The sequence below is a fragment of the Granulicella mallensis MP5ACTX8 genome (assembly GCF_000178955.2).
Classification (GTDB): domain Bacteria; phylum Acidobacteriota; class Terriglobia; order Terriglobales; family Acidobacteriaceae; genus Granulicella; species Granulicella mallensis.
Genome location: NC_016631.1, coordinates 5,810,307 through 5,867,977 on the forward strand (window position 1 = coordinate 5,810,307; position 57,671 = coordinate 5,867,977).

Consider the following 57,671-nt stretch of genomic DNA (forward strand, 5'->3'; position numbering starts at 1 on the left):
CCGCTGTCCAGGCTCGCGTTTCACCTCGAACTCGCGCCAGCTCACGCCGCGGCTGATTCCCGTACCCAGGGCCTTGGCCCCCGCCTCTTTGGCCGCGAATCGGGCCGCGAGGCTCTCAGCCGCATGTTTCTTCCTCGTGCAGTAAACGACCTCGCCCGGGGTAAAGACGCGCTGCAGGAAGGCTTCCCCAAAGCGCTCAACGCTGCGCTGGATGCGCTCGATTTCGATCATGTCCGTCCCAATGCCAATGACCATATAGTGCCAGCCTCCGCGTTTTCGAGTGTACGGCCAGACGACAACAACGACAAAAACGCCTCTGCGCTAAACTTAAGCCTGTGAAACCGATCATCGAAGCCAGCCACCTCGGCAAGACGTACCGCTCCGGCAAACTTGCCGTCCCTGCTCTTCGCGATGTCAGCTTTACTGTCGATCCAGGCGAGTTCGTCGCTATCGTTGGACCTTCAGGTTCGGGCAAGTCGACGCTCTTCTATGTCCTCGGCGGCCTTACCTCCCCGACCTCCGGTTCCCTGTTGATCCAGGGCCATGACTTTTCGCGGCTCTCCGACTCCGAACGCACCAAGCTGCGCCGCGCCCACATCGGCTTTGTCTTTCAGCGCTTCAACCTGCTGCCGACGATCTCAGCCGCAGCCAACATCGAGCTGGCGCACGATATCTCCGACTCCGGCAAACCCTTCGATCATGAACTGCTCGACCATCTCTCCAAGCTGCTGAACATCCAGGGACGCCTGCAACACCGTCCGAATGAACTTTCAGGCGGTGAGCAGCAGCGTGTAGCCATCGCTCGCGCGCTCATCACGCGTCCCGCGATTCTGCTGGCCGATGAACCCACCGGCAACCTCGATACCGTGAACTCCGATGCCGTCCTGGAGATGCTGCGGGCTTCCAGCCGCGAGATGAACCAGACCGTGCTGATGATCACCCACAACCCCGAAGCCGCACAGATCGCCGACCGCATCCTATATATGCGCGACGGACAGATTGTGAAGATCGAAGCAGGCAGAGGAAAAGCTGTCCTGGCGACGGTGTAGCTTACGGATTCATCTCGGATGGAGATACCGGTTTAGGCTTGTTCAGGTTGAAGTTGACCATGATCGTGGTATCCACCGAGATCGGTTGACCGTTCAGGAGATAGGGTTTGTACGTCCATTGGCGAACAGCGTCGAGCGCTGCCTGTTGGAGCAGATCGGGCCCAGAGACCACCTTTAGCAACTGAATCTTTCCGTCCTGACCAATAACCGCGTGCAGGATAACCGTGCCACCCACTCCCGCAGCCTTCGCCTCCGGAGGATAGGCCGGCGGGATAAGCGTCTGAATATGGCCTGCAATCACTCCGCCGGCAATCCGAACAGTTTTGTTTGGCGGTGTCTGATTTGAAGTCGAGGCACCACCCGCAGCCGCGCCAGTATCTTGTCCTCGCATGGCTACCGTGGCGGCCAGGCAGGCTGCCTGGACCATAGTCCCGCTCAAAAAGCGCATCGCGCTATCCCTCGATTGGTTCGCAGCCAGAATCTCATATTTTTAACGGACTGTCTTTCGCCGGATACAGTTTCCCAGTATGCTGGACGACCAGCACCATCAACTCAGTTCCGGAGAGACCTCACGATGCGCACCTTCCGTCGAATCGCAGCTATTGTCGCCCTCGCCACTGCCGCTACCTTCTCGCTGGCGCAGCCTGCCGCCGCACCGCAGGCCAAGCCTGCATCGTCCGCCACCGCCAGCACGGATCTGCTGGACATCAACACCGCCACCGCCGACCAGCTCAAGGCTCTGACAGGAGTCGGCGACGCCTATGCCAAGCGCATCATCGCAGGACGTCCCTATACCGCAAAGAATCAGCTTGTTACAAAGGGCATCCTGCCGCAGGCGACCTACAACAAGATCGCCAGCCAGATCATCGCTAAAAAGCCCGGCAAATAGTCCGGATGGGCCCAGTTTTGAACGGGTGGGATTTCAGCCCCGCCCGTTCAAAACAACGCCAATTTCGCCCAGAATCGGATAGAGTGGAGGGAGTCCTCCCTCTGCGCTGGAGTCTGTTCGCGACTGGACCTTTGACTGATGGCCACGACATCGCCTCATCCTGGAAGACCGGTACCCCGGCGCAGCGCACTCGTGTTGCTGCTGGCGGGCCTTGGCCTGTCCGGTTGCCAGAGTATCGATATCAATGCCACGCACGCCGCACAGGTTCGCGTGATCGTTGCCACACCCGACTCACCGGCCCAGGACTTCTACCAGAACAGCTCTGGCCTGGCCTACAATCTCGGCTTCGGCACGGTGACCTCCTACGTACCGCTGCCCGCCGGAGCCTATACGCTCTCCTCAGCCAAAGCCAACACCAATCAGACGCTCGTCTCGGCTAAGGCCACCTTCGGCAGCACCAGGCAATACACGGTGATCGTGGGCAACAGCCTCGCCAATATGCAGGAGACCGTCCTGCAGGACCAGTCGCAGCCCGCACCCGCCGGTGAAGTCTCGCTGCGCTTTGTCCAGCAGGCTACGCATGTAGGACCCGTGGACGTCTACCTCATCCCCAGCGGCGGCAAGCTGGCGGCCACCTCGCCAGTGGCAACCAATATCGACTTCAACAGCAACTCAGGCTACATCAACGTCCCTGCCGGCACCTACGCGATTGCCGTCCTACCCGCAGGCACAACGCCCGTGCCAACGACGGTCACGCTCCATACCAGCACCCAGGTCACATACACCTCCGGCTCCGCCCGCACCATCGTATTCATCGACCAGCCGGTCGCAACAGCACCAGGTGTTCAAGCCGTCGTCGCCGACGACTACGATCAATAAAACAGAGTGTAGAGGATAGAGAAAAGCCGAAGCCACTGAACTCTCAGTGGCTTCGGCTTTTTGTCTACACTCTATCCTCTACACTCTGCCTTTAGTACCTGTAGTGATCCGACTTGTAGGGTCCTTCGACCGGCACACTCAGGTAATCCGCCTGCTTCTTGGAGAGCGTCGTCAGCTTCACGCCGATCTTCTCCAGGTGCAGACGTGCGACCTCTTCGTCCAGCTTCTTCGGCAGAACATACACACCCACCTTGTAGGTGTCCTTGTTGGCCCAGAGATCGAGCTGCGCAAGCGTCTGGTTGCTGAAGCTGTTGGACATTACGAAGCTCGGATGCCCCGTCGCACAGCCCAGGTTTACCAGGCGGCCTTCGGCGAGAACGAAGATCGAGTTGCCTGTGTCGAAGGTGTACTGATCGACCTGGGGCTTGATGTTGGTCTTCTTTGCATCCTTCGCACCGTCGAGCTCCGCCATCTGGATCTCGTTGTCGAAGTGGCCGATGTTGCAGACGATAGCCTGATCCTTCATCTGGCGCATGTGCTCCAGCGTGATGATGTCGAGGTTGCCGGTGCAGGTGACATAGATGTCTCCGCGGCCCAGCGTCTCTTCGATCGTCGTGACCTCATAGCCTTCCATCGCAGCCTGGAGAGCATTGATCGGATCGACCTCTGTGACGATAACGCGCGCGCCGAGTCCGCGCAGAGAAGCTGCCGACCCCTTACCCACATCGCCATAACCGCAAACCACAGCCACCTTGCCCGCAACCATTACATCCGTTGCACGCTTGATGCCGTCGACCAGCGACTCGCGGCAGCCGTACAGATTGTCGAACTTGCTCTTGGTCACCGAGTCGTTCACGTTGATGGCCGGCACCAGCAGCTTGCCCTGCTCCATCATCTTGTAGAGGCGATGAACGCCGGTGGTCGTCTCTTCCGAGACGCCACGCCACTCCTTGGCAACGTTGTGCCAGCGCTGCGAATCTTCAGCGAGCACGCTCTTGAGCAGCTTCTGGATGACCTCTTCTTCAACCGAGCCAGCCTTGCCGTCAACGAAGCTGCGGTCACCATCCTCAAGCTCATAGCCCTTGTGGATGAGCAGGGTCACATCGCCGCCGTCGTCGACGACGAGCTGCGGCCCCAGGCCACCTTCATGGCGCAGAGCCTGATCGGTGCACCACCAGTACTCCTCGAGCGTCTCGCCCTTCCAGGCAAAGACCGGGACACCGGCCGCGGCAATGGCCGCCGCCGCGTGGTCCTGCGTGGAGAAGATGTTGCAGCTTGCCCAGCGCACTACGGCGCCAAGAGCAACAAGGGTCTCGATCAGCACGCCCGTCTGAATGGTCATGTGCAGGGAGCCGGTGATCCGTACACCCTTGAGAGGTTGGCTCGGCGCATACTTGCGACGAATCGACATCAGACCAGGCATCTCAGCTTCGGCGATGGTGAGCTCTTTGCGTCCCCACTCTGCCAGACTGATGTCCGCTACCTTGTACGCTGTTGTTGCCTGATCCAATATCGCTGTCGCCATCTGTTCTCCTTAGAAACCGACCTATAGGATATCAAGCGGACACTCTCTGCGGTGCTTTAATCACGCCGGAAAGCATCTTGCGGACCTCGATCACGTCATGCTGCAGGGTGTCATAGGTTGCCGGTTCGAGGAACTGGAGATCGCGGGCCAGCAGAAGCTGATACTCGATCTCGACACCCATCGCCCGCGCCTGCTGCAAGGCATGAATGTACTCGGCATGCTCATCGCGCCGCAACCTTCAGCAATCTTCATCGTTAGATGGGCGGCTCCACGGCGCAGCGTCGCTGCCAATCCAAAGGTTTCCGTCTTGGGAAATGTCTCCGAGATGCGATACACGTTCAGCGTAAAGGCGTGCGCTTTGTGCCACACGTCCAGGTACCGAAAGTCCCTCAAGTACCCTCTCCTGTCCCAACATGGATTTTGTCCAGCATAGAGCCATGAGGTATCCAGCAACGAGGAATTCGTCGCTCAATACCTCATGGCTCTACGCTGACAAAAACCCCGCTTAAGTACCAGGAGCACCACCGCTTCAAATCGCCTTCTCGATCTCCAGCAACTTCTTCTTCCGCGCAGTCCCCCAACGATACCCAGTGAGCTTTCCATCCGCCCCGACCACGCGATGGCACGGCACCACCACGGCCAGCGGATTCGCTCCACACGCGGTGCCGACAGCCCTCACCGCCTTTGGAGACCCCACCGCCTCGGCGATCTGGGCGTAGGTGCGCGTCTCGCCGCGAGGAATCTCGGTCAAGGCACGCCACACACGCTGCTGAAACGCCGTCGCCCGCACATGAAACGGCAGCGTTGCGGCGTTGGCGTTCTCGTCGAGACGAGCCAGCACGAAGCTGACAGCCTCGGTCAGTTCTTTATCATCGCGCCGCAGAACAGCCTGCGGAAACCGCTCGCGCAGTTCGACCGCCGCTTCTACATCGGAGTCCGCAAACAACACCGCGCACAAGCCAAGATCCGTTGCAGCGACCAGAACTCGCCCCAGGGGCGAATCCGCGATGGCATAACGAATCGTCTCGCCCGCGCCGCCTTCCTTCATCGCCGTCGGAGTCATGCCCAGCGTTGCATCGGCATCTTCGTACACTCGGCTCGACGAACCGAATCCTGCTGCATAAACTGCGTCCGTCACCGGCGAGCGCGAGTTGCGCGGCGTACGTACCTCTTCGCGGAAGCGCTCCTTACGCTGTGCCCGGGCGAACTCACCGGGAGTTACACCGAGCACCCGCTTGAATCCACGCAGCACCGCAAACTTACCAACACCAGCTGCAGCCGCAAGGTCTTCAAGCGACGTGCGCTGGCCTGCGTGTTCACTCAGAAAGTCGGCGGCAGCCGCAATCGCTTCTGCCTGCGGATCGGCCTTAGGAGCAACGGTTTGCGGCTCGCAGCGCAGGCACGCGCGAAAGCCTGCTGCTTCAGCCGTAGAGGCATTGGGGAAGAAGCTGACGTTCTTGCGCTCGGGCCTGCGGCTCGGGCAGCTCGGACGGCAATAGACGCCCGTCGATTTAACCGCATACACAAACTGCCCGTCGGCCGACGCATCCCGCGCCAGCACCTGCTGCCAGGCCTTGCCCGCAAACACCGAAGGCACGCTTGCTTTGCCGTTCCCCTTGTTGGTCTTACCCATGTCTTCGATTCCCGTTATCGTCGCTGTTGTCCAACTTGTCGTCGCCATGTAAGTATCCTGCAACGTGGACGCGCGGCGCCACACTCCGAGCATTGCAGGCAAACTTCTTATACTCCTGGCGTTTCGACCTTTGCCGGCCTGCCGCCTGGCAGTGGCACCAGATTGCCCTGCTCGTCGAGTTCGTTCGACTCCACGTAAAAGTGCTTGAGGTCCGCACGTCCGAAACTGGTCGTGATCGCGACATCGGCTGCGTCGCGACCGACCGCCATCAGCACACGTCCGGGACGAGGCTTGTTATGGCGTGCGTCCACATTCCACCATCTGCCATCGAGCCATACCTGATACCACGCATGGAAGTCACCCGGTCCCGTGTAGGGAATGCGAATGTCTCCAAGCTGCCCCATCACGTAACGCGCGGGAATATTCATGCAGCGCGTCAGCGTAATCGCAAGATGCTGAAAGTCGCGGCAGACGCCCACGCGTTCCGTAAAGACATCCATCGCCGTCTTGGTCGAGCGCGCGGTCTGATAGTTGAACGCGACCTTCCAATTCACCCAATCGCGAATCGCCGCAACCCGTTGCCATCCCGGAAGCGTGTAGCCGAAGAGGTCCTGCGCAACGCCGCCAAAAAGGTCGACCTGGCAGTAGCGGCTGGCCAGAAGAAACTGCAACACCTCTGGCGGCAGATCTTCGACCGGGCTCTGCCGCGCAAGGACAGGCTGTGCGTCTGGCTCGGCGTCTACCGAAAGAGTATTGCAACCGCTGAGACGAATCCGCCCGGCTGGCGCAGCAAACCGCGAGCAGCGATTGCCGAAGGCATCGAGAAACTCTTCGACCAAAAGCTCGGTGGGAGCTTCACCTTCGAGGTGTTCCACCCTGAGGGCATCTCCGGTCATCAGCCCCGATTCAAGAGACGGATGCACGTGCAGCAAGGCGAGCATCGGCGTCGCTTCAGGAAGATGGAACTGGATATCGAACTCAGATTTGAGAAACATAGCGAAGGCCCCCCGCGACGGTATTTCAGATTGCGGGACACACACACGTCGCCTTATTTAGCTAGATGCGTTCGTCGCGTTTGAGGCTGTACAGGCAAAATAGCAAACGGGCGAACCTTCCGGCTCGCCCGTCTGCATTTTCTGCTGGAAGATCTACTTCGCTGCCAACTCGGCTACAGCACCAGCCTTCAGTGCGGCTGCCTTGTCGGTGGCTTCCCAGGTGAAGGTGTCGCCGGTACGGCCGAAGTGGCCATAAGCTGCGGTCTTCTTGAAGATCGGACGGCGCAGGTCCAGGCTCTCGATGATGCCCTTCGGCGTCAGCTTGAAGTTCTCGCGCACCAGCTCAACCAGACGCGGCTCGCCGATCTTGCCTGTTCCAAAGGTGTCCACACGAATGCTGACCGGATCGGCCACACCGATCGCGTAGGCCAACTGCACCTCGCAACGGTCCGCGAGGCCGGAGGCCACGATGTTCTTCGCGATGTAGCGCGCCATGTATGCGGCCGAGCGATCGACCTTGGTCGAATCCTTACCCGAGAACGCTCCGCCGCCATGACGGCCCATGCCGCCGTAGGTGTCGACGATGATCTTGCGTCCGGTCAGGCCGGAGTCGCCCATCGGTCCACCGATTACGAAGCGGCCCGTCGGGTTGATGTGGTACTTGGTGTCCGCATCCAGCAACTCGGCGGGGATAACGGCCTGGATCACGTGCTCCAGAACCTCGGCGCGCAACTGCTCGTTGCCGACTTCCTCAGCGTGCTGGGTCGAGATGACGACCGCATCCACACGAACCGGCTTGTGGTTGGAGTCATACTCCACGGTGACCTGGCTCTTGCCGTCAGGCCGCAGATAACCCATCTTGCCCGACTTGCGGACTTCGCTGAGCTTCAGTGCCAGCTTGTGCGCCAGCGAGATCGGTGTCGGCATCAGCTCCGGGGTCTCGTTGGTGGCGTAGCCGAACATCATGCCCTGGTCGCCGGCGCCGCCGGTATCCACGCCCTGAGCGATGTCGGGCGACTGGCGGTTGATGGTCGAAATCACCGCGCAGGTGTTCGAGTCGAAGCCCTTGAGCGCGTCGTCATAGCCGATTTCCTTGACCGTATCGCGCACCACTGTCTGGAAATCAACATAGGCCTTCGTGGTGATCTCACCGGCAACAACGACGAGGCCGGTGCAGGTCAGGGTTTCGCAGGCTACACGGCTGTAGGGGTCCTGTGCGAGGCAGGCGTCGAGAATCGCGTCTGAAATCTGATCGGCGATCTTATCGGGATGGCCTTCGGTAACAGACTCACTGGTGAAGAGAAAACGGTCGGTTGATGTAGACAAAGCGTGAAGCTCCTTGAGTCAGATAGCCGGACCCGCCTTGCGCCCCTTTTCAGGATGCGCCGGACGCCCGACGACCGGCTGTTTCACCGCACACACTCGCGAGGTTTGCGAGCAGATTTGGCACACTCCGGTCGTTCCATCAGAGCCGAAATGAATCGGTTAGGCGGAACCTGTCTATTCTACCTGCACATCCCTCCCCGGCCAAAGGCGAACATCCAGCCGTCGAAATCCGGCCCTGAGAGGCGCCAGGGGCCATCCAACGGAAAAAGGGCGCCCGCCGAAGCGGACGCCCTGGAATGTATACCGACCTCAATCCTGCCTTAGAAGCGGTATTTGGCCGAGAATTGGAACTGTCTTGCAGGGGAAAGCGAGGCCGTGATCTGACCGAAAGTAGTGCTGCTCACGGAGGCTGCCGGTTCTGCATAGCTCACGATATTGAACGCATTGAAGGCATCTACGCGGAACAGGATGACCTGCTCCTTATAGGTCCTGAACTCTTTGAACAGGGACATATCGATGATGCGGTATCCCGGCGCTCGCTCAGTGTTTACACGAGCGGTGCCGAACGTGTTGGTAAGGTCCGGGCCATAGGCGCATGGCTGTCTTACACCATTGACGACCTGTGCGCCCGTGCATGGGACCGCAGAAGGATCGGTACCAAACCAGTGGAGCAGGCTGCGGTTCCGAACAATCAACGGACCGTATTGATTGGCACGGGCCGTGGAGTTGTTGGTGTTGGATACGTTCGTGCTGGTGATCGTCACCGGGAAACCGGAGTACAGGATGGCGTCTCCGGAGAGCTTCCAACCGCCGATCGCTTCATCCAGCACGCGGTTCCAGTGAGCGCCAAACTGCCTGCCATGTCCAAAAGGCAGTTGGTAGACAGCCGTAAAGTTGACCGCATTCCGTGTATCGAAACCCGAGACACCGTAATCTCCATGCGGATCATAGACGTTTTGCGGGAATACGCTTGCACCATCCACACCAGTAACACCGTAGAACCCCGGATTGTTGGTCATGGATTTGGACCAGGTGTAGTTGAAGGTGTACTCCAGCCCATTGTTCTGCTGGTGGCGAATCGTCGTCTGCATCGCGTTGTAGTTCGAGTAGCCCTCGGACTGCGTGAGATAGACGAGGCCTCCTGCGCCAACGAGATTGAAGTACGGGCTCGAAGACGGCACATTCGGTGTCGTGTATTGATTGATGTTCTCGGGAACGATCAGGTGCTGCCCCAACTGTCCGACATAGGCAATCTGGGCGGAGGTATTGCTGTTGAGCAGAAACTGAGTCGTGAGGTTGAACTGCTGGATCAGAGCCGGGCGCAGCCGATGAGACCAGGCTTCGTAGCGCGTGCTGGAGACTTGAACGTTGCCCGGAGCCTGAGCAAATCCGTTCTCAACCGGAGTCGGCGTTCCTCCAGAGGTTGCGGTCGGCGTCAAACCCGTGTTCGAAAACTGGAAAATAAAGGGAGCATTCTGCGAGAGACGGAGATTGGCTCCCGTGCCTTCGAGGTCGTCGGTAATGCCATAGCCGCCGCGGATAACCACGCCCGGATTCATCTGATAGGCGAAGCCGATACGAGGCATCCAACCAGCATAGAAAGGGTTATACAGGGCACGACTATTGCCGTTCTGTCCTGCAAACTCCAGGCAGTTCGGGCAGGAGGCAGGATTGTCGGTATTGACGTTAACTTCCTTGTTGTTGACCTCGTAGATGGGCTGGTCGTAGCCATAACGAAGACCCAGATTCAGGGTAAGGTTTGGCAGGATCTTCCAGTCATCCTGTGCGTAGAACGCCAGGCGGTATTGACGCTGTCCAACACGGCCGGAGACACCACTCACGCCCTGTGACGACGAGTCGTCCAGAACAAAGTCCGCATAACCATAGCCGGTAGTTTTGGGTCCCCCTACAACGGCAGCGGTCGCATTCTTGGTAAAAGCTCCGTTGTAGGAGAACTGTCCGAGAACACCATTGGTGCTGGGATAGTAGTTGTTCTGCTGATAGCGAAGAATCTCAGCACCGACCTTGATGATGTGTTTGCCGCGCAACCAGACCACGTTGTCGCCGTAGTCGAAGGTGTTGTCGTAATAAGTCGTGCCCGCGCCCTTGGTTCCGATGTTGCTCTCAGAGCTGGAGAAGTTCATCAGACTGAAGCCGGAATAAGGCTGGTCGGCAAAGGGAATGCCGACGGTCGCATTGCCGGACGTGCCAAATAGACCCGTGGAGTCGATCGGAGCGCCCTGAAGCCACGCTACGCGCGTGTAGCCGGCACGGAACTCGTTCTGTAGTGCGCTCGTGAAGGTGTGGACTTCGTTGATCACTCCACCGATGAAGGGGTACTCGTTCCCTCCAGGAAAGGTAATGGGCAACACAGTCTTCGGAGTCGCGTCCCAGGCATCTCCCATGGAGAAGCGAGCGTTGATGCTGTCTTTCGTTCCCAGGACGTAGTCGATGCGCGTATCACCCTGGTTGTTGACCGTGACCGTCTTGGAAGAGCCGATATAGTTTCCTGAGTCGGGCGATGATGTTGGAGAAGAAAGAGCGTGGTTCGGCAAAGGATAGATCTCTGGATGCGCGAACAGGAACTTCGCTACAGGGTTGAGAATCGGAATCTGATTATTGACGTACGGCGTTGCAGGAGTAAGTCCATTGTGCGTGTCATAGAACTGCACATAGTTGGCCGGAAGAAGGCCTGTATTTCCTGATCCCAGGAATTCGGAGAAATCGCCAGTGCGCATCCTGGCGGTTGGCACGGTAGCCGTTGCAGAGCCTCCGGCGCTGTTTCTGTAGCCTTCATAGTCCACAAAGAAGAAGAGCTTATCTTTATAAATCGGACCGCCGAACGTTGCGCCGAACTGGTTCTGATGAAAGAAACCTTTGGGGGTGTGGTTGTAGTTATTGCTCCAGAGGTTCGCCGTCAGGTCCTGGTTCTCATAAAACGAGTACAGGCTGCCGTGGAACTTATTCGTTCCCCCTTTGGTCACCATAATGACTTCGCCACCATTGACGTTGCCATACTCGGCACTGGCATTGCCGGTAATGACGCGAATCTCCTGCAGAGCCTCAGGCGCGGGGTTGTAGCCGATGACATTGTTCAGTGTTTCGTTGATTTCGACGCCATCAAGAACGTAATTATTGGTCTGCTGCCGATTGCCGTTGAAAGAAGGGATCGAAGTAGGGGTCAGGTCTCGCTCTGTTCCATTCGTGCCGCCGACGAGGTCATAGGTAGGATTGACCGCACCAGCTACGAACATCGTCGCCGCAGAGAAATTCTGACCGCTCAGCGGAAGACTTTCCAGAGTGTTCGCGGTGATCGTAGTGCCAAGGGCGGAGTCCTGGGTCTGGAGCACAGAACCGGAGTCGGCAGCGACATCGACGGTCGTAGTAACTTCGCCGACCTGGAGCTTTAAGTCGATCTTGGCGATCTGGTCGATCTCCAGGGTGAAGGGACGATCCGCGGTAACACTGAAGCCAGGTTTGGTAGCTGAAACCACATAGGTGCCGATGGGCAAAACCTGAAGGTTATAGGTGCCGCTGCGGTCTGTGCGGGTAGTCGTCACGACGTTGGTATCGACATTGCGAGCCATAATCTTTGCGTCTGCAACAGCCGCTCCGCTCTGATCCACAACGAGGCCGCGAATAGACCCTGTTACCGTCTGCGCCCGAGCTACATGACAAACGCTGGCAAGCACCAGCAGCATTACGACCCATACGGTACAACACTTGAAACGCGTCAACATAAAAAGGCTCCCCTAAAATACCCGACAGCTTCTTGCAAAAGCTCTACCAACGTCTCACCCTGATCCCATGCAAACTACGACCAGAGAATCCTCGGCTCCGCCAGAACCGGCAAATATCCCGCGCAAAAGCGCGCCGTCTCCACGATGCACATAAACCTGGTGGCCGGCTGCTCTATCTGGTCCTCCGGCCTTGCCCTCAACACCCACTTCAGCAATCAGGAAAATAAAAAAGATGCCACAGCCGCTGAGATCCGGGAGATCACTGGCTGCGTTGGTCTTCTGGTTACGGATTCCGATAAGTCCAGGTTCCGTTTTGCTGAAATGAAGATTCCATTATGCGCTGAAATTGTTTTTCCTGCGATTTCCTTTCAGGAAGGAATCAGCAGTTTTACCTGTCGATACTGAGGATCGGCTCAAAGAGCCGTCGAATAAAAGAACGATAAACAATACAGCGCGAAGCGCGTTCCCTGACGATTTAGAGCGAATATCAAGCTCGCTGCATGCATAGTTTTTGTTTTGCATTTCCCCACAGAAGCGTCATCCTGAGCGGAGCGTCCCGGTATTTGGGGACGCGGAGTCGAAGGACCCCGAGGGTTGACCTCTTACCTATACCCTTTGCCCCTTTTCAACCTCAAGCGCTCGAGCCTGGATTTTCGTGCTGGAAAAGGTCCCGACCTCTTGGGAGAGATTAAGTCCTTCGGGGTCCTTCGACTCCGCACCTCGCAAAAAGCGCGAGGGCTCCGCTCAGGATGACGTCTCTGTGGGCGAACAAAATAGGAGATTCGTTGTTGTTCCGATTCCTCAGGACACTGCCCAAAGCCCCATTCTCTCCTGCTCCTGATTCCGTAGCCTCAAGGCGATTGCCGCCCCCACCCTAGAAATCCAGCCGCAGACCAAACTGCATACGCCGGTACGTGGAGACCGTTGAGTTATAGGCGCCGAAGGCCTGGTTGGCGATATGCGCGGTCAATCCATTCCCGCTGACGTCAAAGCGAGCGGAATTGGTGACGTTATAAACCTCAGCCGCAAACCTGAGCTTTAGCCTGCTCCCCATATTCCAGCTCTTGGTGAGCGAGGAGTCGATGTCGAAGATGCCGTCGCCGCGAAAGTTATTGCGCTGTCCTGCCTCTCCTGCATAAGGAAGCCGAACAGGACCGTTGCCGGTGTAAATGCCGCTCGTAACAGCACTGGTGGTAGCGGCATCGAAGACGTGGGGAATGCCAGCGACAAAGTTTTTCTTCGTATTGACGTTGCCCACTTTGAACGCAAAGCCCGGATCGTTATAGTTCGTCGGGAACGCGGGCGAGTTGAGCGTGAAGGGCAATCCGCTGGTCCAGCGAGCAAGGCCGGACCACTGCCAGCCGCCAATAAAAGCGTCCACGATGTGCTTCGAGCTACCAAGCAAAGCCCTGTTACGACCGACGGGCAGGACATAGACCCAGTCCCCGGTGATCAGGCTACGGGTGTCGAAGTCCGAAGGTCCCTTGTTGAGCTTGGGATTCCAGGTGTTCTGAATCGCGAAGTTGGTATACGAGCCGTCCGTGTTCCCTTCCTGGCTGGCGCGCTCCGTCTCTGAGCCCATATCGAGCGACTTGGAGAAGGTGTAGCTGGCATCAATCGTCAGGCCGTGCGAAGCAGGGTGGCGGAGCGTGAACTGCAGGGCGTTATAGGAGCTGGTCCCGATGGAATCCCACGCATAGAGCGAGGAGAACTGGCTGCTCCAGAAGCGGGATTGCGCGGGGCCGTTGGCGAAACAACTGCACACCATGTTCTCCAGCAGTGCGAGAGAGAAGGTCTCACCGTTGGTATAGCGCTCAGGAGCCCACGTGTTATTGAAGACTGACTGGGTGGCACTCTCCCCCGGGTAGTCGAGGCCCTTCATATAGGGAAAGACATTCTCGAAGTATGGAATAGGCGCAACATTCGCCACCTTCTGAGTGCTTCCGTTGAACTTTCCATAGGGTGCAGCATCCACCGCAGCAGAGAGCTTGGCAGCAGCGGTGAAGTAATCGCCGCCCCCCTGAGGGTCGACGTAGTTAACCGGTTCCGCCATGTCGACCTGCTGGAGGAGATGACGTCCTAGACGACCGACGTAGGCCTCCTCAAAGACGAAGCCCTTGGGGAATTCATGCTGGATCGAGACGTTGAAAGCCTCGGCATAGGGAGTCTTGAGGCGGTTGTCGAGACCCCATTCGATCCCGAATCCATCGGCCGGAGGCGTAAATGGAAAGGATTGAGTCGGAGAAAGGGCCGGCAGAGGAATATTGGGAAGGTTGTGTGGGCCGGTAAAGCGGGGAGCAGTTTCGAAGCCCAGTTGCCCAGCCTGGTTGGAGCTGAAGGCGCTGACACCGAAGGAGCCTTCCTGGTCGAAGGAGTTCACGAGGGCCTCGCCGTAGTGATCAAAGTACATGCCGAAGCTGGCCCGGATGGACGTCTTGGGATCGGGTGCAAAGACCACCCCGATACGAGGCGCGAAGTTGGCCTTCTGCTTGGGCCAGTAACCCGGCTTTCCGTTGGCCTTACCAGCCGGGGCAAAGGAGATCAAAGGCTCGTAGATCTGTCCCTGCTGTGCGGCGGATTCGCGCTCCTTGTACCAGGCATCGGTATCGATCGTTGGCGCGACCTGCTGGCCATTGGTCTCATAGGGAGTCTGCAGGACGGTATGCCGCACGCCAAAGGTAAACGTCAGGTTGGAACGGGCGTGCCAGGTGTCCTGCAGAAAATATTCAAATTCGTTGTCGCGGAAACTCTTATTGACGAAGCCCCCATCGGGTATGGCCGTGGCAGAGTTAGGACCAGTCACCTGGTAGTTGTAGAAGTTCGTAAGCTCCGGAACTACGCCCATGAGGCCGCTGTACGCGTACATCCAGGAGTTCGTAAAGTTTGCGTTGATGCCGCCAGCCGGGAGCGGCAAGGTAGAAGCGTTGGCATAGGCGGGATTGGTTTCGGCGCTATCGAAGGAGTTCGCATCGGTGCCGTGCTGGTTGGTAATCATGCGCCAGTTGCCGCCAAACGCAAAGGTGTGCGAGCCCTTGTTCCAGTTCAAGGTGTCGGTGATGTTGTTCACCGGGACATGAAGGATGGTGTTGCGGGTCAGCGCTGTGGGTTGGGTAAATCCAACGACAGTAACGTAATCGCCGGCGCCCTGCCCGCTGATCTGGTATCCCTGGCGAATGTAGCCATAACGCAGGTCATTGACGATGCGGGCAGTAGGAATCCAGGTATAACCGGCGGAGATCCCTTTCGTGTTGTCGTCTGTGTAGCTGGCAGCAGGCTGCCCAGGAAGATTCTCCGGTGCGGACGTCGTGTCCTTCTGCAGGTTTCCGCGAACGAAGATATGGTTCGCACCATTCGGGTTGTAGTCGATCTTGAGGATGCTCGTATTGAGAGTAGAGGGCGCCGGCGACGTAAAGATATATGCGCCGCTGTTGAGTCCGTCGCCGAGAATGGGATTCGACGTAGGCGCAACGGCAGGCACGTTCGCATAGTAGGCGAGGATGGCAGCATTGGCTCCGGGGCCCGCAGGGCAGACCGGCGCTCCATTGAACGTATTGCCGGTGCAGGCTGAATCCAGCTTCGCAACCTGCGCAGCAGTCAACGTCTGGACATTCCCATTGAGGTCGGGGTAACTCAACTCTCCCTGCATAAAGGTGGTCGTGGGTACCGTGTCCTTGACGACCGCATCGATGGCCTGGCGCTGTCCTTCGTAGTTGAAGAAGTAGAAGAGCTTGTCCTTCTTGATGGGCCCGCCGATGCTGCCGCCAAAGGTGTTCAGAACATACTTCTGGGGGATATTCGGTTGTGCCGGCGAAGTAGCCAGCTGATCGTACTTGTTGAAAAAATCGTTGGCGACAGTGTTCGTAGGGCGGTAGTACTCATACAGTGCGCCATGGTACTGATTGGTTCCGGACTTGGTGACCAGATTGATCTGAGCACCGGAGGAGCGGCCCGCCTCAGCGGTGCCATTGGAGGTCGTGACGCGAAACTCCTCGGTGGAATCGAGGGTAGAGCGCAGGATACCGGTGAAGGCTGTGCCATTAATCTGATCGTTGTCATCCAGACCGTCCAGCGTAATGTTGCCCTGGTCCGAGCGGCCTCCGGCAACGGAGCCCTGGCGGCTATCGGCAGTGCTCGCAGTCTGTCCCAGATAGAGCACGCCAGGCTGCAGGCTGAGCAGGGAGACGGGATTGCGGCCCTCCATCGGCAGTGCCTGGATCGTCGTGTTTCCGACGGAGTTGCCCATGCTGGCATCCGTAAGATTGAGGGTTTGGGTGGCCGCGCTAACGTCCACCGTTATGGTGTCGGACTTTACGCTGAGGGTAAAGTCGATAGTGGCCGGCTGGTTGACGAGCAGTTCGGCAGTCCGGTTCTGCGGAGCAAAGCCACCGGCAGTAAGGGTAATGAGGTAGTGCGCCGGAGCGATGACCGGAAAGATGTAAAAGCCGGAGGCATTGGTGACAGCACGATAGGTATTGTTGGTCGCATTGTCCAGAAGCGTAACGGAGGTGCCCGGAACCAGTGCACCGCTCGAATCCTTCACAACCCCGCGTAGTGAAGTCGTTGCGGTTTGAGAAACGGCGCTAACCGTACAAAGACAAATCAACATCAGGACAACTGCACGAACACCACCCATCAAAAAACCCCTCCAGAGAGATAACGGTCAAGCAGCGTGTTGCCGCGCCTCTTTAGAAATGAGTTTTGACAAGAAATGCAGTAGATACACCAGGGCTACCGGGGGCGCGTGCTGCTCAATCATGAACCTTTGAAAGATAGAGACGTACGCCAACGGGAAATTGACGCAGGCTCGTTCTCAGGTGACGGGCAGGGACATCAGTCGCTAGATTCTTGTTTTGAAGGGGCGGGCCTTCAGCGTTAGCTTGAACCTGAGAATTTGAGGGCACGCCCTAACAGGCGCCAGTCCCCTGCAATCCCGAACCAGGATTCTCCAGCAGCCGGAGCATACTCGAGGAAAACACGCCGTAGGGACGGACTCCAGGCTGAATGACGTAGTGCCAGGTCACCCAGGCCAGCGCGACAAGAACGATCAGAAGCAGCAGCACGCCCCACCAGCGCTGGCGCATGCCCGTTCCCATCTGTACGCGATTGCGCTTTACGTTTTCCGCAAAGACCGCCCAGTCCCGCTCATCGCTACTGGTATGGGTGCTGGCGGCAAACCGCGCGAGCCACGACTCCTCCGCGATTCCCAGGTGGCGGCAGTAGCTGCTGACAATCCCCTTATTGAAGACGCCACCGGGCAGGCCGCTGAAGTTGTCGGCCTCCAGGGCGCACAAAAAGCGCGACGGCACCTTTGTGCCCTGTGCGAGCTCTTCCAGCGACACCCCGCGGTTTTCACGTTCCAGTTGCAAGTCTCTGCCGAAGGACACCTTCGATCTCCAACGGTTCGGCCTATGCGAACCGTGTCGCCATACTGGCGGACCCGATCACTGCTACAAGAGCAGATCGACATTACTGTGGCCCTGCGAAGACCGTGCCGTGGCGCTCCTGGAGCCCACGCAAGTATCTTTCGCTCCTGTATCTACCTCTTGTGAAACCGTCTGCCCCCATTACCTGTTCCGGAAGGAGCCAGCATATATCCCATGCCAGAATGCCACGAACTATATAAAGATCGCGAATGAGCATTCACTACCGCACCTAAATCGTTACGGGTGCTTCCACTCATACTAATAAAGAAGTTACCCCCGACTGCAAACTCGCAATCGAAGCGTTTGTTATTCTGAAGCAACTTGATGCGCACCCCAGGCCGCTCTTCATCGACCGCGGAAGCCAGTCCCTACGCGCGTCACCTGCCTCAACTCGACGGGATTCGCGGGTTGGCCGTTCTAGGTGTAACTGCCTCTCATCTCTTCCCTGGGAACCCCCACTCGGCTGGAACCCGCGCCATCGCGTCGCTGTTCGCCTTTGGCGCAACCGGCGTAGATCTCTTCTTTGTTCTGTCCGGTTTTCTCATTACGGGGATACTCTACGATTCCCTTCAAGATCCACATTTCTTTCGCAAGTTTTACGCACGGCGCGTACTGCGTATCTTCCCTCTGTACTATGGGGTCCTGATTCTCTATATCGTTGCTGGATTGGTATACGGCCTCTCCTGGAACCGGGAGTTGTGGTCGTTAGGGCTATACCTGCAGAACACGAGTCTGATCGCCATCCCCGTGGCGGCTTATACAGGATCCCTGCCGCTGGGCCACTTCTGGTCTCTGGCGGTCGAAGAGCAGTTTTATCTCGTTTGGCCGCTGCTGGTCTATCTCACACGCACGCGTCTGAACCTGCTGCGAATCTGCGCCCTCAGCCTGGTCGTCTGTCCATTGGCACGACTGGGGTGCTGGATGCACGGCGCGGGATATTTCACCGTCCACAACAACACCTTTTGCCGTGCGGACACCCTCCTGGCCGGGGCGGCACTTGCTCTTTTGCTTCGCAGCCGGGCCCATGACAAGGTTTTGCGCGTTGCTCCCTTCTTTGTCATCCCGTGCATTCTGGCGGCGGTGTTTTTGCGGGCGGCGATCCCTCCAGGAGGGGGCATCCTCCCATCATTCTGGCCGACTTTTCAGCTTGCCTTCCGCTATACACTGGTGGCCGCGGGATACGCAGGGCTCATCGCCTGGTCCCTGGCAAGCTCCATAGGCCAGCGTCTCCTCGAGGTCCGGCCGCTGCGGAGCCTGGGAAAGTACAGCTATGGCCTTTATGTTCTGCACTTGATCCTTTTCAGCTACCTGCAGGCTCCTCTGAAAAGAGCTATCGCCGTCTACCTCACCCCCAATAAAGGGGTTGAGGTGGTGCTCACAGGATGCCTGGTCTTTGCGATCTCCCTGGGGGCAGCGTATCTCTCCTATCATCTCTATGAGAAACGATTCCTGCGCCTGAAGCGGTTCTTCGACTATCGGCCTCATTTTGCCCCCACAGTGACGTCATCCTGAGTGGAGCACTTCGCGCTTTTGCGAGGTGGGTCGGAGGGTGGTTGTTTTTCTTGTTGTCCTTCTCGCAGGAAGGACAACAAGAAAAGCAAAAACAGGTTTCCCAGGTCGATCATGGCATTCCTGTCAAAACAACAGGATGCCGGCGGACCAGCGAATTTGCTTTGCTAGAATGAGATGTCCAATGCATATCCCTTATCCAGAGCGGATTTCCTATGCTTGGGCCACCACGTTCGCCACGGCACTTTTCATTGTGCAAATCTTCGAGCAAACGCAACTGATGTTTGCGCTCTGCGCCTTCGCCTTCATTCTTACCGCGACGGCGGCTTTCAATATCGCTGGAGGCCTCGATCGCCCCGTAGGCGCCTACATCTTCTTTAATGCCACGCTCACAGCCATCGTAGGTCTTGTCGTGAAAGCGTGCGTAGGGGAACCAGCCAGCAGCAACCTGATTAACCCCGAGCGCACGATGGAGGTCTACCTCTTCGGGATGCTCGCGATGCTGTTCGGGGCCTATGTCGAAAGCCGCTTCCGGCCCCGTAAATCCTTTATTCAAGCCCGGCTTCCCATGCCGAGTCTGCGCTCTGTCTATATAGGCTCAACAGCTATAGCCCTGTTCCTCAAGGTCATTTACGCGCTTGCCGCATTAGGACTGATATCGGGCAGCCTCATCCAGACTATTTATAACGGCGATCACTTTTTGCCCTTCGCTCTGATTCTGGGCGTGATGTATACCATTCGCTCCAGCCATGGACAGCGCAGCATCACCCCCTGGCTGTTCTTCCTGTTTGCGCTTTCAACGGGAGAAGGCCTCTTGAGTTTTTCCAAGCAGGCTCTCTTCGCTCCCGCCTTCTGTTGGGTTCTCGCGGCCGCAATATGCCGCTACAGGCTGAAGATCGTTAACATCATCTCGCTCGTGATCGTTGCTTACGTAGCCTACACGTACGCGACTCCTTACTCACAATACGGCAGAATCTTCAACGAGGGGGGTGAGGTAGAGAATGCAAGGCTCGCCGTCCATCTGCTTACCCACATGGATGAAGTCGTCAAGGCAAATGCAGAAAACACCGCGGGCGTATACGGCAAGTTGGCTTACTACAATCACTCCATGGGTCTCTTTGACAGGCTTCAGATGCTGTCGCCCGATGATGCGCTCATTGGAGTAACGGAACAATACGGCCCCATGGGTTATGAGCCATTGGTGGAAAGTGCGGAAAACATTATTCCTCGCGTCTTCTGGCCCGATAAACCTTTCGTCTACTTTGGCAACCTCTACGGACACCAGGTCGGCGCCATCACCGACGACGATGTTTACACTAGCGTCTCTTTTGGAGTCTCCGCCGATCTCTATCGGGAAGGCGGGTTGACCGGCGTGCTTCTCGTTGCGCCTCTTTGTATGGCTGCTATCTTTTTTGTCGTCTCCTGGTTCCTGGGCGATGTCCGGAGTCATCCCGCCGCGATCATTGCGGTCCTGGTCGTCGCACATACGGGTCCGGAGGGCGCTGTGGGCGGGCTTTTCGGCATGGTGGCCACGACACAATACATGGTGATTCTCGCCTTTGCCTGCAGGTACGTCCTTCCGGTCGTCAGCTCTATCTTTGATCCTGAAAAGGCCGCGCCTCCAACCGCCGAACGCACCTTCGGCATGGCATGATTATCAAAAAGCTGGTGCCTTTCCCGGTCACAATTGGAAATTTAGCGTAACCCTATGAACAAACTCATTGTCGGCAATCTGGTCCATCGTCCGCTTCGCTCGGTCATCAGCGCCTTCGCTGTCGCCATCGAAGTCATCATGATTCTCTCGGTTGTGGCGATCTTTTACGGCATCCTCAACGGGTCCCGCGCACAGACCTCCGGCATCGGCGGGGACATGATTGTGCACCCCGGCGCCGCCAGTGCTCTCATGAACACCAGTTCTGCCTCTGCCGACGTCCGCGTCGCCGATGTGCTCGCCAAGCTGCCGCACGTGCAGGTCGTCTCCCCGGTCTACATCAAGCTCACGGCCGGAACCTCACTGGAGACCGTTTACGGTATCGACTTCAACTCCTTCAACGCGCTCCGGGCCTTTACCTTCGTATCGGGCGGCCCCTTCAAAGGCCCCGACGATCTCATCATCGACGACCTGCAGGCAGCCGCAACGCCGCATCTCAACGTCGGCGACTCTGTAAAGGTGCTCAACCACAACTTCAAGGTCTGCGGCATCGTCGAGCATGGCAAAGGTAGCCGCAAATTCATCCCTCTCCAGACCATGGAGGCCCTCGACAACAGCCCCGGCAAGGCCACCATGTTCTATCTCCGCACAGAGGAGCAGCCGCAGTATCAGGAGGCGATCCGCAGCGAAATTCTCCATACCGACGGATTGCAGGACTGGAGTGTCCAGACCATGCAGGAGTTCCTCTCCACCCTCACTCCCGACCATCTGCCCGGCTTCAACATCGCGCTCAGAGTTGTCATCAGCATTGCGACGATCATCGGGTTCATGGTCATCTTCCAATCCATGTACACCGCCGTGATGGAGCGCACGAGAGAGATCGGCATTCTCAAATCGATGGGTGCGGGACAACTCAGTATCGTCTCCGTCGTGCTGCGCGAGACCATGCTGCTTGCCTCAGCGGGAATTGCCATCGGCGTCGCTGCGACCTATATGCTTCGTGCCGTGCTGCACAACCGGTTCCCAACCCTGAGCTTCGCCGTTACGACGGACTGGGTCTTCAAGGCAATTGGAATCGCACTGTTGGGAGCACTGTTAGGGGCCTTTTATCCCGCGCTCAAGGCAGCACGCAAAGATCCCATCGATGCTCTCTCGTATGAGTAGACAGGTTCCGTGACCGAACACCGATCTCCAACTCCGAGTACCCTGCGCCTCAAACTCGCCATTCTGCTGACAGTGCTCGCGTTCGCGGAGTTCCTCGTGAGGGGCCCCGTTCTCGCCATGCATAAGCAGGGCAACGATATGGCAGCCCCTTACGTTGCTGCCATAAGGCTGATGCACCACCAGGACCCCTACAAGTACCCCGGGGTCCTGGAGGAATGGATGGCTCGCGGCGCCGATCCTGACATAGGCCTCGACGCCTCCGCCCAGCGCCCGATCTATCCTCCTACCGCACTCCCGCTCTTCTTTCCGCTGGCACTCTTTCGCTGGGTCACCGCGCGCGCCCTCTACGTGCTGTTATGCACCGCGCTCTATACGCTGCTTGTTCTCCGTTTTTCGGCCCTGGTCAACACCAGTTGGCATAGCTCCCGCCGCTGGTTCTTTCTCGCCTTTGCCTTTGGACTGGCACCCATACACACCGCCATCCGCCTGGCGAACCCCAGTGCAATCACCTGCATCCTGTTTCTCCTGAGTCTCCTACTGGCCCATGAAGAAAACAACGCTGGCGCCGCGCTCCTGCTAGCCTTGTGCCTTTGCATCAAACCCACCATAGGCCCCCCGGCCCTGCTCTTCTTTCTTCTGGGGAAACGATGGAAACTGCTCGGCCTCTGCGCAGGTTTTGTCGCCGCCATCTCCCTCTTCACTCTGGCCTTCCTCGCACCGATTGGACGAGCCTGGCTCCTTCACCTGCGGGAAAACACGACCTACCTGTTCTCCTATGACGGGGCCGCCTCCTTCTTTGGGCCGAACCCTGCCTGCATCAACCTGCAGATGCCGTTCTATGCCATCTATCACAGCATCCCCCTGGCCAACGTGCTGGCGTGGACCACGGCATCTCTCCTGGCGCTGTGGTGGTTGATGATCCTGCGGAAGTCACACGCTCACGACCCTCAAAAGAGCTGGCTGCTCCTCTCTGCCATCAGCTTGATCGGGCTACTGCCCATCTACCAGCGCACGTACAACACCGGCATCATCCTCTTGGCGCTCCTGTTCGTCTTCCGGCATCCGAAGTCGTTCCAGGCCAGAGCGGTCCTTGCGTTGTCCACCGTCTTCCTGCTTCCCATACACACCATTCTCGTGATGAATGTAGCGTTCCATATCCCGCATGCTTTCAGGCTGTCCAAGCTCTGGGTAGCGGGCTTTCTGTGCCTGGAGCCCTGGCTCATCGTCGCGATCGTCATCCTTCTTCTCCACGCGGCTTCGCAATGGACCAGGCGGCTGCGGACTTAGGGTCTTGCAGTTCTCCCGTCTTCGGAAGAGCCTCACGTTACGGGCGAGATGACGCCATTGTCAGGACAAGAACGGTTGTTCCTGGGATCCTCGCCATGCCGGCGGGCTGCAATATCGATTGCACCACCGTCTCCGAACCCGGCATACCTTCTGTGTTCAACAGGACATAGGGTGGCCTGAAATCCTGAATAGCCTTTTGAATTGCGAGCAAACCATTGTTGGGCACAGGAACCGCGGCATAGCCCGTGGTCTGAGAAAACTGCGCCGCATCATTCGTCATGATGAGACTACGGCCCGCAATCCCTCCATGCGCGGATAGATAGGTTGCGACAAGACGATCCTGATCGCCGGTCTGGTTCAGGCCGCCCTGCTCGCGGCGGTCTTCCATGGTTCCCGTTGTGAGGTAAAACAGGATCACAGCAGAGACCAGCCCGCGAGCCATCGTGCTGGAATCCGTTGCCCTGTAGATACCCACCACAATAAGGACAGCTGCCAGGGGCAGCAGTCCGGTAAAAGAGCGCAGTGCGGAAAACCCGCCAATGGCCGGAAGCACCAGACCATAGACACCAAGGAGGGTGAGAGCGAAGCTGAGGCCGCCGGCAAACTCCGGTAACGGAAGTTCTTCTGTGGTGCGAGTGCCACGGCGAAGAGCCAATCCTGCCAGAAAAACGATAGCAAAGCCGATATAGAGGAAGAGAGCGCGATAGAGGATGAGCGGAAGAGTCACAACACGTAGCTTGACGAGCCCGGAGATGCCGAAGGCGAGCATGCTGTGGATGTCGGGCGCGGGATTACCGTAACTCGTCAGCTCAGAGAGGTTCGTGAGATACAGTACCTGGGAAGCGCCTCCTGGAAACAACTTCCCCGTCACCGCGTAGTTGAGAATATCCAGAGGAAGTGTTGCCGCAAAGAAACCAGCCACCAGCAGCACGACGTAGGGCATCGAAGTGCCACGAGGCTCGCCGGACCGCCTCCGCAACCACAACACAACTGCCATCGGAACCAACAGGAGAATGGCATCGTTGCGAATGAAATTAAGACCCGCGATACAGAACAGAGCTGCGATATCGGAGCGATAGCCGCGGAAGCGAACCGAAAACAGGGCAAGGAACCAGGCGGCGAACGCTCCATAGTAGAGCGAAGAATCCGGTGAGATCGAACCGGACCAGAATGGCGGCAGGACAAGACACAGCAGGAAACTGGCGCAGGCGACGCCCCTGTTATCGGTAAAGTTGGAGGCTATCCGCCAGGCAGCCAGGGCGGTTACAACCCCGGCCAGCGCTGTAACGATCAGGCTTGAGTGCAGGGTTACTCCCCCAAAGGGCTGTGTAAGCAGAAGCAGGAGGCTAACGCCGGGCCGCCAGTACTCCATGCCATTCGTCGGCACATGCAGACTGACGAACTGGTATTGATAGAGAAAGTTCTGCAAAAAGCCATGATGATGGCTCAGGGATTCCCCCAGAGCCAGATAGGCACAGGAATCCGGTGTGCCGCAGAAGCTGACATGCCATCCATACCAGAAGCGAACCAGCAACACCAACAGCGTTACAACAACGGCCACGGTGGCTTCCCGGCTCCAGCCAGTCTCGCGAGATGCAGGCCTTAATGTTTGTAGTTTGCCCACTCGCGATATCGGATCACTCATTAAGCCAATTCCTCTACGTTTTGATGTGGCCAGTATACGCATCGGCCCTACGACTCCAGCCGAAACCTCTGTAGTGGCCGATCGAGTAGTGGCGCTGCCGAAAGATCCAGAGCAGAAACTCAACCGAACTTATAATGACAAGAACTGCAAACTGTAGCGAAGTTGCATCAGACAGATGTACCGTCTGAATTGCCTCTTTTGTGCGTTCCGTTTTTGAGCCTTGCCGATGCCTCCGTACCCCGCGACCGAAGCCGTAGACCCACCCCGCGTCGAGGGGATCTCCCCGGACGTGGACCCTCAATCGTCGCGCACTTCCGTTGCATCCTTTTTGCGCTGGACAATGCTTGCCGCAGCCGCGGTACTCTTCGCGCTGCACTTCCTCCACCTCAACGCTGACTTCCCTAACAACTCTCCCTGGATGGACTGGGCAAAGTACACCGATGAGGGCTGGTACGGCGACGCGGCCATCCGGCACTACCTGACCGGCCACTGGTACTGGAAAGGCGACTTCAATCCCGCGGTCGCGCTGCCGGTCTGGCCAGCAATCGAGTGGATCGTCTTTCGTTTTACCGGAGTCTCCGCCGGTGCCGCACGAGCGCTTACGCTTTGCATCTTCGCTCTTACATTGTTCACGTTTTATCGGCTCATCCATCGCCATACCCGGTCCCAGACGCACAGCTCCGGTCCTGCACTGGCCGCTCCCATCGCAATCCTGTTTCTCTGCGCCAGCCCTTATTTCTACGTCTTTGAGCGAATGGCCATCCTGGAGCCGCTGCTGATCGCGCTCACCGCCCTTGCGCTGTTGGCGGCTTCGCATCTGCAGCCCTTCAGCTTCCGGCGAGGACCGATCAAGGCGTTGCTTCCCGCCCTTGCGCTCGGACTACTGCTCCCTGCGATGGTCCTCACCAAGACCACCGCCGTCTTTCTTGTTCCAGCCGTCGCCTACATGATCTGGGCACGAGCAGGATATCGCCTCCGCACCGCGCTTCACTTCGCCATCCTCCCCGCGCTGATGGCGATAGGCCTCTGGCTCGCCTACATCCTGCTGATCGTGCGCCCGCACTATCTGGCGGACTACAAGTATCTCTTCTCCGCTAACGCGTACACCGGCATCGAACTTGAACCGTTCCCCACCGTCATCCTGAACACCATCACCGACGGCGGGTGGATGGGCCACGTGATCTATCCCTTGTTCTTCGTTGTGCTGGCGCTGGCTCTCTTCTGGCGTCCGAGACTCTTCCGCAACCCTCTGGTGCCCTCGCTGCTGCTCTGGGTCGGCGGATACTTCGCCTTCCTCGCGTATCACAATAATCTGCAGCCGAGGTACTACCTCGTCATCGCCGCGCCGATTACGGTGCTGGTAGCGCTGGGCATCGACTGCTTCCGCCAGAACCACGCACCCCGCGCAAAACTCGTCGCCTCTCTACTCGCGGCGCTGGCCGTGCTGGGCATCGTGGTTCCCGACGCCCTCCTGCAGCTTTACTTCATCCGGCATCCCGAGTACACCTTCGAGTCCGCGGCCAACAGCATCAAGCGTATCGTTCTCTCTGACAAAACCCATCCTCATCTCGTACTGTCGATCTCCGGCTCCGACCTGACGTTGATGACCGGCCTGCCGTCCATCGACGACGACTTCGGAACGCTCGATCTCGATGAGCGCGTAAAGCAATACCGTCCCGGCTGGTATGCCGCGTGGAACGAACTCGACGACGACAAGATGGATGCGCTCACTCCGCTCTACCGCATCGAGCGCGTCGCAGCGTTTCCGTCGATGGACGACCCCGACCGCAACCTGTTGATCCTCTACCGCCTCGATCCCGCGGAACCGACGACAGTAACACGAACGCACAAGCGCCACACCCCAAAACCACTCATCACGAAGATGGGTCAGCAGCCGAGCACCAACCAGTTGGAACATTAAACGGGAACGGAAAGAAGCTATAAACTCGGTATATCCAGAGCATTCAATCTTATGGTTCCTTGACCGCATAGCCCTTTCTTGAAAGGTTACGTTGCAGCTCATCGTGTTCGTAGTTCTCGTATCGAAGTAATCGCACCCGTGCATGAGGCAAGACTTAGCGATGAGGAAAAACCTGCAGCATGTCAAAGAACTGGATGGGCTGCGGGGATGTGCCGCGGCTTCCGTACTGGTTCTGCACCTCTTCATTACCGGGCGAGCCAACCATCATGCCGTAACCCAACCTATCGCATGGCGAATTGCAGTTCGCATTGCGGATTTAGGGGCGTTTGGTGTCGACGTCTTCTTTGTTCTCTCGGGCTTTCTCATCACTTCGCTGCTGTTCACTTCACGAGAGAAGAAAAGCTTCTTCCATAACTTCTACTGGAAGCGCGTACTGAGGATTCAACCGGTCTACCTGGTTCATCTACTGGTTACCTGGCTTTTGATCCCGGGAAGCCGTGGCTACGTCTTTCTCGCATTATTGTTCATCGTGAACTTCGATGATAAATTTCACGTTCAGGACAACGGACCTGCGTGGACTCTCTCGATCGAGGAGCAGTTCTATCTCATCTGGCCCCAGATCATCCGCCGATTCTCCATTCCAAATATTTATCGGATCTGCATTGCAGTGATTGCATTCTCGGCCGGACTGCGAACGTTCATGCTCGCCGTTACGGGACACGCCATGCTTCGAAGCACGTGGTATCGCTTCGACGGCCTGGCGATGGGCGCTTTGCTTGCCTGTGAATGGATGCTAGAGGGCGAGGGCGCTACACCGATGGTGCGACGCTTTTTAAAAATATTCAACAGCAGGCCCTGTTTTGTTGTGGCACTCATCTATGAGGTCGGCATCCTCGCAGGCAGCATACACAACAGGGCAAGCGCGCTCATTCTCCTTACGACGAATTACCTTGTCTATTGCACGATTCGCTACATCCTCTATCATCCGGGATCGCGATCGTTTCGATGGCTGAGGTCTTCCTCTCTGCTGTTTCTGGGAGCCATCAGCTACAGCATGTATATGTACCATGTCTTTTTTATCTACCTGTTCGACAAATACCTCGCGTCTCCGATATTTAGCTGGCCTCAATTTTTCTGGCGAGCAGCCTTTACGATTGCGGGGACGTTCCTGCTGTGCATTGCCAGCCTTCATCTCATGGAGCGACCCGTTCAGGGTCTCCGCAGATATGTGGTTCATCCGGACTGATTCAAGGCGGACATAGATGACCGCTCCCGAATGGACATGGGAATACTGTGCAATGACCCCGGCTAGAATTGTTGTTAACTTTGTTTTTCTGGTTGCCATTCGAGCTCAACAACTATTGCGGCATCTGCACCACCAGAAAATCCTGGTTCATCAGCACATTTGACGCCACAGGCTTGCCATCAAGCATCGCTGGCGTGAAGCGATACTTCGCCGCAGCCTCGACCGCACGAGCATCCAGCCCGTAGCCCAGCGGCTGAACGATCGCAATATGCCGCGCTACGCCTTCCGTGTCGACCACCAGGCGCATGTGGACCGTTCCGGTAACGTGATCGTGCGAAGCCGGAAGCGTATAACCAGCCTCCGCACGATGCGTAACCACAGCCTGCGAGCTGCCTGCGGACGGCACAGCCGCGAAGGTAACAATCTGCGCCCCCGTCAGCAAGTCCTGCGGCCACGTCATCGATGGATCGAAGTAGTGCTGCCAGTGCTCGGGCATGGAGCGCTGCAGGGGTCGGTCGATACCGATCGAGAACACCATCTGCAACTCTCGTTCAAAAGCCGTGGCATCGCCTTTGTCGGCAAGCGTGAGACGCATCCTTTCATCGTTCTGAGGATGCCGGTCGAACTCATGCCGGTCGGTCGCATAACGAATCGCGACTCGCACACCTTCCAGCTCAATCGCGCCCGGCCCCTTGCGCACAACCTTCTGCACGTTGATGCCGGACAACGTCCAGTCCGTAGTTTTAGCGGAGCCCTGCGCTCTTCCCTCGATGTCGAAGCTGAGATTATTGTCCGCGCAGAAGCAGCGCAGGAATAGTGCGCGACCAATCTCAAGAGCCGCCGCATCGATAACCGGATCGTGCTCTGCCGCTACCGGTGGAGTGCTTGGCTGAAGGACAGGCTGCTGGGCGGCCATTCCTACCGTCAGGCCCAGCAGAACGAACAAGATCCGGGTGGCGCTCATATCAGAACTTTACGCTCCGCAAAGCAAAGACCAACCGCCCTTGTTATCAACTTCATTACCCTCCAGATCAAATATTCGATAACTAAGATGACCTCTCTGCCTTCTCACGGTCTAAAGGGGAACACGGGCCCTCATTACGTGATTTTTCTTAGGTGGTCTTAATGCCGAACCGCTGGCGGTCGTACTGTGTTTTCTTGCTGAGTTTGATTGGATTCATGGGTTCAATAGCCTGCCGCGCACAAGGCCCCGCAGCAAGCTCCACAAAAGATGGTGTACTCACAGGCGTCGTCGTAGATCCCTCCGGAGCCACGGTGGCAGCCGCTACCGTGCATATAGAGGGTCACGGGATCGAGCGCAATATCACGACCGACAGCACAGGGCGCTTCAACCTCAGCCTGCCCGCCGGCTCCTATGAAGTCATCATCGTGTCCGCCGGCTTCGATCCTTATGTCGGCACCGCAAAGATCATTGGCCAGGGCACGGTCACCAACCTGCCTGCCTCGCTGGTCATCGCTACCCAGACCGAGCAGGTAGACGTGGCCGCCGACACCTCCTCCAGCACCGCCGGGGCCGACAACAAGAGCGCCACAGTTCTCAAAGGAGATGATCTCAAGTCCCTCTCCACCGACGACGGAACCTTTCAGCAGGAGGTCCTTGCGCTCGCCGGCGGCGGCGATCCCCAGCAGCCTCCTCAGGTCTACGTCGACGGCTTCAGCGGCGGCCAGTTCCCGCCCAAGAATTCCATCCGCGAGATCCGCATCAACCAGAACCCCTTCTCCGCGGAGTACAGCGAGCTGGGCTTCGGCCGTATCGAGATCTTCACCAAGCCAGGCAGCAATAAGTTCCACGGCGAGATCAACACCTACGGCAACGACGACGTCTTCAACGCCCGCAATCCCTATAGCGGCACAGGCCCGCAGCCGCCGTATCACTCGGTTCATTTCTATGGCAATGTAAGCGGCCCGATCGGCAAAAACACCTCCTTCTTTACCGACGGCTCCTACAACGACCAGCTGAACAATTCGATCGTCAATGCCACCACGCTCGATGCGAACCTGCAGCCTCTCGCGATTACCGAGACCGTCACCAACCCGCAGACAACCGGCTACTTCAGCGCCAAGCTCGATCGCCAGTGGAGCACCAACAACACCTTCACCGGACACTACCAGTTCAACCGGGCCTCGCTGACCAACAGCGGCATCGGCCAGCTCGTACTACCGTCCGAGGGCTACAACAGCTCGACAACGACCCAGACCCTGCAGCTCAGCAACACCCAGGTCATCGGCACCAAGATGACCAACGAGATGCACTTCCAGTACATCCGCACACGCCTGCAGCAGAACCCTACCGACACCTCGCCCACCATCGTCGTGCAGGGTGCCTTCAACGGCGGCGGCAGTCCCGCCCAGCAGTTGCACGACAACCAGGACGCCTACGAGTTCCAGGAGTACTTCTCCCTCGAACACAAGACGCACTTCTTCCGCATGGGGGGACGCTATCGCCTGTACCGCGAGGCAAACCTTGCCACGGCCAACTACAACGGTCAGTACATCTTTCCCAACATCACGGCCTACCAGATCACCCAGGCCGGCCTGCTGAACGGGGCCAGCGATCAGACCATTCGAGCGACCTGCCAGCAGACAACGACCAGCACGAGCCCCATCTGCGGAGGAGCCACGCAGCTGACCATCACCGGCGGGCAGACCAACGCCTCCGTCTCGACAGGAGACCTCTCCCTCTATGCCGAGGACGAATGGAAGCCGCGCAAGGACTTTACCGTCGATCTCGGGTTTCGCTTCGAGACACAATCGGCGATTCCCGACCATGTAGATCCCGCGCCACGTATAGGTCTGGCGTGGGCCGTTGGCCAGACCGACAAGAGACAGCCGTTTGTCGTGCTGCGCACCGGGACCGGCCTGTTCTATGACCGGTTCAAGGCGACGAACCTGCTCACCACGATTCGCGAGAACGGTGTGGCACAGCTTTCCTACACCCTTAATAATCCGAGCTCGGACCTCTATCCCCTCACCAAGCCTTCGCTGTCGTCCCTCATCTCAAGCCCTCCAACGATCTACCAGGTCGCTCCCAACCTGCGCTCCGAGTACACCATCACCAGCGGATTCACCGCTGAACGTGCCCTCGGCAAAAAGGGCAATGTCAGCGCGAACTACCTCTATAACCGTGGCGATCACCAGTGGCTCACACGCAACATCAACGCCCCGCTGCCCGGCACCTATATCTATGGAGACCCCACCAGCGGCGTTCGTCCGCTCGGCACCCAGCAGAACGTCTACCAGTTTGCCGCGACCGGCACGACGAAGAGCACCGTCTTCTTTATCAACGGCCACTATCAGGCCACCAAGCGCATTAACCTCTTCGCGGCCTACGTCATACCGGCCAAAAAGTCCGATGCCTCCGGGGCCACCAGCTTTGCCTCCAACCAATACGATCCCAGCGTCGACTTCGGCCGCACCGCCACCTCGCGGCATCGTCTCTTCAGCTTTGCCTCGCTGGATCTGCCTCTCGGCATCAGCAGCTATACCTTCTTCTCCTGGCAGGGCGGCGTTCCGTTCAACATCACCACCGGGACCGACCTGAACGGCGACACGCAGTTCAACGACCGGCCCGCCTTCGCGACCGATCTTACCCGCCCCTCCGTCGTCAGGACACGTTTCGGCAACTTCGATACGTCTCCCCTGCCCACGCAGACCATCATCCCTATCAACTACGGCAACTCGCCGAGCTTTGTGTACTGGGAGCTGGGTCTGTCGAAACACGTGAAGTTCGGTCCACGACCGGCTCCGGAACCGCTTCCGCCAGGAACGCCTGCTCCGAAGACTCCGGCTCCCAAGCCCGATCCACGCTATGACCTGAGCTTCAACTTCGAAGCGGACAACGTGCTGAATCACGTCAATCCCGGGGTTCCGGTGGGAGTGCTGGGTTCCCCGTTCTTCGGCCAGTCGATCTCGCTCAATAACCCGTTCCAGGGAAATACGACGGCCAGTACGGCGGCGAACCGCCTCATTAGCTTTGGGACGTCGTTCAGTTTTTAGGCGCCCCAAAAGTGCGCAAATGGGAGGAAAAGGGTGGATAATCGACTAAAGGCTCAACTTTGGGCGATTATCGCCCTGACGTCTCGGACTCTGCGAAGTGGGCAAAGAAAACATTGACATTGGTCAGCCCTTTGGCTAGGCTGGAATCTCGCGCAGTTTCGCGCCTGCACCTCCGTGTGCCCGGGTTTTGGGCGGCAACGAGAGGGTAGAGCGAGACACCGAGGTGAGTCCACCGGGGCAAGGCACAAATAAGCCGGCCATCGAAGCACCCACTCCCCAGCCCTGCCGCTAGATTCCTAGCAAAGGCTCTGTGCGCTCCATCGCAACGCCGGCTTCCTCGTGTGCGGGCAATCGTGCCTGCGCTCGTTTTGCCGCCTAACGCTGTAAAGAGTCCACAAAGTCTTCGAGCTACAAGCCGGGCCACGAAGGACGAAGACGGCAGAACCAAGGAGTAAACCGTGAATCTGAATAACACCACCACGATCCCCAGCGGCAAAGATATCGTCCGCAAGTGGTTCGTCCTCGACGCCAACGGCAAGACCCTGGGCCGCCTCGCCTCTGAAGCCGCCTCCGTCCTGGCCGGCAAGCGCAACCCTCTGTATACGCCCTACATCGACATGGGCGATCACGTCATCGTGATCAACGCCGAGAAGATTCACCTGACGGGCATGAAGGCCGGCCAGAAGCTGTACCGCCGCTACACGGGCTTCCCCGGTGGCCTGCGCGAAGAGAGCTTCGTCAAGCTGCTCGCCCGCCGTCCTGAAAAGATTCTGGAAGAAGCCATCAAGGGCATGCTGCCGAAGAGCAAGCTGGGCCGCCAGATGGCTACCAAGCTCAAGGTTTACAAGGGCGCCGATCATCCGCACTACGCTCAGCAGCCTGTGGCGCTTGAACTCGTCGGCTCGAACTCCTCGGCAAAGTACTAAGGCCCGGATCTTCGAGTACAGCTTTACCGGATTCGTTCAGTTTTTCCTGAACAAACACCGGAACCAATTTTGAGGGGCCTTAGCCCCAGGCACTTCTAGAGACTTTCAAGGACACCATCATGGCAGACCTGATTCAGTATTACGGAACCGGCCGACGCAAGAGCGCCATCGCGCGCGTCTTCCTGCGCCCCGGTTCGGGCAACTTCACCGTCAACGGCAAGCAGTTTGAGGAGTACTTCGTGACCCCGGCGCAGCGCGCCGCCGCGAAGCTTCCCCTCGGCATCGCCGACATCAACGAGACCTTCGACGTCCTGACCACGGTCAAGGGCGGCGGCGTCAACGGCCAGGCCGACGCAGTCAAGCTCGGCATCGCCCGCGCGCTGATGGAGTTCAACATTGAGCTCCGCAAGGCGCTCAAGTCCGGCGGCATGGTTACCCGTGACGCTCGCGGCAAGGAACGTAAGAAGTACGGCCAGAAGGGCGCTCGCGCTCGCTTCCAGTTCAGCAAGCGCTAGCGCTTGCTTAGGGATTAGGGCACAGGGATTAGGGATTAGCACGACGCAAGTTGTGTACTTCCTAATCCCTGATCCCTGGTCCCTAATCCCTAGCTTCACCTACCGGCATCGTGCTGGTGGCAGGAATCAAATCTCCCCTCGGGGATCTCAATCGCTTCACGTCGCAGCGCAAGCGATGCACGCATAAGGAGCCTCTATGGCCAGCATCACAATGAAGGAACTGCTCGAAGCCGGTGTCCACTTCGGCCACCAGACCAAGCGTTGGAACCCGAAGATGAAGGAATATATCTTCGGCGAGCGCAACGGCATCTACATCATCGACCTGCAGAAGACCTTGAAGATGTTCAAGGACGCGTCGAAGTTCGTCACCGACCTGACCGCGACCGGCAAGCTGGTTCTGTTCGTCGGCACCAAGCGCCAGGCACAGGACGCCGTGGCAGAAGAAGCTACCCGCGCCGGCATGCCCTACATCAACAGCCGCTGGCTCGGTGGTCTTCTGACCAACTGGGTCACCGTTCAGAAGTCGGTCAAGCGTCTCCAGGAGCTCGACGACATGTCCACGGACGGCCGTTATGAGCTGCTGACGAAGAAGGAAGTCATTAAGCTGGAGCGCGAGCGCAAGAGCCTGTCGACTAATCTTTCCGGTATCAAGAGCATGAAGCGTCTTCCGGACGCGATCTTCGTCATCGATTCGAACAACGAAGCCATCGCTGTTGCAGAGGCCCGCAAGCTCGGTATCCCCGTCGTTGCTGTCGTCGACACCAACTGCGATCCGACCGTGGTCGACTACGTGATCCCCGGCAACGATGACGCACTCCGCGCCATCCGCCTCTTCACCACGAAGATTGCGGACTCGGCTTACGAGGGCACGCAGATGATCTCCGAGAAGGCCCTGTCGCAGGAGTATGCCGACATCCAGCCGATCGCGACCGAGTCTCACTTCATCGGTGAGGACGGCGAAGAGATCTTCGGCGAGATCCAGGAGTCCGCCGGTTCGGCCGAGGCATCCGTTGAGGATGTCGAGGACGATTCCGAGACCATCGACCTTAACGCCGTTCTGGGCGGGGGCATCCGCAAGGCCCCAGCCGCAGAGACCGAGCCCGAATCCATCCCTGCTGAAGCTACTGCCTAGGCACCCGGAAGGGGTTCGGCTTTGAAGGGATGGGCATTAGCCGATCCGTAATCAAAGCCCCCTACTATATGGGGGTGTGGGCTTCCAAGCCTGCACCCCTTTTTCACGCGCCCTCCCTGTGCGGGCGAGAAGGAAATTACTGCAATGTCTGAAACTCCGAAGATCGACGCCAAGCTCGTTAAGGAACTCCGCGAAAAGTCCGGCGCCCCCATGGGTGACTGCCTCAAGGCCCTGCAGGAAGCCAAGGGCGACATGGAAGAGGCGTTCGTCGTCCTCCGCAAGCGTGGCATGGCCTCGGCTGCGAAGAAGGCTTCGCGCTCCACGAACGAGGGCGCAGTGGGAACCTACATCCATGCCGGCGGCAAGATCGGCGTGCTGCTCGAGATCAACTGCGAGAGCGACTTCGTTGCGCGCACCGACGACTTCCAGGAGCTGTTGAAGGATATCGCGATGCATATCGCCGCTGTCGATCCTCGCTTCGTAGGCAAGGATGAAGTGACCGAGGCCGACCTGGCTCGCGAGAAGGATATCTTCCGTTCGCAGGCTGCTGCTACCGGCAAGCCCGCGCCGGTCGTCGAGAAGATCGTCGAAGGCAAGATGTCGAAGTTCTACGAGGAAGTCTGCCTGCTGGAGCAGCCGTTCATCAAGGAAGCATCCTTGACGATCGGACAGCTCATCGCTCAGAAGGTCGCCAAACTCGGCGAGAACATCAGCGTCCGCCGCTTCGCGCGCTTCAAGATCGGCGAGCCAAACTACACAGTCGCCTCGGCAAAGGTTTCCACGCAGGAGGAAGTAGCGGCATAAGCCTCTCCTTCACCGCGTACTACCGAGCCCGGGCGACAGCCTGGGCTCTTTCTTTTTGTGACTCAAGCGATTCGCGCGAGAGGAGCAACCCAACCCCGGCACGTCCCTTTTTTGGCTGTTGCCTTTGCTTTTCTCGTTGTCATTTCGAGTGAAACAGGGAGGCAAAGACCGGAAGGGCACGGTTTCACAGGCTGCGGAAAAGTCACAGATAACGAAAGAGTCTTTGATCTTCAGGGCCAACGGCCCGTTTCATACCAGCCTGGGGTGGAGCGAACCCGAGACGGCACGCGATAGCGTGATGGCTCGGGAAGCGTAGCCCCAGGTCAGGTGCAGGCAAAGGAGTTGAGGGCTGTAAGCCCGACTCATCGCCTGTGCAGGCACGATGAATCGGGCTTACAGCCCTCTGCTCTTGGGGGTACCCCTGACCTGGGGCTACGCTTGCAGAGAGCTAGAAACCGCTCGCTGCTGCGCTCCACCCCAGGCTGGTATGAGACGGGCCGTTGGCCCTGAAGATCAAACGCTCTTGCCCTCTATGAGCTTTTCCGCAACCTGTTCAACCGTGCCACAAACGTTATCGGCATGGCTGAAGCCATGCCCTTCCGATCCTTGCTTCAACAAACTGTTTGCACCGTTCGAGCTGATTCCAAGAGCAGATGGATAACAGGCACCAAAGGGGATACCGCCAGAAAGGAACACACTGCAATGCAGATCATCGACAACATCCCCGTCTTCGGAGAGCACGAAGCGAACACCCTCGAACAGGCGCGTCTCTGCGCCCGCACCGCCGACCGCTTCGCCCTGATGGCCGACGGCCATCTCGGCTATGGCGTGCCGATCGGCGGAGTCATAGCGACCGAGTCGCGCATCTCGCCTACCGCTGTCGGCTTCGATATCGCCTGCGGCAACAAGGCCGTACGCCTCGACATGCCCGGCACGGAGCTTCGCGCGAACATCCACCGCGTCATGGAAGAGATCTGGAGCACGCTGAGCTTCGGCGTCGGACGGAAGAACGCCGAGCGCGTCGAGCACCCGCTCTTCGAGCGCGATGCGCACCCCGGCTGGGCCACGGAAGCCGCCGCACCGATCAAGCGCAAGGCGGAGGCCCAGCTCGGCACCATCGGGTCCGGCAACCACTACGTCGATCTCTTCACCGACGAGCAGGACCGCGTCTGGGTCGGGGTGCACTTCGGCTCGCGCGGCCTGGGCCACGGCATTGCGACGTGGTTCCTGAAGGCGGCGGGGGCGAAGGACGGGATGATGGTCGATCCGGTCTTCCTCGACGTCACGAGCGATCTCGGCGCGCAGTACATCGCCGCGATGCAGCTTGGCGGAGCGTACGCCTATGCCGGGCGCGACTGGGTGTGCTCGCGTGTGGCGAAGCTGCTGGGCGCGACCATCGAGGAGGAGGTGCACAACCACCACAACTTCGCGTGGCTGGAGGAGCACGACGGCAGGCAGCTCTGGGTCTGCCGTAAGGGCGCGACGCCGGCCTTCCCGGGCCAGCGGGGCTTCGTCGGCGGAACGATGGGCGAGCAGTCGGTGATCCTCGAGGGCACGGCGCCCGACCTCAGCACGGCGGAGGGCAAGGCGACGGCTGCCGCACAGGCTGCTTCGCTGTGCTCGACCGTCCACGGCGCAGGCCGTGTGATGGGACGCAAGCAGGCTGCCGGGGTCTTCGACCGCAAGACCGGCGTCTGCAAGCGCGAGGGGCTGGTGAAGCCGGAGATGATGAACGACTGGATGCAGAGGTCGAACGTCGTTCTCAAGGGCGGCGGGCTGGACGAGTCGCCGCACTGCTACAAGCGCCTGCCGGAGGTGCTTGCAGCGCATGGCTCGACGATTCGTGTGCTGCACACGCTTACGCCGGTTGGCGTGGCGATGGCGGGGGCGAATGAGTTCGATCCTTATAAGGATTGAGATTTTGCGAACCAAACGAGCAAGAGCCCAGGCTATCGCCTGGGCTCTTTTTACTATAGAAACTTGGCATGCTTTTTGGATTTGCAGTCCGCGCTCTGAGAGAGTAACCCGACTTCTGAACGCGCTCGTGGCTATTTTTACGAAATGCGCTCAATGAGTGAAAAACGGGGTGTCGAATCCTGCCGTTCGCACATTGAGTTGCCTTTGTTTTTATTTACTGGCGATGCCTTTACGGAGATCAGTTGCTTAACCTGAACAACCAATTGCAAAGCAAATATAGTGAAATATCCCCTTATCTTTGAATATTCTCGGCGATCATTCGTTATACTCCCGCCATGGAACTCGCCACGATTTTTGCCTCCGCAAAAGTGCTTAAAGCAATTCACTCATTCGCCACAGAGGAATCTAAGATTGTCGTCAAAGAAGTGGCGGGAAACGGCGCTAAAGCACTTTTTCATCGTTTGCGGCCGACTGACCGTGAAAAAGCTGCAAAGCAGGCGGTCAAGCTTTTTGCCGAAGAATGGTATAGGGAGTTAGAGGACACGACTCCCTTTACCAGCGCCCTTCCTGGCTACAGAGATCAGTTGACGGAGTTGCTAGCTGCAGCCACCCCAGACATCGCAGAGTGGATGAACCCTGAGACTAAAGAGGTAGATTTAGGCCCTATTGAAAGAATCTGGAGCGGAATAAAGGGGGCGGACCTACCGGAAGACTTCGACTGGACTCAAGTGGGACGGAATTACAGTCGTGCGATTAGACGGTACTTCCGCGATGATCCGAATCTTCGTGGAGCATATGACACCGTCCTACATGAACGAACGAGCGAAGCAGCAGAACGCATCGCCGCCGCCACCGAACGATTGGCAGGTCCCCATCGCACTCTTGATTTGGCCGTATACAGCAAATTTCTTATAGAAAAGAAATGCAATACTCTCCAATTAGCCACCTTGCACTTTAGCACTTACACGGTAGATCGAAAAGTTTCGCTATGGAATGTTTTTGTCCTTCAATCAGCTAGGGAATCCGCACCGGTTGTAGGCATAGCGCCCGAAATTCTAAGAAAAATACGTGAAGAAGGGCACATTTCGGAACCTGTTGATGAGATGCAAGCAAGTGACTTACTAAAAAGTTATCAATCCAGTCCGTTGCGCCCTATCCTCGAGATAATCAACAATGGACATATTCCAAAACGGCACATCGTCGTAACTGGTGACCCTGGGGCAGGTAAGAGCGCGTTAATTAAATATCTCTGCCTCACTTGGGCTAACTCTTTTAAAGGCCCGATCCCTATCCTTATCGATTTGCGCGAATATGGGAAAAAACAGGAAGGATTTTTGAAGTTTTGCGAATCAGGGCTAACGTTCCCCAGTTGGGACACATCCGAGCTAGATGAACGCCTTAAAGCAGGAGAAGCAGCACTCTATCTGGACGGCCTAGATGAAATTTTCACTCCGGCTACCCGTCACTCAGTAATCGAAGAGATTGTAACGATCTCCGGCCAATACCCACAAGCACAAATAGTAGTGACATCTAGAAAGGTGGGCTATCAACCTGAGCGATTAGCTAATGCTGGCTTCGCTCATGCCACGCTTGAAGACTTTGACCAATCACAGATTAAAGAATTTCTTGAGCGCTGGCATCGATTAGCAGAAGACGATGAATCAAAACGTTCCCAACTTAGAGAACGACTTACAAGAGCGATCGCCGATAGCGCCTCGATCCGTGAACTTGCCGGCAATCCATTACTTTTGACAATGATGGCTATTCTGAATCGCAGCCAGGAACTTCCAAGAAATCGTGTTTCTCTTTATCGGAAGGCCAGCGAGGTTCTCCTGCACGATTGGGATGCTGATCGTGCACTCCAATCTACTGAAAAATTCGACCGTGATGATAAAGACAGGCTACTGCGTGATCTTGCAGGCGAAATGCAAAATGCAAAAGGTGGCCTTGCTGGAAATTTAATCGAACGGCCCCTTCTAATTGGCCGCTTTAAAGAATCTCTTATCCAACTGGGGATAACTGATAGCCATAAAAGCGCTATCGCTCTTGTCCAACAGCTTGAAGAGCGCAATTTTATTATTGCCTCGGTCGGAGCAGGTCGTTTTTCTTTTGTCCATCGCACATTCCTCGAATATTTTTGTGCGGCGTGGTTCGTCGAGCGCCTAGGGCATAAAGAAGGCAGTCAGCTATACCTAAGCTTTGACCAACTTCGAGACGAAGTCTACGGTCAACATTGGAAAGAAGAGAAATGGCGTGAGGTTCTCCGCCTTATTGCCGGGATGGTGCATGAGACCAAAGCCGAGGAACTCATCCAATTTCTCATCAATCAGGATGGGACTAATGAAGGGTTGGCGAATCTAATGCTCGCTGCTGGCTGCTTGTACGAAGTTCGCAATCGCAAGGCAATCCAAACAACCGACACAAAACTTTGGAATTTACTAGTCCAGATAGCAGAGCGAAGCAATCCTGAGGATGAGCCTTTAGGATTGTTTCCAGATGATAAATACGATATACGTTCTGCTGTAATGCCATGGATTGCGCTCACTTGGCGAGGCGAAGAAGCTAGGAAATGGTTTGAGAAGATAGCCTATAGTGGACCGACTGTGGCAGTTCAGATTGCAGCAATTGAAGCTGTTGCACGCGGATGGGAAAATAGCCCCGGAACATTGTCCTGGCTCAAAGACCGTGCTTTCAGCGACGATCCAAGAGCAGGCGTCTCAAAAGCCATAGAGGAAGTTGTTCGTGGATGGATGGACCAACCCGACATTTTACTGTGGCTTAAGACATTAGCCACGCAGAGCAAAAGTGATCTCGCGCGCCATACTGCGTTAATGTCTCTTGTTCAACATTGGCCTAAAGACCCTGACTTGTTGTCCCTGCTCCTCGAAAAAGCCGCCACAGACGAAGAGTGGTTTGTTAGATCTGGCGCTATCATCGCGTTAGGCGCTGTGGCACCCGTTACCCTAGATTTACAGCAGTTTCTTCTACATCGATTCGAAGTTGAAGTATCAGAATTCGTCAAAAATTGGATCGTTATCATACTGGGCGAAAAATGGTCTCACCAGCCAGAGATAACCCTCTTCTTGAAAGACCGCGCTCGTAACGATGCGAGCGAGGTAGTTCGTAAAGGTGCCAGAAGAATATTGGAGCTCACAGGAGTAGAAGAAGCGGAAGCAAGTACAAACGTTCAAGTCCAACGATAATGCGGCCCAAAGATCTCTTGACCGTAGGCGCATCCAGTTGTTTTAGACATTCTCATGCGCCATACCATGGGAGACACTTTGCCGCTGTTTGTTTTTCGCCGTTACCCTGAAGCGAAGCTGAAGACGCCCCCGCATTGCGGTGGCACAGACGCAATGCGCACCACTGGCATTGGTTTGTTCCCTTGTGCATCTATGGTGGCACCAATGCGGGGGTCCTTCGCCGGGACCCCGGTACGGCTCAGGATGACGGCGAAAAACAAGCAACGGCAAGGTCCCAGGGGTTGAAGCCAGCTCTGGGGTTGGGCCTTGTGTCCTTGAGACCCAACGCTAAAGCATTGATCTAGCCCGCGCCTGCCTCAAAGGCAACGGGAAAAAAGCGGCTCAGGAGCAACTGCAAAGGTGTGACGCCAGGAGTTTGGAGTCAGACCGACAAGCCTTCCGTTGCGCGGAGGGTCTTGTAGTACCGCATCGCGTAAGGATTGTCTCGTGGAATCTCTCGATCCAGTCGAGGCCAGTGCTCACCCACACCAACCGTCCGTAACAGCTTTACATATTCCCGCATTTCTCGAGGAATGACACCCGATACCAGCATGGTCGAGATACGCTCTCGTAATCGAGACTTCTGTACTTCCGTCAGATTGCTTCGACGTAAGGCTCGGGCCGTGTTTGATTTCAGCGTCGCTCCAAAGGGGAAACGCGCATCTTCTTCGGCAAAATCAATTCCCAACGCAATACAGGCCACGTCGTTCTCTTCAATACCCTGGATGACCTCGTCCATGATCGGGTATATCCAATGGATGTCGCCTTCTCTTAATTCTCGAGGAGAAAGTGAGCGACAGCTCTCAACGTGAGAAGCTGCGCAATAGTCGCGATAGCGCCTCTGAACCTCTTCCACGGACCAGTTGCCCTCTCCGTTGTAGCTCCTAACATTCCCCGAAATATCTCTACAGTTCACGAGAGCAGTTTAGCAATGCTGGGGCGACTTGTCCGGAAAACGGCGTTTCAAAAACTGCTACGGGTTAGCAACAAAGTCGGCATCGCGGTAGTAAGCCAAAACCTCTTCAACCGACGAGTCGCAATTGTGGGATGAGCGTTCTGCATGCAGAACGCGTTCGTGACGGGTCGCTGTAACTAGCGCTGTTTTTCGTCGTCATCCTGAAGCGTAGCTGAAGGACCCGCGTTCGTGGTGGCAGAGACAAACCGTATTACTAACGTTGGTTTGTTCCGCTTACATCTGTGGCAGAACCAATGCGGGGGTCCTTCGCCGTTGGCTCAGGATGACAGCGAGAAACAAGCAACAGCGAAACAGAGGTGACGGCAAGGGAGTTCGTTCTGGGGTTGGTTCTTGGTGTCTGGACTGAAGTTCGGACCTATCTCAGAGGCAACAGCAAGAGATCTCAGGAGCGATGGTAACGGCGTGGTGCCGGAGGCTTGGGGTGAGATCGATGAGTCGCCCCTTCAGGGCTCTTCCTTAAGGGGATTCGTAACCCAGGGCTACGCCCTGGGCTGGGATATACCGCCCCTTTGGGGCTGGGTTCGGTGCGGCTTCTATCTGTTTGTGTAAGTCCTCAGCTTTGCCTGTTTTGCGTAAGTTTGTAAGTTGCGTATGGCCTCAGCGTTCCCTTAGCGGCTGAAGCCGTGGGTTGAGGCGGGCTTTTATGGCATCCTTCGACTGCGCTCAGGACTGAACCCATGCCCTTAACGAGACGTGGGTTGAGGGCTGGCTCACCGGCCTAATTTGCGCATAGCGTGCGTTGACGAGCTTTCATTCCATGGCTCGCTGTCCTGTCTTTCATCCCACCCTCATCCGGCAGGGCCAAGATCACAATGGTACGAGTCGAGGACTGGCTTTGATCGAGGTCTGCTTGAGTCCCAATGCGTCGTCGTCACCATATCTCCGCTCACCGGAACTGTGATCCGGTTGTATTTGCTTATGGTGTGACCGCCTTCACACTTCAAGGGAGAGACAGGATCGCCTCTCCATCCCGTCACCGGCCCAGGGGGGCGTGCAAGCTTCGGAGGGGTTGGAGTGCCAGCGCCGGCATACCAGCGCGTGACGTCTTCGTCGCCATAGCGCAAGACAACACTCGATTCAAATGAGACTCCGCGCAGCGTGATCGGTCCCGGCACCGAATACAGTTCGCCATCGGCATACAAGACAAACCATTCGTTGGGGGCAATCCAGAACTCTCCCGGGTTCGCGCGCATCCCGGCATTCGGCAGGTGAAGCAGTGCATCGCTCGGATCGCCAGGATCGAGCAAGACCGCTGTCCCCGCCGGAACCTCTCCCACTGGAAGCTTCTGGGTGCCGGACAGGAGACACCAGCGAAGCTCCCCGGAGTTATGGATATCGATCTTCCCCGCCGCACACTTCCAGCCTCGCACCACGGAGTCGCGAACAAGACTTCCCCTCCACCATTCGTCAACCAGGTGATCGACCTCTCCCGCCAGCACCACCCCGGGGGACACCTCCTGCCCGCTCCCAAGTTCGGCGGTTAGCAGATGTCCTTTTCGCTCCTCGTTCCAACGCACCATCGTCCCGGCTGCCAGTTGCAAACCATCGATCCTGGCCGCTGCGGGCAGAGGGACACGTAGCTTGTTCCAGGCTTCCATGGTCGCCCGCTCCAGGGCTCGTTCTCTTAGCACTACCCCTGCGGCAAACGCAGCCAGAAGAACAAGCGAACACAGCAGCAACTTTCCACCCCGCCACCGTCGAGTAGCCCAGCCGACCCAAACCAACAGCAGTAGCAGCGGCACCCAGAGCCGCCAGATCTCTGCGAATCCTGACAGGAACTCCCGCGTAAGCGTTGGCACAGGAAACTGCATGGCTACCTCACGTATGCGAGCAAGAGCAGGTTACCAGAGGGTTATCGTGCGTAAAGAAGAAAGCTTGTCCTAAGAGATGGAGCTTGTTCTGGGGTTGGGTCTTTGTGTCCGGACTAAAGTCCGGATCTATCTCAGAGGCAATGGCAAAAGATCTCGGCAGCAACGGTGACGGCGTGGTGCCGGAGGATTGGGGTGGCACCGATGGGTCGCCCCTTCAGGACTCTGCGTTTATGAGGGTCCGTGACCCAGGACTTCACCCTGGGCTGGAATATGCCGCCCCTTCGGGGCTGGGTTCGGTGCGGCTTCTGTCTGTTTTGCGTAAGTCCTCAGCCTTGCCTGTTTCGCGTAAGTCTTCAGTTTTGCGTATGCTCTCGGCGTTCCCTCCGCGGCTGAAGGCGGGTGGACCATACGTATCCTGAATCCTTTGGGTGCCCCCTTCATGACGGCATCATCGTCCTGAGTGGGATGGGCGAGGGAGTTGTGGCCGCCCACTCATGCGCAAAGAACGCGCATGAATGGGGCACCCGGCAGCGCGTTGCAGAAGATGGCTCGCAATGCGGGGCTGCACTGGCTGGCACTCGCTCGTGTGGTATCTCTAAAGTTCATTCCATCAATCTCGTACTCTTGCGGAGCAAGAGAGCCACCCTTTCCAGTAGTTTCTATTTCGAACCAGCTTTGAAGGATGCTGCAAACTTTAGAGACAGGACACGAAGGACGCAACGGTATGTCGATGAAACAGCTTGTCCTCCGCACCGTACTCACGGCACTCGCGATCGCTTCTCCACGTTGCGCCTTCGCGCAAAAGGCCAGCCTGTGCACTGAGCAGGAGGACTTTCTGTTCACCTGCACGCTGGAGAGCAAGAAGATCGTATCCGCGTGCGCTGAGGTCGATGCAGCGCAGAACGGATACAAGTCGATCGTCTACCGGTACGGTGCCAAGGACGCGATCGAGCTTTCGATCCCAAAGGCTCCCACGGATTTCCGCACTGCGATCCGGGTCAGTGAATGGACCAACAAGCAGAGCAGCAAACTCACCGAGGATGACAGGTATCTTCGTTTCCTGAACGGGCGTTACAGCTATCTCGCCTATACCTCGACTGGAGACAATTTCGACATCGCGGGCCTCGCCCTCTTCGATGGAGCGAAGTTAGTGAAGAATGAGAAATGCCAGCCCGACAGCTTCGATAGTCCGATGCTTAGCTTCAACGAGCTCCTGAATCTTGGCGTGCGAGAAGAAAGGGCCGCTGGAGAGAAGAGATTCTGGAAAGCCATCGCGCCGCCAGGTTCCGCTGTTCTGCGTCATCCCTCCGAGATGCGCTCCAAGTAGAAGCTGGGTGGGTACCTCGTTTTGGATTCAAGGATCGCCCGCCAGCGTATCGGCCAGCGTTGTGCAAGGGGTGAGGGTTGTCGTTTCGAGATCGTGGACGCCGAGTTCCGGAATGTAGCGCGCTGGAGCGCGTTCCCTCAGCGGCTAAAGCCGTGGGTTGAGGCAGGTTTTTTGGCATGGGTGAACCCATGCCCTTAACGAGACGTGGGTTTCCTCCGTCTCTTCATTAGGGTGGCACCGATGGGTCGCCCCTTCAGGGCTCTGCCTTATGGAGGTCCGTAACCCAGGGCTACGCCCTGGGCTGTGATGAAGCCGCCCCTTCGGGGCTGGTTCTGTGCGGCTTTCTGTCTGTTTTGCGTATATCCTTGGCATTCCCTCCGAGTCTGTTTGCAAAGCCAATCGAAACCTCGCTGAACTGTAAACCCATTGAATTACGACTTGTGTATCTTGGTAGGCGTCGTCTGGAGCTTCCCTCGATGCGCTCTCTGTCTGCTTCCGTATTCGCCGCTGCCTCCGCTTCTCGGCCCCTCTCTCTATCGCTCGTTCTCGCTCTCAGCCTTGGCCTGACCGCTGGTGCACAACAGCCTGCGGCCCCTGCTGCTGCGCCAGATCCTGCCGCCGCTCTTGCGCAGACCCCGGCGCAGGCTCCGACTCAGGTCGAGCAGCAGCCGGCCCCCTCCACTCCGGCGAACACTATCCGGCGCAACGTCAATCTGGTGGTCCTGGATGGTGTCGTCGTCGATCAGAAGGGCAAGGTTGTCACCGATCTCAAGCGGGAAGAGTTTCACATCACTGAAGACGGTGCGCCGCAGCAGGTTCGCAACTTCGAAACACCCGGCCAGTTCACGCCGACACCCGACGTCACGATCAACTCCACAGCGGACCTCGATCACCTGGCGCCGCGCGCTCCGGTTAACATCGTCCTGCTCGACGAGTTCAACACCCGCTTCGAAGATATGGCCTTCGCGCGGTACTCGCTGAAGAAGTGGCTCGAGAAGCAACCGGACAAGCTCGACACGCCGACCATGCTGATCGCCGTGGACCTGCAGCACTTTACCGTGCTGCGGGACTACACCCAGAACAAGGACGAGATCCTCAGCGCGCTCGATCACCACTTCGTCGCCTACCCCTGGCAGGTGCATGAGTTTGCCTGGATAGCGGAACGCTATACGACAGCCCTGTACTCCCTGCGACGGGTGGCCGAAGCCAGCATCGGGCACTTCGGCCATAAGAACATGATCTGGATCGGCCGCGGCTTCCCCACGCTCGACTTCGCGCGGATCTCCGTGGACGATCAGCAGCATGTTCACAGCGCCGTCGAACAGACCGTCAACGAACTCCGCGATGCCCGCGTCACGCTCTACACTGTCGACCCGGCCGGGGTGCAGGTGAACCCCGGCGTCTATGGCAGGGATGCGGGAATCTTCGCGGCCTTCGGCGGCGACCCCGACTTCCAGGCACTCGCCCGCGCCACCGGAGGCCGCAACCTCTATGGCCGCAACGATGTCGACGCCGAGATCGGCACCTCTATCCGGGACGGCTCCAGCCTCTACACCCTGACCTATGTCCCCACCAACAACACGGAGGATGAGCATAATAAGCTCCGCCGCATCCAGGTCACCCTCGACCGCCCCGGCCTTACCTTTATCACCCGCCAGGGCTACTATCCGAACCGCTTCGCCGCGCGTCCGACCCGCGATGGGAGGATGGGAAACCGCCTGGTCTCGGAGCTTGCCAATGCCGGATCGAGCAACATGGCCTACGACGCGGTCTCCTTTACCGTGACGACCTCTCCTACCGACAGCAATACGTACAAGTTCCACGTCGAACCCCGCGGAGTGGCCTGGTACATTACCGACGGCACCAAGCCGCGCTTTACCCGGCTCATCATCATGTCGACCGCCTTCGACCGCAAGGGCAAAGAGTTGAAGGCCGACGCCAGAAGGCTGGAGTTCAAGGCCCCTGCGGCTGCTCCTTCTACAGGACGCATCGAGCTGCCTCTCGATTTCGAGGTGAAATTCGACGCCGTCCCCAAGGCGGTGCGGACTCGCATGGTGGTTCGCGTGGAGGCCTCGGGCCGCATGGGGACAGCCGATCTGACGCTCGGGCCGGGAGCGACGGCCAGCTCCTTCATCACGCAGGACGCGGCGGCGCCGGCGGGCGCACCTGCTACACCGTAGAGTAGAGCCCTTTCGTCGGATAGGGGTAGGCGCCACAGTGTCCCATGTGTCTGTGTCGGCCTTGATCTCCTTTATCTTTGCGAGCTCCCAACAAACAGCAGATTCCCTCCGGGAATGACAACAAGAAAAGCAAAACAACCAGAGCCCGGGCATGCCGGGCTCATGTTGTTTTATTTGCAGGCTTTTATCCCTTATTCGTAACCAGTCGATACAGCCAGGTCAGGATGATCGCGCCCAGCGTTGCGACGATGATGCTGAAGATGATTCCGCCACCGCCGACGTGGAAGAAGCTCATGAGCCAACCACCCAGAATCGCGCCGAGAATTCCGATCACGATGTCGCCGATGACGCCGTAACCTTCGCCCTTCATGATCTTGCCGGTCAGGAAACCAGCGATCAGGCCGATCAAAATCCACCAGATAATTCCGTGTCCCATACAATCTCCTCTTCTGCGTTGATTTGACTACGTGCGAATTGAACCACGGCACTGTTCGCAAGTCCACGACTTTTAATAAGGCCTTTTTACGCGGCCCTATTCCACGTCCATTTACGAATACACTTAATTTGTGAGCCATCCAGAAAAGTTCAATATCGGCAGCGTGACCGCGGGCAGCGGCGAGCTGTTTCTTATCGCAGGGCCCTGTGTCCTTGAATCCGAGAGCCATGCACGCGGGTTGGCCGACGCCATCCAGCGCATCGCCTCCGATCTCGGCGTGCCCTACATCTTCAAGGCCAGCTACGACAAGGCCAACCGCACCTCGATCCATAGCTTTCGCGGCCCGGGGCTGGCCGAGGGCTGCCGCATCCTGCGCGCGATCGCGGAGAGCAACAAGCTGCCGGTGCTGACGGACATCCACACGCCCGAGCAGTGCGTGGCGGCGAGCGACGCCCTGGGACCGGTCGAGGCCATGCTGCAGATTCCGGCGTTCCTGTGCCGCCAGACCGACCTGCTGATCGCCGCCGCCAACACCGGCCGCGCGATCAATGTGAAGAAGGGCCAGTTCGTTGCGCCGTGGGACATACGCCATGCGGTCGAGAAGATCCGCGAGAGCGGCAATCAGCGCGTCTCGCTGACGGAACGCGGCGCCAGCTTTGGCTATAACAACCTGGTCGTCGACATGCGCGGGCTGCCGGTGATGCGCGAGTTTGCGCCGGTGGTCTTCGACGGCACGCACTCGGTGCAGACGCCGAGCGGCGGTAAGGGCGTCTCAGGCGGACAGCCGGAGTTTATCCCCGTGCTGGCGCGGGCGGCGGTGGCGGCGGGAATCGACGGAGTGTTTCTGGAGGTCCACGACAACCCCGCCGAAGCTAAGAGCGACGGCGCGAATGCGCTGCATCTCAACAAGCTCAAAGGGGTGCTGGAGACGCTGCTGGCCGTGCATGCGGCCGTGCGGTAGCTATCGCGTGCTGACCTGTGTGGCGTGGATCTCGGGCTTCTGCTGGTTCCAGTTGTCGTTGATGCCTTCAAAGATCAGCCGGAAGTCGGCCTCCGCGCCGGGAGCCAGCGGGGCGGCGCTGACCGGCTCGGTGTCGATGTAGGGTTCGCGGGTGCGGATCAGGCTCAGGGGGACGGTCTCAGTCTGCGGAGGCATCCCCGTGTCGTTGGCAAACAGCACCTGCACGGTGACGCCGGTGACCGTCGACGGGCCGTGGTTCGCGATGTGGCCGTCGATGTAGGTGGATTTGCCGCCGGAGATACTCGTCGACTCGCTCATCTGAATGTTGCTGATCGCGAGATTGGGGCCATAGGCCGCGTTAGCAGCAGACGAGCTGCCATGACGGTGGCCCAGCATCACCAGCACGAGCACCAGGATCACCACCGCAACCGAGGCGATACCTACAGCCGTCGTGGGAAAGCTGCGCTCGCGGGGCGGCTCGTTGAACATTCCGGAGGATGGCGTCGTTGACTTCGGGTCAGGTGCCTGCATGATTGCCGATTCTATACCGCCAGCGTGCGTGTGATGGCAAACTCGCTTCTCGACTCTCGCAGCTCGAAGTTGGGCACAGGATCGAGCCAGGGTTTTCTTACGAGACTCGAGAGGTGAGTAGCGAGAAACGAGTCGAGACGGCCTAGGCGAAGCTGGCGCGTTTGACCTTCTGGCGGAAGTCCTCGCCGGTCATCTCGACGACGACGCACATCTCCTGCAGGCGCGAACGCATGCGCTCGCCGATGCGGTCGCCCAGGGTCTCTTCGCGCACTGCGGCGCGTGCCCCTGAGACCTCGCCGCCAAAGGGCGGGAGGTTCGCATAGTTGGTCGTGATGATGGTCGTGCGGCGGTCGTTGTAGCGGGTGTTCAGAATGTGCGCGACGGTGTCCCACACCCAGTCGGTCGGCTTCGACGCGCCAAGTTCGTCGAGCACCAGCACTTCGGCCTCAAACACCGGGGCGAGGACTTCGAGCTCCGTTTCGTTCACGCTGCGGTTGTAGCTGTTCTGCACCTGCTTGAGCAGGTCGCGATAGTCGTAGAACAGCCCCTTGGCGCCGCGCTCGGAGATCAGCGCCTGCAGCATGCCCACCGCGAGGTGCGTCTTGCCGACGCCGATGGAGCCGGTAAGCAGCAGACCGTTGCCGTTGGTGTCGAACGGGTAGCCCTGGACGAACTTGCGCGCCATCACATGGGCGGAGGCCAGCGAGCGGCTGGCCCCGGCGAAGTTGGTGACGTACTCGTCGAGCGAGCAGTGCGCGTAGCGCTGCGGGATGCGGGCCTGCTCCGTCGCCCGCTCGGTACGGCGAGCCGCCCGGCAGACGCACTCCTGCGCGACGCGGATGCCGCCGGGGCGTTCGACGAGGCGCAGGCCGGAGCCGTCGCAGATAGGGCAGGGTTCAACCATTGATATCCAGTATCGCAGCCTTGCCGGTCTGTGCGAATCACGCCGCAAACGAGGAAAGCTGCCGCCTGACGCAAGGACGTAACGGCGACCTACTACAATCTGGGCAACACGTATGCCATACAGTCACACAGTTCGCGGCGTGAAACATACCTTCGCCAACCTGCGGACGCTGCTGGCCAAGGCTTCGCCGCTGCGGTCGGGTGACCAGCTTGCGGGTATAGCAGCCTCCGGGGCGGAGGAGCGGGTCATCGCCCAGATGACCCTCGCCGAGCTGCCCCTGAGCGTCTTCACGAATGAAGCCGTCATTCCCTACGAGACCGATGCCGTAACGCGCCTCATCATCGATAGCCATGATCCGCAAGCCTTTGCGCCGATCGCCGGGCTGAGTATCGGCGAGTTCCGCGACTGGCTACTCTCCGACGAAGCCACCGGCGAGCGGCTTGCCGGACTGTCGATCATGCCGGAGATGGCTGCCGCCGTCTCCAAACTGATGCGCGTGCAGGATTTGATCCAGGTGGCCCGTAAGATCTCTGTGGTCTCCCGCTTCCGCACGACGGTCGGTCTCCCCGGGCGGCTTTCCACTCGGCTGCAGCCGAACCATCCCACCGACGACCCGCTGGGCATCGCCGCCAGCATCCTGGATGGTCTGCGGCTGGGTTCCGGCGATGCGGTCATCGGGATCAACCCGGTCTCGGACAGCGTGGCCAGTGTGACCCATCTGCTGCGGCTGATCGACCACGTGCGCCTGCGCTACAGCATTCCTACGCAAAGCTGCGTGCTGGCCCACGTCACTACGCAGATGGAAGCCATGCAGCAGGGTGCGCCGCTCGATCTGCTCTTTCAATCGATCGCCGGAACCGAGGCCGCGAATGCGTCGTTCGGAGTCAGCCTGGAGCTGCTCGACGAAGCCCATGCCATGGCCCGCGAGCTCAAGCGCGGAGGACTTGACGGTGAGACCGGCGGAGAGAACGTCTTCTACTTCGAGACCGGCCAGGGCAGTGCGCTCTCGGCGAATGCGCACCACAAGGTAGACCAACAGACGCTCGAAGCCCGCGCCTACGCCGTCGCGCAACGTTACAAACCGATGCTGGTGAACACGGTCGTAGGCTTCATCGGGCCGGAGTACCTGTATGACGGCAAACAGATTCTGCGCGCAGGGCTCGAAGACCACTTCTGCGGCAAGCTGCTCGGCCTGCCGATGGGATGTGACATCTGCTACACCAACCACGCCGAAGCCGATCAGGATGACATGGACGCTCTGCTGACCATGCTGGGCGCGGCCGGCGTCAACTACATCATGGGCGTGCCTGGCGCCGACGACATCATGCTGAACTACCAGAGCACCTCGTTCCACGACGCGCTCTACCTGCGCCGTCTGCTGGGGCTCAGGCCCGCGCCGGAGTTCGAAGCCTGGCTCGCCGGCGAAGGTTTTCATCAACTCCAGCGCCTCGGTCAGCCTGCGGCGCTGCTGCCGCTGGAGGTTGCCCAATGAGCCGCGAGATCGACAAGACAGATAAGCCGCAAGAGCTCCCCACCACCGCGCGCCTCTCGTTGGGCCTTACCGGCGCTGCCATTCCTACGCGGGAGCAGCTTCGCTTTCAGCTCGATCATGCGCTCGCGCGCGACGCGGTTCACACCCTGCTCGACATTCCGGCGCTGCTGCATGGACTGCAGCTGCGAGGCCGCGCAGGCTTCGTGCTGCGCAGCGCGATCGAAGGCGAATCCCGCCAGAAGGGCCGCCATCTCTACCTGCGCCGCCCCGATCTCGGCCGCACCCTGCATCCTGACTTTGCACAAGCACTGCGGGACTATGCCGCGAGCACCCCGGAAAAACCCGACGTTGCCTTCATCCTCGTGGACGGACTCTCCGCGCTGGCCATCGAGCGCCATGCGCTGCCGCTGCTCGATGCCCTGCTTCCCACGCTGGACGACTGCTCCCTGGGGCCCATCTGCATCGTCTCGCAGGGCCGCGTGGCCATTGGCGATGAGATCGGACATCTGCTCGGAGCCAGACTTGTCGTGCTGATGATCGGCGAACGCCCCGGACTTAGTTCGCCGGACTCGCTCGGGGTCTACATCACGTGGAACCCTCTTCCCGGCCGCACGGACGCCGAGCGCAACTGCGTGTCGAATATCCGTCAGGAGGGGCTGAGCTATAACGATGCAGCACAACGTATCGCGTTCTATATGAAGGAAGCCCGACGACTTGAGGCTACGGGTGTTGCGCTTAAGGAGAGCTCGGGATTGAAGAGTGGCTAGGGTCCTGCTATAGCTGACCCCATGATGTGTTTTATCTCACCACAGAATCGTCATCCTGAGCGAAGCGTCCCAGCCTTTGGGGACGCGAAGTCGAAGGACCCCAACGGTTGCAGTATCACCCATGCTCTTCGCACCTTTTCTAGCTCAGGCGCTCGAGCTTGGGCTTTCGTGGTGGAAAAGGTCCCAACATTGTTTGGTGAGATCAAATCCCTCGGGGTCCTTCGACTACGCACCTCGCAAAGAACGCGAGGTGCTTCGCTCAGGATGACGCATCTGTGAGGGATGTGAGCAAGAGCATATGGGTACATCCACGGGAGAAGAGACACCGGGGAAGCCTGCGGCTCCTCTCTGGTAAGGGATGGAGATCACCCGGCAGTCGCACTGAGATCGCTGCAGGCCTCGTCCATCGCCGCGATGAGAGTATTAAAGAAGCCTTCGATGACCTCTTTCTTGATGCTCTGCGTGATGATGACCAGCCGGGTGCGGTGGTCCTCGTCGGGCCACTGGTCCAGCCACTGCACAGGATGGAAGATGTGCTGCACGCCGTGAACCACTGCAGGCCGGTCCTCTCCCTTTACATTGACGATGCCCTTCATACGCAGCAACTGCGGCCCTACCTTCGCGGCCATGATCTCGATGAACATCTCGAAAGCCAGCCCGTGGATCGGCTGCTCGTGCGTGATAGCAAATGATTCAATCTTGTCGTTGTGCCGATTCACGTTGTGATGGTGATGATGTCCCTCATGCTCCTGCCGTTGATAAGCCTCTGCCTGGAGCCAGCTTCGTACGTCCTCGGTCTTCTTCAAAGGGTCGTATCCCTCTTCGCCGAAGAGATCGGACACGGAGAGTTCCGGTGGCCGTCCCGTCAGAATCTTCGCCGCAGGGTTGATGCGGTGAAGCCTGTCGATCAGTTCTTCGCGAACATCTTTGCTGACGAGGTCCGTCTTGCTCAGGAGGATGCGTTCCGCCATCGCGGCCTGTTTGCGGGACTCCCGATGAGTATCGAGCGTGTGGCTGCCGTTGACGGCATCTACCACCGTAACGACGCTGTCGAGATGGTAGAGGGCCTGTAGCTCCGGCGAGGTCATCAGCGTGTGGATGATGGGCACGGGGTCCGCGAGGCCGGTTGTCTCGATCACCACCCGGTCGAATCCTGAACCGACGTAGCGTCTTGCGATCAACGATTGCAGGGTTTGATGGAGATCATCCTGGATGGTGCAGCAGATGCAGCCGCTTTGCAGCTCGACGATGTTCTCGTCGCTATGCTCGACGAGGCTGTGGTCCAGGCCTACTTCGCCGAACTCGTTGATGATAACGGCGGTGTTTGCCATCTCGGGCATCTTCAACAGGGCGGAGAGCAACGTGGTCTTCCCCGCTCCGAGGAAGCCGGAGAGGACGGTAACGGGCAGGCGGGTATCGGTCGTCGACATATCCGCACTGTAATTTATTGCGAACATATTCGCAATAATGGGTTGGCGAGGGGCTGCGTGGACTGGCGGGGGAAGCAGATCCCCTGCGGGGATGACAACAAGAAAGGCAAAGACAACAAGAAAGGCAAAGACAACAAGAAAAGCAAAAAGCAGGGGCAGCTTGCCCTCTTGACGGTGGGTGGTAAACTAGCAAAAAGCGCCTGAAACCCCGGGAGTCGGGGTCCAAGCTCGCAGCGCGACAGGAACATCGATGCACTGAGCCCCTTGAAGATCGGCCCAACCGGCTGGTTTCAATGCCACTGCAAGCGAACCGTTCTGCGGCGGGTTAGCTACGAAAGGTATCACCATGGCAAAGACTGGAATTCATCCCACCTACGAAAACATCAATGTGAAGTGCGCCTGCGGAAACATCTTCCAGACGCGTTCCACGCACAAGGGCGACATCGTCGTCGAAATCTGCTCCGCCTGCCACCCGTTCTTCACCGGCAAGCAGAAGCTGGTCGACACCGCCGGACGCATCGAGCGCTTCCGCCGCAAGTTCGCGGCAACCGATGCGAAGAAGGCCGAAGCCGCTGCCAACGCGAAGTAACTCTCGCAGCATTTCAGCGAAACCGAGAGGCCTCCGCGACCAGCGGGGGCCTTTCTTCTTGAACTAGTATCTTTTGATACTTGAAAGCCTTGTGGAACGCGATACGTATATGAAGAAGGATTGGGAGACAACGGCAACCTCAGATACGCGTGAGATGCCGCAGCACGCGCGCGTGCCCGCCGAGATGCACATCGGCGGCGTGCGGATCGCGCCCGCGACCGTGCTCGCGCCCATGGCCGGAGTTACGGATACGGTCTTCCGCCGCTTCATCAAGAACTCGTCCATGTTTACCGCTGAAGCCGCTACACCCGAAACACAGGGTGCGGACATCGACGTTGAAACCTCGAATGAGGTCTCCGGCTGCGGGCTCATCATGACGGAGTTCACCTCGGCCGACGGGCTTTCGAGGATGCGCGAGACCAAGCGCAAGCGTTACCTGACCTACTATGAGGACGAGCACCCGATCTCGGCGCAGCTCTTCGGATCGAACCCGGCCACGCTCGCGGAGAGCGCCATCATCTGTCAGGACGCGGGCTTCGATCTCGTGGACCTGAACCTCGGCTGCCCGGCCAAGCGCGTCGTCGCCTGCAACGGCGGCTCAGGGCTGCTGCGCGATCTGCCCGCAATCCGCACGATCTTTGAGCGCGTGCGCGCGGCGGTGACGATTCCCTTCACTGTGAAGTTCCGCATGGGCTGGAACGACTCGAACATTGTCTGCGTGGAACTCGCGAAGATGGCCGAGGACTGCGGTCTGAACGCCGTTGCGCTGCATGCCCGTACGCGCGAGCAGGGCTACACCGGCGTGGCCCGCTGGGAGTGGATCGCCGCCGTGAAGGACGCCGTGACAATTCCCGTGATCGGCAATGGTGACATCCGTACTCCCGAAGACGCTGCCGCGATGGTGGAAGCGACCCACTGCGACGCTGTGATGATCGGCCGCGCCGCACCGGCGAACCCGTGGATCTTCCGCCAGATTGCGCAGTACACCGCCTCCAAGCAGGCCACCGGCGTGGGCACGTATGACAAGCCAACCGACATGGACCGCTACCGCATGATCCGCGACTACTTCGAGCGGCTGATGCACGAGGTCGCCGAGCATCCTGAGATCGTCGGCCCTGCCGACAGCGATCTGGAGAAGCGCCTGAAGCGCAACCACGAGAGCGCCCAGCGCGATGCCATCGGGCGGATGAAGCAGTTCGCGAGCTGGTTTACGCACGGTGTTCCGGGCGGTGCGACGCTGCGCCGCGAGATCTTCGACGCCAAGCGCGGAGCCCAGGTGATGGAGAAGGTGGAAGCGTTCTTTACACAGCGCGCGAACGAGCTGCAGCCGGACTTTGTTTCCGAACCGGACGCCGAGCTTGAGGCTGCACCCGCGGCATGGGGCTAACTGTTTCTTTTGGTTTTTGTTCCTGGGCCAGGGCCTCATGCAGCAGCATCTTGAGATAGGTCTGATAGCGTAGGCCCCTTGTCTCCGCCTGCGCCCTCGCTCTGGCGAGATCATCATTACTCAGCCGAATTGTGGTTGCAGTCGTACTGAGCCCCAACCGCTTGGCTGTCGTCCCACGGGTGATTTTGCCTTCGGCTTCAGCTCTCTCGAACAGTTTGACGACCAGGTTGGGATTTGCATCCCACCATTCAGCCTCCTCGCGTTCTGTCGCGAACTTTGGAACCCCTTCCATCTTGACACTCATCACTGTCTCCTTTGGCCCTGTATGTATTTCAACCGAAGCGCGCGAGGAGCTTCATAGGCCGTAACCACCCGCAATCGTTCTTCGCGCCACGTTGTGAGTACTACGAGATAGCGCAACGCTTTCGTCGCGCCAACATGCAATACTCTCTCTTCATCTCCGTGAATCTGCACCATCAGTTCGAGGGGATCATTGAGAAGGACGTGTTCCGCCTCCTCGGGTGTAATGTCGTGCCGAGCGATGTGGCTTATATTTGCTTCATCCCAATCGAACACCTACTCCTCCATTGTACATACAACGTATTAACACTCAACTCCGCCCGCTCTGCTTCCGCCATATCACTCGAATCTCCTGCCGCCAGCGCTCATCGAGCGCCAGCAGGTTCCACTCCACGTGCGGCGAGAGATAGCGCAGGATCGTCTCCGTTGCCGGATGGATGTACAGGGTGGGAGCCACGAGATATAAGCGCGGCGGCAAGGGCGAAAGCTCGACGCCGCGAAAGTAGCCGTGGCGCTGAAACTCGCCGAGGCCCGTCGTCGCGTCGGCGGTCTGTAGGTGGTGGTGGCGCACGCGAATCCAATAGTCGAGCCCCTGAAGCGCGAGTTGGAGATCGTCGTCGGCTTTGAGTTCGATGACGGCCAGGCGGCCGTCGGCGGTGACGCCGAGCAGGTCGAGCAGGCCACGGTCGCTGGCGCCAGCAATGGCGGGCACCTGCGTGTAGACATGATTTGGATCGAGATGAGGGATGACGCGGGGTTCGTGAGGATTGCCTGCCTCAGCAAAAGGTGGGACCGACTCAGGACGATCCGCGCGATTGCCGCGCGTGTCGGGATCGGGGTCGTTCGCGAAGGCTTCGGCGCGAGGCAAAGAAGCAACTCTCGGCTGGGGCGCGAGGCTGCGCGTGAGCGGAGCGAGATCGCGGCGCAGCACGGACTCCAGCCAGCGTTCGGGAGCGGCCCGGTAGAGCGGGTCCTGCGCGGGATTGCCCTCTTCCGCAGGACGCTCCGCACGAAGCTGCAGGCGCGAGTGCGCGGCGGTGGCCGAGGCAGCGCCGATGCGGCGTGACGGTCTCTGGCCGCGACGAGCGAAATCAGTAGCAGAACCAAACGCACGGCGACGGCGGAAGAGTTCGGCGATCCTGGCGGCGATCTCGCGGCATGTGGCCGACGTCAGGGGTGTCTCATCGACTCCTGCCGTAATCTCCAGCGTGCGCGCAAAGCTGTTCGGTGCAAGACCGATGCGGGCGCGGGCGAACTCCATGCCGTGCAGCAGGAAGGCCAGTTCCGCCGTACTGCGCAGGCGCTGCTCCACTCGTTGCTCTTCGCCAGCCGGCACAAGCTGCATCACCTGCTCGATGGCGTCTGCAAAGCGCTCGCTCGCGGCCTTCTCGTCGGGATGATGCACCAGACGTGTGCGCAGATTGCCCTGGTCAGCGGCATCACGCGGCGTTAACTCTTCTGTGTTTTGGTCAAGCTCGTAGAGCCGCCACTGCGCTGCCGCCTCGTTGAGCCAGGCGAGGCGCGAGAGCGTCAGCGTTGCCGTGCCACGCGGCAGAATAAGCTTGAGGCCTTGGTACAAGCGCCTTCCGCCAGCCTGCTCACGGCAGTGATGCAGCCACAGGATGCCGAGAGTAAGGATGCCGTCGATGGTTGTCGCGGTCTCCTGCTCGTTCACCCCGATCACGGCCCAGGCCTGATTGCCTCGTATCAACGAGCCGCGCGCATAGGCCGGACCGAAGCTGCGTTCGAGATCCATCGCGGTGCGAAAGGCGTCGGGCTTCCAATCAGGGAACTCGCGTTGCAGCACTCGTTCGAGTGTCTTGAGGTAGCGCGTACGCGCAGCCTCGCGAGTAGTTGGAGTGCGGCGCTCGCGCGAGCTTACAAGCTCGAGCAGCTTTGGCTGCGCCTGGCCGAAGCGCTGCGTCGACAGCCGCAGCGATCCATTGCGCGGGGTCGCGGAGAGAATGCGGCGCACCATGTTGCGCTCTTCGCTCCACAGATGCAGCGTGCAGCGGTCGTGCTCGGTGGAGAGCGTGTACTTCGCGGAGCGGAGATCGAAGAGAACTTTGCCGTCTTCGAGTATTGCGGCTTCGCCGTATTGCGCGACGAAGTCTTCAATCGCAGTGGCGATCTGCGCAGCGGTTT

General features: G+C 58.5%; 42 protein-coding genes and 1 pseudogene (2 of these 43 cut by a window edge). 23 read left to right on the top strand and 20 right to left on the bottom strand.

Annotated elements, in window-relative coordinates; all coding sequences use genetic code 11:
* On the bottom strand, positions 1-255 hold the 5' portion of the coding sequence (locus ACIX8_RS22555; protein WP_014267711.1) for a holo-ACP synthase. The gene continues 123 nt to the left of window position 1, outside the view; the window shows 255 of its 378 coding nt (coding positions 1-255); it begins with the start codon at positions 253-255; its stop codon lies beyond the left edge, outside the window.
* An 80-nt stretch (positions 256-335) separates the two neighbouring features.
* Here ACIX8_RS22555 and ACIX8_RS22560 point away from each other — a divergent pair, with 80 nt between their 5' ends.
* On the top strand, positions 336-1,049 hold the full coding sequence (locus ACIX8_RS22560) for an ABC transporter ATP-binding protein (protein ID WP_014267712.1): 714 nt from the start codon (positions 336-338) through the stop codon (positions 1,047-1,049).
* Position 1,050: 1 nt separating this feature from the next.
* Here the strand turns inward: ACIX8_RS22560 and ACIX8_RS22565 are convergent, their stop codons facing one another.
* Positions 1,051-1,476: an energy transducer TonB gene (locus tag ACIX8_RS22565; protein WP_052310681.1), complete on the bottom strand. Its 426-nt coding sequence runs from the start codon at positions 1,474-1,476 to the stop codon at positions 1,051-1,053.
* 147 nt (positions 1,477-1,623) lie between these two features.
* Between ACIX8_RS22565 and ACIX8_RS22570 the strand changes: the two genes are divergently transcribed.
* Entirely contained in the window at positions 1,624-1,938 is a 315-nt protein-coding gene (locus tag ACIX8_RS22570) for a ComEA family DNA-binding protein (protein WP_014267714.1), read from the top strand.
* A 138-nt stretch (positions 1,939-2,076) separates the two neighbouring features.
* On the top strand, positions 2,077-2,817 hold the full coding sequence (locus ACIX8_RS22575) for a DUF4397 domain-containing protein (RefSeq protein WP_014267715.1): 741 nt from the start codon (positions 2,077-2,079) through the stop codon (positions 2,815-2,817).
* Between the two features lie 91 nt (positions 2,818-2,908).
* On the opposite strand, the gene ahcY is transcribed toward ACIX8_RS22575, so the two are convergent.
* The 8 genes and pseudogenes from ahcY to ACIX8_RS24935 all read right to left on the bottom strand — a co-directional run bounded on the left by ahcY (position 2,909) and on the right by ACIX8_RS24935 (position 17,420).
* Complete coding sequence (gene ahcY, locus ACIX8_RS22580; RefSeq protein ID WP_014267716.1) at positions 2,909-4,342, bottom strand: adenosylhomocysteinase; 1,434 nt, start codon at positions 4,340-4,342, stop codon at positions 2,909-2,911.
* A 31-nt stretch (positions 4,343-4,373) separates the two neighbouring features.
* Positions 4,374-4,711: pseudogene (locus ACIX8_RS26665) on the bottom strand (four helix bundle protein).
* A gap of 160 nt (positions 4,712-4,871) precedes the next feature.
* A complete protein-coding gene (ada, locus tag ACIX8_RS22590) occupies positions 4,872-6,023 on the bottom strand; it encodes a bifunctional DNA-binding transcriptional regulator/O6-methylguanine-DNA methyltransferase Ada (RefSeq protein WP_317623992.1) in 1,152 nt (383 codons plus the stop codon).
* Between the two features lie 59 nt (positions 6,024-6,082).
* Positions 6,083-6,970 (bottom strand): transglutaminase-like domain-containing protein, encoded by an 888-nt coding sequence (locus ACIX8_RS22595; protein WP_014267718.1) that lies wholly within the window; start codon positions 6,968-6,970, stop codon positions 6,083-6,085.
* A gap of 153 nt (positions 6,971-7,123) precedes the next feature.
* On the bottom strand, positions 7,124-8,296 hold the full coding sequence (metK, locus tag ACIX8_RS22600) for a methionine adenosyltransferase (protein WP_014267719.1): 1,173 nt from the start codon (positions 8,294-8,296) through the stop codon (positions 7,124-7,126).
* A 320-nt stretch (positions 8,297-8,616) separates the two neighbouring features.
* The gene (locus ACIX8_RS22605) at positions 8,617-12,036 is read right to left on the bottom strand and encodes a TonB-dependent receptor (protein ID WP_014267720.1); all 3,420 of its coding nucleotides are present in this window, start codon (positions 12,034-12,036) and stop codon (positions 8,617-8,619) included.
* Between the two features lie 874 nt (positions 12,037-12,910).
* A complete protein-coding gene (locus ACIX8_RS22615; RefSeq protein WP_014267722.1) occupies positions 12,911-16,669 on the bottom strand; it encodes a TonB-dependent receptor in 3,759 nt (1,252 codons plus the stop codon).
* 271 nt (positions 16,670-16,940) lie between these two features.
* Positions 16,941-17,420, bottom strand: a complete 480-nt coding sequence (locus tag ACIX8_RS24935; protein ID WP_014267723.1) for a helix-turn-helix domain-containing protein — start codon at positions 17,418-17,420, stop codon at positions 16,941-16,943.
* Between the two features lie 363 nt (positions 17,421-17,783).
* Between ACIX8_RS24935 and ACIX8_RS22625 the strand changes: the two genes are divergently transcribed.
* The 4 genes from ACIX8_RS22625 (at position 17,784) to ACIX8_RS22640 (ending at position 23,070) form a co-directional block, all read left to right on the top strand.
* Entirely contained in the window at positions 17,784-18,971 is a 1,188-nt protein-coding gene (locus ACIX8_RS22625) for an acyltransferase family protein (RefSeq protein WP_014267724.1), read from the top strand.
* Between the two features lie 181 nt (positions 18,972-19,152).
* Positions 19,153-20,622: a hypothetical protein gene (locus ACIX8_RS22630; protein ID WP_014267725.1), complete on the top strand. Its 1,470-nt coding sequence runs from the start codon at positions 19,153-19,155 to the stop codon at positions 20,620-20,622.
* A gap of 54 nt (positions 20,623-20,676) precedes the next feature.
* Positions 20,677-21,783, top strand: a complete 1,107-nt coding sequence (locus ACIX8_RS22635) for an ABC transporter permease (RefSeq protein ID WP_014267726.1) — start codon at positions 20,677-20,679, stop codon at positions 21,781-21,783.
* A gap of 9 nt (positions 21,784-21,792) precedes the next feature.
* On the top strand, positions 21,793-23,070 hold the full coding sequence (locus tag ACIX8_RS22640; RefSeq protein WP_014267727.1) for a glycosyltransferase family 87 protein: 1,278 nt from the start codon (positions 21,793-21,795) through the stop codon (positions 23,068-23,070).
* A 37-nt stretch (positions 23,071-23,107) separates the two neighbouring features.
* On the opposite strand, the gene ACIX8_RS22645 is transcribed toward ACIX8_RS22640, so the two are convergent.
* On the bottom strand, positions 23,108-24,715 hold the full coding sequence (locus tag ACIX8_RS22645; RefSeq protein ID WP_014267728.1) for a hypothetical protein: 1,608 nt from the start codon (positions 24,713-24,715) through the stop codon (positions 23,108-23,110).
* 226 nt (positions 24,716-24,941) lie between these two features.
* Between ACIX8_RS22645 and ACIX8_RS22650 the strand changes: the two genes are divergently transcribed.
* Together ACIX8_RS22650 and ACIX8_RS22655 are read left to right on the top strand one after the other, a co-directional pair.
* Positions 24,942-26,636, top strand: a complete 1,695-nt coding sequence (locus ACIX8_RS22650) for an ArnT family glycosyltransferase (RefSeq protein ID WP_014267729.1) — start codon at positions 24,942-24,944, stop codon at positions 26,634-26,636.
* Positions 26,637-26,796: 160 nt separating this feature from the next.
* Positions 26,797-27,882 (top strand): acyltransferase family protein, encoded by a 1,086-nt coding sequence (locus ACIX8_RS22655; protein WP_014267730.1) that lies wholly within the window; start codon positions 26,797-26,799, stop codon positions 27,880-27,882.
* A gap of 112 nt (positions 27,883-27,994) precedes the next feature.
* On the opposite strand, the gene ACIX8_RS22660 is transcribed toward ACIX8_RS22655, so the two are convergent.
* The gene (locus ACIX8_RS22660; protein ID WP_014267731.1) at positions 27,995-28,846 is read right to left on the bottom strand and encodes an energy transducer TonB; all 852 of its coding nucleotides are present in this window, start codon (positions 28,844-28,846) and stop codon (positions 27,995-27,997) included.
* A gap of 215 nt (positions 28,847-29,061) precedes the next feature.
* Between ACIX8_RS22660 and ACIX8_RS22665 the strand changes: the two genes are divergently transcribed.
* From ACIX8_RS22665 to ACIX8_RS22700, 7 genes are all read left to right on the top strand, one after another.
* The gene (locus ACIX8_RS22665; protein ID WP_190273723.1) at positions 29,062-31,899 is read left to right on the top strand and encodes a TonB-dependent receptor; all 2,838 of its coding nucleotides are present in this window, start codon (positions 29,062-29,064) and stop codon (positions 31,897-31,899) included.
* A 458-nt stretch (positions 31,900-32,357) separates the two neighbouring features.
* The gene (rplM, locus tag ACIX8_RS22670; protein WP_014267733.1) at positions 32,358-32,825 is read left to right on the top strand and encodes a 50S ribosomal protein L13; all 468 of its coding nucleotides are present in this window, start codon (positions 32,358-32,360) and stop codon (positions 32,823-32,825) included.
* Between the two features lie 119 nt (positions 32,826-32,944).
* On the top strand, positions 32,945-33,340 hold the full coding sequence (gene rpsI, locus ACIX8_RS22675; protein ID WP_014267734.1) for a 30S ribosomal protein S9: 396 nt from the start codon (positions 32,945-32,947) through the stop codon (positions 33,338-33,340).
* Positions 33,341-33,536: 196 nt separating this feature from the next.
* Complete coding sequence (gene rpsB / locus ACIX8_RS22680; RefSeq protein WP_014267735.1) at positions 33,537-34,472, top strand: 30S ribosomal protein S2; 936 nt, start codon at positions 33,537-33,539, stop codon at positions 34,470-34,472.
* 144 nt (positions 34,473-34,616) lie between these two features.
* Positions 34,617-35,276 (top strand): translation elongation factor Ts, encoded by a 660-nt coding sequence (locus ACIX8_RS22685; protein WP_014267736.1) that lies wholly within the window; start codon positions 34,617-34,619, stop codon positions 35,274-35,276.
* Between the two features lie 579 nt (positions 35,277-35,855).
* Positions 35,856-37,193: an RtcB family protein gene (locus ACIX8_RS22695; RefSeq protein ID WP_223295420.1), complete on the top strand. Its 1,338-nt coding sequence runs from the start codon at positions 35,856-35,858 to the stop codon at positions 37,191-37,193.
* A 335-nt stretch (positions 37,194-37,528) separates the two neighbouring features.
* A complete protein-coding gene (locus tag ACIX8_RS22700) occupies positions 37,529-40,396 on the top strand; it encodes an NACHT domain-containing protein (protein WP_014267738.1) in 2,868 nt (955 codons plus the stop codon).
* Positions 40,397-40,817: 421 nt separating this feature from the next.
* Here the strand turns inward: ACIX8_RS22700 and ACIX8_RS22705 are convergent, their stop codons facing one another.
* Together ACIX8_RS22705 and ACIX8_RS22710 are read right to left on the bottom strand one after the other, a co-directional pair.
* Positions 40,818-41,174 (bottom strand): hypothetical protein, encoded by a 357-nt coding sequence (locus tag ACIX8_RS22705; protein ID WP_014267739.1) that lies wholly within the window; start codon positions 41,172-41,174, stop codon positions 40,818-40,820.
* Positions 41,175-42,199: 1,025 nt separating this feature from the next.
* Complete coding sequence (locus ACIX8_RS22710; RefSeq protein ID WP_014267740.1) at positions 42,200-43,222, bottom strand: hypothetical protein; 1,023 nt, start codon at positions 43,220-43,222, stop codon at positions 42,200-42,202.
* 724 nt (positions 43,223-43,946) lie between these two features.
* Here ACIX8_RS22710 and ACIX8_RS22715 point away from each other — a divergent pair.
* Together ACIX8_RS22715 and ACIX8_RS22720 are read left to right on the top strand one after the other, a co-directional pair.
* Positions 43,947-44,549, top strand: coding sequence for a hypothetical protein (locus ACIX8_RS22715; RefSeq protein WP_014267741.1), 603 nt, complete (start codon positions 43,947-43,949; stop codon positions 44,547-44,549).
* A gap of 476 nt (positions 44,550-45,025) precedes the next feature.
* Positions 45,026-46,729, top strand: coding sequence for a VWA domain-containing protein (locus ACIX8_RS22720; protein WP_014267742.1), 1,704 nt, complete (start codon positions 45,026-45,028; stop codon positions 46,727-46,729).
* A gap of 184 nt (positions 46,730-46,913) precedes the next feature.
* Here ACIX8_RS22720 and ACIX8_RS22725 read toward each other — a convergent pair whose 3' ends face one another.
* Positions 46,914-47,165 carry a GlsB/YeaQ/YmgE family stress response membrane protein gene (locus ACIX8_RS22725; RefSeq protein WP_014267743.1) on the bottom strand — a complete coding sequence of 84 codons (252 nt, stop codon included), beginning with the start codon at positions 47,163-47,165 and terminating at the stop codon, positions 46,914-46,916.
* A 130-nt stretch (positions 47,166-47,295) separates the two neighbouring features.
* Between ACIX8_RS22725 and kdsA the strand changes: the two genes are divergently transcribed.
* Entirely contained in the window at positions 47,296-48,126 is an 831-nt protein-coding gene (gene kdsA / locus ACIX8_RS22730; protein WP_014267744.1) for a 3-deoxy-8-phosphooctulonate synthase, read from the top strand.
* Here the strand turns inward: kdsA and ACIX8_RS22735 are convergent, their stop codons facing one another.
* Positions 48,127-48,657: a DUF2393 family protein gene (locus tag ACIX8_RS22735; RefSeq protein WP_014267745.1), complete on the bottom strand. Its 531-nt coding sequence runs from the start codon at positions 48,655-48,657 to the stop codon at positions 48,127-48,129.
* Positions 48,658-48,799: 142 nt separating this feature from the next.
* Positions 48,800-49,561: an ATP-binding protein gene (locus tag ACIX8_RS22740; protein WP_014267746.1), complete on the bottom strand. Its 762-nt coding sequence runs from the start codon at positions 49,559-49,561 to the stop codon at positions 48,800-48,802.
* A 112-nt stretch (positions 49,562-49,673) separates the two neighbouring features.
* On the opposite strand from ACIX8_RS22740, the gene ACIX8_RS22745 reads away from it, so the two are divergent.
* Both ACIX8_RS22745 and eutC read left to right on the top strand, forming a co-directional pair.
* The gene (locus tag ACIX8_RS22745; RefSeq protein WP_014267747.1) at positions 49,674-51,053 is read left to right on the top strand and encodes an ethanolamine ammonia-lyase subunit EutB; all 1,380 of its coding nucleotides are present in this window, start codon (positions 49,674-49,676) and stop codon (positions 51,051-51,053) included.
* Complete coding sequence (gene eutC, locus ACIX8_RS22750) at positions 51,050-51,820, top strand: ethanolamine ammonia-lyase subunit EutC (RefSeq protein ID WP_014267748.1); 771 nt, start codon at positions 51,050-51,052, stop codon at positions 51,818-51,820. Before ACIX8_RS22745 ends, eutC begins: the two co-directional genes overlap by 4 nt.
* Before the next feature lie 365 nt (positions 51,821-52,185).
* Here eutC and ACIX8_RS22755 read toward each other — a convergent pair whose 3' ends face one another.
* Positions 52,186-53,250 (bottom strand): CobW family GTP-binding protein, encoded by a 1,065-nt coding sequence (locus ACIX8_RS22755; protein WP_190273724.1) that lies wholly within the window; start codon positions 53,248-53,250, stop codon positions 52,186-52,188.
* Positions 53,251-53,596: 346 nt separating this feature from the next.
* On the opposite strand from ACIX8_RS22755, the gene rpmE reads away from it, so the two are divergent.
* Both rpmE and ACIX8_RS22765 read left to right on the top strand, forming a co-directional pair.
* Positions 53,597-53,839 (top strand): 50S ribosomal protein L31, encoded by a 243-nt coding sequence (rpmE, locus tag ACIX8_RS22760; RefSeq protein ID WP_014267750.1) that lies wholly within the window; start codon positions 53,597-53,599, stop codon positions 53,837-53,839.
* A 109-nt stretch (positions 53,840-53,948) separates the two neighbouring features.
* Positions 53,949-55,226, top strand: a complete 1,278-nt coding sequence (locus ACIX8_RS22765; RefSeq protein ID WP_014267751.1) for a tRNA dihydrouridine synthase — start codon at positions 53,949-53,951, stop codon at positions 55,224-55,226.
* Positions 55,227-55,529: 303 nt separating this feature from the next.
* Here the strand turns inward: ACIX8_RS22765 and ACIX8_RS22770 are convergent, their stop codons facing one another.
* Both ACIX8_RS22770 and ACIX8_RS26300 read right to left on the bottom strand, forming a co-directional pair.
* Positions 55,530-55,802: a BrnT family toxin gene (locus ACIX8_RS22770; protein ID WP_014267753.1), complete on the bottom strand. Its 273-nt coding sequence runs from the start codon at positions 55,800-55,802 to the stop codon at positions 55,530-55,532.
* Between the two features lie 34 nt (positions 55,803-55,836).
* A protein-coding gene (locus tag ACIX8_RS26300) for a serine/threonine-protein kinase (RefSeq protein WP_223295421.1) crosses the window boundary here: on the bottom strand, positions 55,837-57,671 show its 3' portion. Its footprint extends 40 nt past the window's final position; 1,835 of the gene's 1,875 nt are visible here — the last part of the coding sequence; its start codon lies beyond the right edge, outside the window; the stop codon is at positions 55,837-55,839.

What these genes read in the sequence shown, in the direction of transcription:
- ACIX8_RS22565 (WP_052310681.1), bottom strand. Translation starts at nt 1,476, where the DNA reads ATGGTCCAGGCAGCCTGCCTGGCCGCCACGGTAGCCATGCGAGGACAA.
- ACIX8_RS22570 (WP_014267714.1), top strand. Translation starts at nt 1,624, where the DNA reads ATGCGCACCTTCCGTCGAATCGCAGCTATTGTCGCCCTCGCCACTGCC.
- ACIX8_RS22575 (WP_014267715.1), top strand. Translation starts at nt 2,077, where the DNA reads ATGGCCACGACATCGCCTCATCCTGGAAGACCGGTACCCCGGCGCAGC.
- ahcY (WP_014267716.1), bottom strand. Translation starts at nt 4,342, where the DNA reads ATGGCGACAGCGATATTGGATCAGGCAACAACAGCGTACAAGGTAGCG.
- ada (WP_317623992.1), bottom strand. Translation starts at nt 6,023, where the DNA reads ATGGCGACGACAAGTTGGACAACAGCGACGATAACGGGAATCGAAGAC.
- ACIX8_RS22595 (WP_014267718.1), bottom strand. Translation starts at nt 6,970, where the DNA reads ATGTTTCTCAAATCTGAGTTCGATATCCAGTTCCATCTTCCTGAAGCG.
- ACIX8_RS22605 (WP_014267720.1), bottom strand. Translation starts at nt 12,036, where the DNA reads ATGTTGACGCGTTTCAAGTGTTGTACCGTATGGGTCGTAATGCTGCTG.
- ACIX8_RS22615 (WP_014267722.1), bottom strand. Translation starts at nt 16,669, where the DNA reads ATGGGTGGTGTTCGTGCAGTTGTCCTGATGTTGATTTGTCTTTGTACG.
- ACIX8_RS22625 (WP_014267724.1), top strand. Translation starts at nt 17,784, where the DNA reads ATGCGCACCCCAGGCCGCTCTTCATCGACCGCGGAAGCCAGTCCCTAC.
- ACIX8_RS22630 (WP_014267725.1), top strand. Translation starts at nt 19,153, where the DNA reads ATGCATATCCCTTATCCAGAGCGGATTTCCTATGCTTGGGCCACCACG.
- ACIX8_RS22635 (WP_014267726.1), top strand. Translation starts at nt 20,677, where the DNA reads ATGAACAAACTCATTGTCGGCAATCTGGTCCATCGTCCGCTTCGCTCG.
- ACIX8_RS22645 (WP_014267728.1), bottom strand. Translation starts at nt 24,715, where the DNA reads ATGAGTGATCCGATATCGCGAGTGGGCAAACTACAAACATTAAGGCCT.
- ACIX8_RS22650 (WP_014267729.1), top strand. Translation starts at nt 24,942, where the DNA reads ATGCCTCCGTACCCCGCGACCGAAGCCGTAGACCCACCCCGCGTCGAG.
- ACIX8_RS22655 (WP_014267730.1), top strand. Translation starts at nt 26,797, where the DNA reads ATGAGGAAAAACCTGCAGCATGTCAAAGAACTGGATGGGCTGCGGGGA.
- ACIX8_RS22660 (WP_014267731.1), bottom strand. Translation starts at nt 28,846, where the DNA reads ATGAGCGCCACCCGGATCTTGTTCGTTCTGCTGGGCCTGACGGTAGGA.
- ACIX8_RS22665 (WP_190273723.1), top strand. Translation starts at nt 29,062, where the DNA reads ATGGGTTCAATAGCCTGCCGCGCACAAGGCCCCGCAGCAAGCTCCACA.
- rpsI (WP_014267734.1), top strand. Translation starts at nt 32,945, where the DNA reads ATGGCAGACCTGATTCAGTATTACGGAACCGGCCGACGCAAGAGCGCC.
- rpsB (WP_014267735.1), top strand. Translation starts at nt 33,537, where the DNA reads ATGGCCAGCATCACAATGAAGGAACTGCTCGAAGCCGGTGTCCACTTC.
- ACIX8_RS22685 (WP_014267736.1), top strand. Translation starts at nt 34,617, where the DNA reads ATGTCTGAAACTCCGAAGATCGACGCCAAGCTCGTTAAGGAACTCCGC.
- ACIX8_RS22695 (WP_223295420.1), top strand. Translation starts at nt 35,856, where the DNA reads ATGGCTGAAGCCATGCCCTTCCGATCCTTGCTTCAACAAACTGTTTGC.
- ACIX8_RS22700 (WP_014267738.1), top strand. Translation starts at nt 37,529, where the DNA reads ATGGAACTCGCCACGATTTTTGCCTCCGCAAAAGTGCTTAAAGCAATT.
- ACIX8_RS22705 (WP_014267739.1), bottom strand. Translation starts at nt 41,174, where the DNA reads ATGGACGAGGTCATCCAGGGTATTGAAGAGAACGACGTGGCCTGTATT.
- ACIX8_RS22710 (WP_014267740.1), bottom strand. Translation starts at nt 43,222, where the DNA reads ATGCAGTTTCCTGTGCCAACGCTTACGCGGGAGTTCCTGTCAGGATTC.
- ACIX8_RS22715 (WP_014267741.1), top strand. Translation starts at nt 43,947, where the DNA reads ATGTCGATGAAACAGCTTGTCCTCCGCACCGTACTCACGGCACTCGCG.
- ACIX8_RS22720 (WP_014267742.1), top strand. Translation starts at nt 45,026, where the DNA reads ATGCGCTCTCTGTCTGCTTCCGTATTCGCCGCTGCCTCCGCTTCTCGG.
- ACIX8_RS22725 (WP_014267743.1), bottom strand. Translation starts at nt 47,165, where the DNA reads ATGGGACACGGAATTATCTGGTGGATTTTGATCGGCCTGATCGCTGGT.
- ACIX8_RS22735 (WP_014267745.1), bottom strand. Translation starts at nt 48,657, where the DNA reads ATGCAGGCACCTGACCCGAAGTCAACGACGCCATCCTCCGGAATGTTC.
- ACIX8_RS22740 (WP_014267746.1), bottom strand. Translation starts at nt 49,561, where the DNA reads ATGGTTGAACCCTGCCCTATCTGCGACGGCTCCGGCCTGCGCCTCGTC.
- ACIX8_RS22745 (WP_014267747.1), top strand. Translation starts at nt 49,674, where the DNA reads ATGCCATACAGTCACACAGTTCGCGGCGTGAAACATACCTTCGCCAAC.
- eutC (WP_014267748.1), top strand. Translation starts at nt 51,050, where the DNA reads ATGAGCCGCGAGATCGACAAGACAGATAAGCCGCAAGAGCTCCCCACC.
- ACIX8_RS22755 (WP_190273724.1), bottom strand. Translation starts at nt 53,250, where the DNA reads ATGTCGACGACCGATACCCGCCTGCCCGTTACCGTCCTCTCCGGCTTC.
- rpmE (WP_014267750.1), top strand. Translation starts at nt 53,597, where the DNA reads ATGGCAAAGACTGGAATTCATCCCACCTACGAAAACATCAATGTGAAG.
- ACIX8_RS22765 (WP_014267751.1), top strand. Translation starts at nt 53,949, where the DNA reads ATGAAGAAGGATTGGGAGACAACGGCAACCTCAGATACGCGTGAGATG.